Here is a 44852-nt window from a genome sequence, read left to right as displayed (position 1 = left end):
CTTTCCAACTTGATATCCTTTTGTCAAAGAGCAAAAAATCAGCTGGCTTGCCTATTGACCAATTTCCAGGCCACTCGGCTACCAGCTTTCAGTTTTTAGTTGTACCACAGCCACTTAAAATAACCGAACTTATTTCGTTTATGCTACCAAAATTGGAAATAATCCGAACCTATTTCGTTTATTTCCTACTCTGGCTGACCTTTTCCTTCCAGTTTTTTGTGACCTTGTTCACCTCCTTTCTGAAACGTATCTAATGGACTATGGATGCGCACAATATCTCTCTCACTTACGTGGGTATAAATTTCGGTCGTTTTCGAACTCTTATAACCTAAAAGTTCCTGAATATATCTCAGGGCTGTTCCACTCTTCAGGAAATAGATAATACAGAGAGGATCTTGACTACCTCCCCCTCAGGATGCCAGCAGTGACCTTTTAGGGTCTTGATCTTCTGGATAAAGGCATGATTATATGAAAATCTAACGGTTAATCTTCCGTGATCATCTCTGGGAACGAATATTGCCGCAAAACAGCATTTTAATCAAAAATTTGCGGATGTCAATCATCAAATTCAAAAGGCAAAGGGTTGCTCTTTTTTTAAAAAACAAGATTCAACACATAATAGATAAGCTGTGCTCCAAAAAGAACGAGAACCACTCCACAAACTACCTGAAAAGTTCTGAGCAATTTAGCCGACTTAAATAATTTTTCTGGAATGATGCCCATTAAAGCCCCTAATACTATAGGGGCAACTGCTGTGCCTGTTGCAAACACCGCTGCATACAATATTCCTGCTAGAACGACATCTTCTGCTACACAGGCAATATAGGTGAGGATTGCTACATAGGGGACACAGGGCGCAACCCCCATCAAAAAGCCCATTAAGAACATACTCTCAGTTCCTTTATCTAATATCTTATCTCCGATATGCATTCTAAGTCCTTTGCCTAAAATGATAAGAATACCCATTGCTATCATAAAGAGGGCGGCGATTAAATAGAGCCAACCGGACTTGTGAGGTGGGAAGAATTGATTGATAAAACTAAAGACCACGGTTGCAAGTCCACCCAAAATGGCAAGCGCCAAGAGTCTACCAATTGAAAACACCAACCCGACTTTTAAGCCATCCTGCCAACTTCTCTTTGTGGCCCCAATATAAGGCAAGAGCAATGGAGCAGTGTAAGTAAGACATGGACCCCAACCCATGACAAAACCGGCCATCAGTAATTTGAGAGAATTAGAAAGCATCTTTTATTTTTGTCTTCTTCCCTGCACCGACAAGAATAAAGTCATTTCCATAGGCCTTTTTAAACTGTTTTCTAGCGAGATCACCTGAACAATGACATGGTGCCACCTTCTTAACCCCTTCTTTTTTAACTCTGTTGACTATTCTCTTTACTTGGGAAAGATTCATCCAGCATAGATGAAATCCACCCAATACTAAATAGACATCGGATCTTAGCATCTCTTTTGCCTTTTTCACTATGTTTGCAACCCCTGGATGAGCGCAACCGGTAATTACTACTAATCCCTTAGATGTCTTTATTATAAGCGACTCCTCTTTTATAAAGGTCCCTAGCTCACCCGTAGAATAGACATCCTTGCAGATCTTGATTGGTTTATGAACCTCAACTAATTGGGCGCCTACGAGCCTGACCTTGTCTTTAACACTTTGAGGCAGAGATCTTGGCATATAAACAGTAACATGAGGATTTTTCTTCAAAAAATGGGATAGCCCCCCAATGTGGTCATAGTGAATGTGGGAGAGAACTATTACATTCACTGTTTTAGGGTCAATCTTGAGCTTTTCCATATTCTTAAGGAGTACAGACCCCTCACCGCCGACATCAAATAGGATTATCTTCTCAAGCCCTTCTACCAGGCAGGAAAAGCCCCATCGTGTTTCCAGCTCTTCATTATAGGGATTATTGTCATAAACTATGGTAAGATCCAAATCCTTTGCAACCGCTGGGGGTGCAAATGATATGGCAAGTATAAAGAATAAAATTATCCTATTTAATTTACGCATTTTTGCCTCCATAATGAAATAGAATTGCGCCCAATCTATACCATAGTGTATCATTGTTTTTCGCATGAAAAAAGGAGGGAGCTGTTTGACATGTCCAACCTGGAAGCTATGGAAGAATCGGGCAGACAACTTCTTCTAAAATTGCTTTCTCCTTTACTGACCGAAGGTAGGAGAGTTTTGGATGTTGGTTGCGGAAATGGTGAAGTGCTGCATGAACTCGTCCAGCATTACCCCATTCGAGGTGTTGGTATAGACCCACACCTTTCTGCACGGGGTGCAAACAGGCTTCAGCTCGTCAAGTTGAAGGCGGAGAAAGTACAAGAACTACCAGGCTTATTCCACCTAGCCTACACACTTATGAGCCTTCATCATTTTAAGGACCCATCCACATTTTTCTCCCAGATGTTTACCAAACTGGCATGGAAGGGAAGGTTGATCGTTGTGGATTGGAAAAAGGGCGTTCAAACAGGCGTTTCTGAAAGGTATTATTCCGTTGGAGAAGTCATTGAACTCTTAACCAAATCAGGCTTAAAACCCATCAACTGTGGTGAGGAGACTTTTCATTTTTATGCTGTGGCAACCCCGGTGTTTCGTAAAATTGCCGTGGCAACAAAGGATGGTCGTACGGTTTATCCTGGCATGTTTGAGCGCTCAAAATTCTTTGCCATCTATCAATCGGATCAAAGAGGCAAGTTTATGCTCCTTGAGAAGAGATCTAATAAGCTTTCTAAGACCATGCAACACATGAATACATTTGACGTGTACAGCATCGTTTCTGACTGCCAGGCTCTCCTATCCAAGCACATTGAAAAAAAGGATAGGCAGCTCTTGGAGGATATGGGTGTTCAACTGTTTTTTGGCGCTGGGACCATTAATGATATCTTGGAAAGGTTATGTGTTCCTTAAGAGGATTCACATCCGATTTCGACACAAAAAGCCCCTTCTAAACACTTCTGCTGGTAGTTTATCTTTGGGCAATCTCTTTAACCGCTTTAACAGCATACGACACATGTTCAAGGGTGTTGAAATATCCCATACTGAAACGTACGGTACCGTCGGGAAAGGACCCCAATGTCTTGTGTGCCATTGGGGCACAGTGCAGGCCTGTGCGCACAAGGATGTGAAATTGTTCCTTAAGGCTCTGCCCGGCCTCAGAAGGCAGGACACTTTCAAATGTGGCAGGGAGTGCTACCCCTCCACATCCACCGAAGGTATGATGCAGTTCAGGGGGAAGGGCGCTATCAAAGGTGATGGAAAGAATTGCCGTTTGCAGCTCTGAGTCAAGTAGTCCATACGAGGTAATGCCCAGCACATCGCTAAGCCCATCAATGAAGGCGGTTAACAGGTCCATCTCATGTGCGCGGATAGATTCTACTCCCCGCTCTAAAATGAAACCGACTCCTGCGCCGAGCCCGGCAATGCCAACAGTATTGAGGGTCCCGCTCTCAAATGCATCGGGGAAAAAATCAGGCTGTTCCTCTCGCTCAGAAATACTTCCAGTACCACCGCGCTTAAGAGGACGAACTTCCAAACCTTCACGAATATAGAGTCCTCCGATCCCCTGGGGCCCTAACAGACCCTTGTGTCCGGTGAAGGCAAGAAAATCTATCCCCTCTGCTTCAACATCGATGGGATAGACCCCGGCGGTTTGAGCTGCATCAAGGAGCAAGGGTATGTCTCCGATGGCCCTCTTAACCGCACTGATGTCCTGAATTGTGCCGCAGACATTGGAGGCATGGTTGAGAACCATCAAGGCGGTGTTGTTCCGGATCAGTCCTGGCAGCGATTCGATATCCAATCTCCCTAATTTGTCGCAGGGGGCAATAGATAGGCTGATCGTTCCCGTCTGTTCCAGGTGCCTTAAGGGACGCATGACCGAGTTATGTTCCATTCCTGTGGCGATAACGTGGTCTCCAGGCTTCAGGTACCCATAAATGACGGTGTTGAGCGATTCGGTAGCGTTTGCAGTAAACACTATGCGGCTAGGATCTAATATAGCAAACAATTTGGCAAGCCGTCCACGGGTCTCCGACACAATGCGTTCCGCCTCGAGGGCCAACACGTGTCCTGAGCGGCCAGGATTGCCACCTACCTCTTCCATGAAATGCACCATTGCCCGGGTAACCTCAGGTGGTTTGGGGAAAGAGGTGGCTGCATTGTCCATATAAATGATGTTTTTCATCAGCCCTCACCTTTATCGCCTCGGCTGTCTTCGACCTTGAGGCTTCGGCGTGAGCTCAGTCGAACGCTCAGACCGAAGGGAGCTCGCCGCAGGCCTCTCCCCCAAGTCGAAAAGGGGAATGTTTTAATTAAATTTATTTTCTACGTAATAGACATCTTTTATATTTTATCAGTTATTTCAATCAAAAAAAAGGGGGGATCGCCCTTTGCAGAACACGATCCCCCTATCAATCCCTTGCTTTTGTGATGTTAACCTTCTTTGTCTTGTTTTTCTTTCTCCTTCAGAGCTGCGAGTACCTTTTCCGGCGTGATAGGCAGGTCCTTAATACGTACCCCCACAGCATCGTAAATTGCATTGGCAATTGCTGGGGCTGACGGTACACAGGCAGGTTCCCCAATCCCCTTCGCACCGAAAGGGCCAGCAGGATCGATCGGTTCGACAATAATTGGCTCAATGGGAATATAATCCTTTGCTGTGAGGATCTTGTAATCGAGAAAGTCTGGATTTTCTACTTTTCCGTTAACACACTTGATCTCTTCCGTGAGTCCATAGCCGGTTCCCATATAGGCTGCCCCGTAGATTTGCCCCTCGATAAGCATCGGGTTGATTGACCGCCCTACGTCGTGTGCAGCGACATAGTTTAGTATCTTTACCTGACCCGTCTGTTTGTCTACCTCCACCTCAACCCCGTGAGTACCGAAGGTATACGCACAGGAGAGGTTCCCTTTCCCTTCTCTATCCAACATCTCATTTGGTGGATCATAGAAGACCTCGGACATGACCATCTCACCCTTGCCCGTCCCAACCATATGGGCCCTGCGAAGTATCCTGGCAGCTGGCACCTGGAAATATTTATTTGTTGGATCTGTCTTCGGGAATATGATCCCATTCTTAATATCCAGATTGCTCGGATCCGATACCATACTGTAATCCAGATCTGGGATCTTGAATTCGGGATCCTTTTTGGCCTTCTTCTTGAAACCGGACTGGATCTCTTTGGACATAATCTTCGCAGCCAGATCAAGGATTTTGCGTTTTGCATCCTCACAGGCTAGTATCGCCGCATTGCCGGTGATAAAGGTGTGTCGACTGGCATGGGTCCCCACGTCCCAAGGACAGATATTTGTATCACCTGTTACAATGAACACATTTTCTGGCCTGAAGCCGATTGCCTCGGCAACCATCTGTCTGATTATGGTTTCCGACCCCTGTCCTTGATCGGTCCCACCAGTGATGATAGTGACATTACCCTCATCGTCCACCTTGAGGATGACCCCCTGACCGTCTGAAAGATAGACACGGGCACCACCACCCACATGGATCAGTGATCCCAAACCGACACCACGGCCATTCCTCTTACCGTGCTTGTTCTTCCAATCCAGTCGCTCCTTTACTTCAGCGAGGCACTCCTTCATGGGACAGGTGGTGATTTTTAGACCCATGGGAGAGGTCTCGTTCGGCACATTGGCGTTGATCTCCCTGAATTCCATCGGGTCGATTCCTGCCTCCTCAGCTAACTGGTCCATAGAGCATTCAACAGCAAAGGTACCCTGGGGATTTCCGTATCCCCTCATGGCCTGACAGTAGATGTTATTTGTATACACGCAGGTGGCTTTATAAAGGACATTAGGAACACGGTACAGGGATGACACTGGAACCATCATTACTGATGGTGTAGTCGCTCCCCAGGAGGTGTATGCCCCGTTGTCCAGGATCATCTCTACATTCCGAAATGTCAGCTTCCCATCCTTATCGCATCCCTGCTCAATAGAGGTAATGGTGGGTTGTCTCGGGGGGCATGTCTTGAACTCCTCTTCTCTCGAAAAGAGGATCTTAACGGGACACCTGGTCTTCCACGCGAGCAATACGGCGATGAATTCATACATGTCCGTATCCAGCTTAGTACCAAAGCTGCCGCCGACAACAGGCGTGAGCACTCTGGTGGTCCCGTTGATCCCGATATTCCTCAGAAATGTATCGAGTCGATCCTTTCCTCCAAAGGGAACGTTCGTTACACTATAGATGGTGAGGTTGTTATTTAAATCAAACTCAGCTATACAGCCGCTGGTCCCCATGCAGCATTGGGCTACCCAGGTTGTCCTAAACCCATCCTTTACTACATAGGCAGACTCTTCCCGTGCCTTATCCACGTCACCCACCTCAAGTTTCCAAGGCAGCGGGAGGATGTTGTTCCTCCGAGGTCTTCCGCGGGCATCAACTTCATGGATGAGCACAGCCTCCTCCTTCATCGCCTTTAAGGGATCAAAGATAGCAGGAAGCTCCTCGTATTCAACCTTGATCAGATCCAGGGCCTCCTCTGCTATTTCAGGATCAGTGGCCGCAACCGCCGCAACCTCATCCCTGTATTGCCGTACCTTATCCTTCTTGAGAGGTGTCTGGTCCCCGATAAATCCCACCCTGACATCAGGCGTATTGTAGCCGGTCAGTACTGCCCTGACGCCTGGCAGCCTTTCCGCCTTTGAGGTGTCGATACTTTTGATTCTCGCATGGGCATATTCACTGTAAAGGATCTTACCGTAAAGCATTCTGGGAAGTCTGATATCATTGACATACTGGGCCCTTCCTGTAACCTTGTCCTTATCTACCCTTGGGTATGATTGCCCTACAAATAACTCTTCCATCTCTCTCCCCTTAAACTTTGGCGTTATTTTTCCTGCTTATTGGACTTTGCCTCACTTGCCTCCTTGATGGATTTTACTATTTGTGCATATCCTGTGCAACGGCAGATGTTCCCAGCGATGGCATACCGTATCTCATCTTCAGTTGGCCTTGGATTCTCAGCCAGCAGCGCCTTGGCCGACATGATCATCCCTGGTGTACAGAATCCGCACTGAACCCCTGCGTTATCCAGAAAAGACTGCTGCAAAGGATGAAGCTCATTTCCCTCCCCTAACAGCCCTTCTATCGTCAGAACATCCTTACCATCAACTTCCATTACAGGAAAGATACAACTTGTCACTGCGTTCCCATCTACAAGAACAGTGCACGCTCCACACTCTCCCATACCACATCCTTCCTTTGCACCGGTCAACTCAAACCTTTCCCGCAAAAGGTATAATAGGGTCCAGTGAGGCTCTACCTCTGTCTCTATCTTTTCTCCATTTAGAACAAACGATATGGTCCGCTTCATTGCTTCTCCCCTATTTTAAAGATTCTCTCCAAACACGTGATGACCAGCCTCTTGCTGAGGACCTGGATCATCTCCCTACGATACCAGGCCGCACCCCTCAAGGTATCCCTGGGCTGGGCCTCCTGGGAGGCAACCCTCGCCGCTTCATCCAACGTACCTGCAGTCAAGGTTACTCCTTTTAATACGCCCTCTGCCCCCTTGGCCCGCATGGGCGTAGGGGCAGCCACACCTAGGGCAATTCTTGCCTCCTGACACACCAATCCGCTCTCCTCCAAGGAGGACAAGATTTCTTCTTGGGGGGCAGAATCCTTGATGAGCTTCTGTAAGTTCGGTGCCTCAGCCTTGTCGATACTCAGGGACAAGGCTACACCCAGGATGGGCAAATCCATGGCCTGCCGGCGGGTGTGCTTCCAATAGGCGCTACCCGTATGGGGAGGGGAAGCAGGAATGATAAACTCCACAAGGATCTCATCTCCCTTAAGGACCGTCTCACCCGCTCCTACGAAGAACTCCTCTAAGGGTATGGTCCTTTCATCTTGAGGTCCCTTGATCCTCACCTCGGCACCCAAGGCGAGCAGGGGTGGGGCCGTGTCGGCAGAGGGGGCGGCGTTGCAGATATTTCCCCCGATGGTGGCCACATTTCTGATCTGAACAGAGCCCAGCTTCTCCACGGCATCCGCCAAGGCAGGGAATCCTTCTTTAATCAGAGGTGATCTTTCCAGAGCTCTATGTGTGGTCATACCCCCGATCCTCACCCCCCCATCCTGGGGCTCGATATATTCTAGCCCCTTGATACCCTGAAGTGAGATGAGGGCCTTGGGGGCGATATTGCGCTTTTTGATCCCTACAATCACGTCCGTCCCACCGGCGATGAGCATCGCGCCCTCCCCGTGCTCATGCAGCAGGGAGATAGCCTCCTGCACTGTGGATGGCTTTAGATAATCAAAGCGTTTCATGATAGATCTCCTCTTTTCATCTCTCCTCTTTATTCCTCCCTCATATCAAAGACCCTCTTGGACTTGCGTTCCGAGCGGGGCAGCGCTCCATAGTCGACGATCTGAGCCCGCCCACTCACCATAACCTGTTTCTTGATCTCGCCCTCAACCCTCTTGCCCAGCTCCTGATCACGGGAGGGGTCACCGCCGTCTTCCCGCTCTATCTTGATGGTCATGTAATCCTTACCATCCGCCTTCCTCTCCAAGATTATCTGATATTCGCTCCCCACTCCAGGCGTATGTGAGAGGATGTGATCGATCTGGCCCGGATAGACATTCACCGCCCTGAAAATAAACATGTCATCGGATCTTCCCAGCAGGCGATCGTGCATAGGTAATACATTGCCGCAGGAGCAGGTATGGGTGATCAACCTGGTGAGGTCTCGCGTCCTATACCTAATCAGAGGCACCGCTTCCTTAACCAAGGTAGTCACCACCATCTCCCCAACCTCCCCTGGTGGCACGGGTTTTAGCGTTTCCGGATCCAGGATCTCCAGGATATAGTAATCCGCCCAGTAATGGATACCCTCGTGCTTGGGGCAGTCGAGACCAGTGCCCGGACCGTACAACTCCGTCAACCCAGGTATGTCGAATATGTCCTCTACCCCCAACAGTTCCTTAATCTTCCGTCGCATGGCGTCGCTGCTGCGCTCTGAACCAAATATTACCTTTTTGAGGTTTATCTTGTCACGAAGCCCCCTACGCTCCACCTCCTCAGCCATCAGCAACCCCATGGAGGCAGTACAGCAAAGGACCGTGGATTGAAAATCCTCTAGAAATTGACATTGCATATCAATGTTGCCTGGTCCAGCAGGGACAGCCATGGCCCCGAATCGCTCACACCCCAATTGAAATCCCACTCCAGCGGTCCAGACCCCATAACCCACTGCAATCTGTATCCGGTCCTCTTCGCCCAAACCGGCCATCTCATAGCAGCGGGCAAACATATCCGCCCAATCGTCGATATCCTTCTGTGTGTAGCACAGGACCTTCCTCTTTCCCGTAGTTCCTGAGGAGGCGTGGATCCGCACCACCTTCTCAGGGGGTACGGAAAGGAGTGGAAAAGGATAGCCCTTTCGCAGATCATCAGCAGTAGTGAAGGGAAGCTTCGCTAGGTCGTCAAGTCCCTTGATGTCCTCGGGCCGTACCCCTGCCTCATCCAGGCGCTTACGGTATTCCTTAGATCCCTCATAGGCATGCTTCACTGTCCACTTCAACCCCTCGAGCTGAATCTCCTTCAGCTCGTCCAGCGATTTTATATCTGGCATAAAAGTCTTGGCAGCCATTTTCTCTCCTTTTTTCTTTTTAGCTACTCTGAAAATAACATTACTCAAATCCTTCCCCTCCCCTGGGGGGAGGGGATAAAGGGGAGGGGGAACTAAATTTCCCTATTCACCCCCACCCTCACCCTCCCCCATCAAGGGGGAGGGAAGTAAATTGAATTTTCATGGTTAGTGAGTGGGGAGCCCGCCATGGTTAATTATTACCAGATTATCATCAACCTCCTTTTCTTGATGCGCGCAGTCTTTCGGTGGCCTTGAGATGCACCTTCATCGTCACTGGGTCAATGATAACCCCATAGTCCTCCTTGGCTTTCTCCAGGCTGACATATCCATTAATGACATCGCTCTGTACCATTTCCGGGTCACGCTCCAGAGGATCTCCATATCCTCCTCCCCCTGGGTTATAGAAGGTTATTACATCGCCGGGATTGGCGAAATTCAACGTACCCGGGTCTTTAGGCTCACCATTAATTAGGAACTTTGATTTGGCGCCTGGCTTGCCGCCAACTAGACCATCGGCTGCATAACGGAACCTTCCTCCCTGAATGCCTATGGCAATTGGTGAACTGGGGGCATATTCATCATCAGGTACCCTGAAGACGACCTGCCGCCCCAGTCCTCCTTTCATCTTCCCAGGACCACCTGAATCACAAAGGAGTTCCCTTTTCTCCATAATAAGTGGGGAATCGCTTTCGAAGATTTCGCAGGGTGTGTTGGCACCATTGGCAGGAAAGATAGCGCAGTAGTGACCATCTTGCTTGTAATTGGCTCCCATACCGCCACCTCTGATTAACACCGAGTGGAATTTGCTTCCGTCATGTCTTTTGCCATAAAACACCTGCATCCACGCCGGTGTCCCGCCACTTGCGGCTATGATTCTGTTTGGTGCCGCTGGGGCTAATGCCCTATAGACCATCTCGGTCATGAAATGCCCAATCTGGAGCCGAGCAGCAACTGCTGCTGGAAACTTGCAGTTTATCACAGTCCCCTCAGGGGCTTTCATAGTTATCGGCCGAGCACAACCTTCGTTATTGGGTATATCCGGGTTAAAGGCGCTCTTTATCGCCATAAACACGTAGGCATATGTGAAATTGTAGACTACATTACCTCCCCATTCCACCTCAGGGGATGATCCATCAAGGTCAACAATTACATCGCTTCCCTTCACCTGTACTAATACCTTGATCTTTATATCCTCTCTCCCCCCGGGTGCTTCGACAGTTCCTTCGTAGGGATAGACACCATCGGGAATTTCGGCAATGGCATCTCTCATGCTTTTCTCAGTCACATCCATAATCTGAGTAGCAAGGTCATCCAGGGTATCTAAGCCAACATCTTCCATCATCTCTACTACCTTTTGTGAACATACATAATTGGCTGCCACCTGTGACCTTATATCACCGGTAACCTCTTCCGGTGTGCGAACATTCCATCGAATTAAATTCATGATGGATTCGTTAAGGACACCGGCATCGTAAAGCCTTACCGGAGGGATGAATAGGCCATCCTCATAGACATCACGGTTGTCAGATGAGACCCGACCTCCTATATCTGAGTGATGAAAAACACATGCCGTGAAACCTGCCACCTTCTCCTTGTAGAAGATTGGACTCATCACACAAACATCGTTAAGGTGACCGGCAAGGAGCCATGGGTCATTAGTAATGAAAACATCACCCGGCTTATAGCTCTCCTCAGGGAGCATATTAATCCACCTCTTGACGCCTAGTGTCATTGCCCCGGCTTGTCCCGGAGTACAGAAGGTTCCCTGAGCTAACAATCGTCCTTTTCTGTCAGTGAAGGTGCAGGTATAGTCATGAGCATCACGAAGAAGGCTGGAAAAGGCGGTTCGAGCTACAGAGGCGTCAGCCTCATCCACAATAGAGATTATTCTCCGCCATAGAATCTCCAAGGTTATAGGGTCAAATTTTTTCGCCAAATTTATACCTCCTTGAAATTAATCCACAAAAACCCATAATCGTCCACAGAGACAGAAGCATCCTCGCCGATAATAGCAGTTGATTCCCGCTCCTCAACAATGGCTGGACCATCAAATTGCGCTCCAGGAAACAGGCTGTAGTGGTCATATACACTGTAGGGAATGAAATCTCTGGCAATTGCTGAATAGGCAGGACGCTGTCCCTTGACTGCATCCTTAACTGAGGTTACTCTCTTCTCTATTTTAGGTAAACGTAAGGGGCGCTCGGGAAGGCTGGCCCTCACCCTGAAGTTTACAAACTCAGCCGGGGATTCAGGGTAGGTTCGACCATAAAGAGCCTGGTATCTTTGGTCAAATAGGTTCCGCACTTCCTCCTTTATAACCTGGGAGAAATCCCGATTTGGGAGAGGAACGTTGGTCTCAGCCCCTTGCCCGACAAAGCGCATATCAACCGACCTCTCATAGGTGGTGTTCTCTATGGTCCCCGCCTTTTGCAGGATAACGGCCCCTTCCTTCTCCATATCTTGGAATAGCTTTTCAATTTCGGCGAAATCAGCGTCTTGGAGGCCGACTTTATGGCTTCGAACTAAGTCAAAGGCTCTAGGTGCGGTAAAAAATCCCAGCGCAGACCCCACCCCGGCTATAGGTGGGACAAGGATTCTAGGTGCTTCCAGCTTTTTGGCTAAGCCATAGGCATGAACTGGACCTGCTCCGCCAAAGGCACAAACGGTAACGATCTTGGGGTTACCTCCCTTTTCAGCAATGTGTGTCTTTGCCGCACCAGCCATGGTCTCATTGATAAGGTCGTGAATACCCCAAGTAGCTTCTATGGGAGTTACCCCTAGAGGCTTGGCAATCTTTTCTTCAATAGCCTGCTGCGCCGACTCCTTATCAAGCTTCATCTCTCCGCCCAGGAAATAGTCGGGGTCTAGATAGCCCAAGGCCAGATCAGCATCGGTAACCGTTGGCTCTTTTCCACTTAAACCGTAACATACAGGACCAGGGTCAGCTCCAGAGCTGTCTGGACCTACTTGGAGGAGTCCCATTTTACTGATTCTAGCTATACTCCCGCCGCCAGCCCCGATTTCCATCAAATCAACCACTGGCACCTGAATGTCAAGACCGCTACCCTTTTTGAACCGGTGAACACGACCGACCTCAAAGGTTGACACCATTCCTGGCTCTCCCTTTTGAATTAAGCAGGATTTGGCGGTTGTCCCTCCCATATCAAAGCAAAAAATATCTTTAACATCGAACATCTTGCCAAAGTATACCGCGGAAATAACGGCTGCCGTTGGTCCCGACTCGATAACCCTTACTGGAAACTCCGTGGCTGTTTCTGCTGAGGTAATACCGCCACTAGAGAGCATGATAAACAACTTCCCTGTAGAACCTAGTGAATCTAGGCGTTGGGATAGCCTAGCTATATACCTTCCAGTAAGGGGTTTGACATAAGCGTTGGTCACTGTGGTACTTGTTCTCTCGAATTCCCTTATTTGAGGTAGAACCTCGTAGGAAATAGAGAGGGATAGGTCAGGAGCTTCTCTGGATACAATATCCTTGATCATCAACTCATGAACCGGGTTCTCAAAAGAATTTATAAGACACACCGCTAATGACTCAATACCCATATCAATGAGCTTATTTAAAACCCTCTTCACCTCTTCAGGGTCCAATTTTTTCAATATACGCCCATCGCTGGTAATCCTCTCATCTACTTCCATCCGCAGAGGCCTGGGGACAAGTGGCTCTGGATAGACGGCAAAGATGTCATAGGTATCATATCGCTTTTCCCTAGCCAGCTCCAATACATCTCTAAAGCCTTTTGTTGTGATTAGCCCGGTCTTGGCCCCCTTTCTTTCAATGATAGAATTGATGACCAGGGTGGTCCCGTGAATTATCTCCTCAAGGTGCTCCATAAAGCCCGGGGTCCGGTCCAGCATCTGCCGGATCCCCCCCTCCACAGCCTCGGAAGGATCCACGGGGGTCGTGAGGCATTTGTTGATCTGGATCTCCCCAGTTTCATCGTTTAAGAGCACGAAATCGGTAAAGGTGCCGCCGATATCACACCCCAAGCGGTACAATCCTCTATCCACGCAACACCTCCTGAGTCCCCAACCTACTTTTCTCTACACTGTTCATATAACCGAATGCTTGATCTTGTTCAAAAGATGCTCGGCTCCTGAAACTTCCCGTAGACCTCTTTAAAGACCTCGGTCATTTCCCCCACAGTGGCGTATGCCTTAACCGCCTCCAAAAGATAGGGCATAACATTCTTACTCGACCTGGCTGCACCCTCTAATTCCCTCAATCGCATGGCGACCTCTCGCCCATTGCGGGTGCGCTTCACCTCATTCAGGGTCTGGATTTGCTCTTCGGCAGTGCGTGAATCATATTCGTGGAGCTCTACCTTCCCCTCACTACCCAAGGCGCCAGGATCGGTGTATTTGTTGATCCCGATCTTGACGTATTCACCGGTCTCCAACCCCCTGTGCCATTCATAGGCCTGCCTAGCCACCTTCCTTTGGACATAGCCTGTGGCAACTGCATCCTTCATACCCCCTACCCTATCGACTTCCTCTATCTCCTCCAGAATCCTATCCTCCATCTGTTTTGTGAGTGTCTCGATGAAATAGGAGCCAGCTAAGGGGTCCACGGTGTCGCGTAGCCCCACCTCATCCATCAAAAGTTGGCAAGTTCGCAAGGAAATAAGTGCAGAATAGGGGGTGGGGATGGTATAGGCCTCATCGTAAGAGCACAGGGCAGTGGTCTGTGCTCCACCCAAGGCTGCAGCAAGGGCATAATAGGCACTCCGCACAGCATTTATGATAGGTTGCTCCTTGGTGAGCCCTGATCCTCCACCCCCGAACAGCCCCCTCAGGAACATGGTCCGGTTGTCCTTGGCCCCCCACCGTTCCTTGAGTATTTTTGCCCACAGCTTACGGGCCGCCCTAAACTTGGCGACCTGCTCCCATAGGTTACCAAAGATATTAAAGTTGAAGGTGATCCCCCGGGCAAACTGATCTATGTGATAACCCCGTTTAACCACCTCCTCGATGTAGGAGTTGGCGATCTGAAAACCATAGGCGATCTCTTGGGCAGGTGTAGCACCCGATTCCCTGATGTGATAACCGCATACGCTCACCGGATTGGTTCGGGGCATGGTAGTAATGCTGTATTCCATGGTATCCCCAATAAGCCTGACAGCGGGATCCACCGGAAAGATCCACATTCCCCTCCCAATCATCTCCTTGAGGATATCATTTTGGGGGGTGGCACTGATCACCTTGGGAGAGTACCCAAACTTCTCGGCCACTGCCTGGTACATAGCTAACATGATGGAGGCAACAGCATTGATGGTGAGGCCGCTGCCGATGCGATCGAGCTGGATGTCAGCAAACGCAATCTCAAAATCCCTCAGGGTATCCACTGCCATCCCAACTCGCCCCACCTCTCCTTCAGCCAAAGGGTCATCGGAGTCAAGCCCCATCTGGGTGGGGAGGTCAAAGGCCACGTTGAGGCCGGTCTGACCTTGGGAGATCATGAGCTTAAACCGTTCATTGGTCTCCTTGGGGGTGCCGAAACCGGTGTACTGTCTTGTGGTCCAGGCCCGGCTCCTGTACCCCAGTTTGTGGATCCCCCTGGTGAAAGGGTATATACCTGGGTCAGCCAGGTCTTGGGCATAGTCGAAACCTATCTCCTCCAAATCCTGGGGGGTATATACGGGCTTTATTCGCATGCCTGACTGAAGGATAACCTCCTCCACAGCATCCTTTTCTCCCTTGTTGTACTTGGCCACACCCATGGTCTTCCTCCCTATCCCTTTCTCGCATTCTCTTTAATAAAGGTTGTTATCTCTGGAAATGGCGTCCCTCCTGGGAAAACCCCATCTACCCCCAACTCCTTTAGCTTAGGGATATCCTTGGTCGGGATGACCCCCCCCACCACCACCAAGATATCATCCATCCCTTCTTCTCTTACCCTCTTCATGATCTTTTCACAGATGGGGAGATGAGCCCCGGACATGATGCTCAGCCCAAGGACATCCGCATCCTCTTGAATGGCGGCATTGATGATCTGGTCGATGGTCTGATGCAAGCCTGTATAGACCACCTCCATCCCCGCATCTCGCAAGGCGTGGGCCACCACCTTGGCCCCCCGATCATGTCCATCTAGACCCGGTTTGGCCATCAATACCTTTATCCGCCTCTTCACAGCCCCCTCCTTATCCATTTATTCTAGGTTCTTCTTCAAAAAAGGGTCCAAGGATTCTAGGATTCAAGGATTCAAGTGTTTGTTTCCCAAGGATTCAATAATTTGATAAGTGCCTCGTTCATCCTTTCAACATCTCCTATACCTCTTATAGGACTCCTTCCTCATCTGTGATGTTAACTCATGTCTTTCCTTTCTCGGAAGGCCTTTGTAACTTTATAAATCTCAATCAAGCTTTTAACCCCCAATAATTCTTAAGTATTTCACTTGACCACTGGAATCCTTGATCCCTTGAATCCTTATTCTAAGGGAAGCCTCCCTCTCTCTATCGCCTTCAATAGTCTCTCTCTTCCCCTCAAGATGTGCTCTTTGACCAGCTCCTCCACCTTTTGGGTATTCCCTTCCCTCATGGCCTGCACCATCAGTTGGTGATCTCGCAAGGACATTTGCGGCATGCCCTTTATCCTTAAGATGAAGACCCGGTACTTATAAAAATAGTCCCGCAGGTTGTTGATCATCTGATAGAGCTTATCACTGCGGCTTGAGCGATATATCACCTCATGAAACTCGGTGTTTAACTGGATGAATTTATCGATGTTCCCCCTCTCCAGGGCCTGCTGCGACCTATCGATGATCCCCTGCAGGTTTGTCAACACCTTCTCACCCATCTTTTTGGTGGCCAGGGAGGCTGCATAACTCTCCAGGATCGCCCTGAGACCGAAGACCTCCTCGATCTCCTCGTTGGTGGTCCCCCTCACCACTATCCCTCCTCGGGGGACCTTGTCTAGCATCCCTTCCTGCTCCAGCCTGGAGACGGCCTCACGAATGGGGGTCCGACTCACCCCCAAGTCCTCAGCCAGCCTCTGTTCGATGAGCCGTTCCTTGGCCTTAAATTCCCCCCTCTGGATACCCCTTTTGATCCTTTCGTAGACAACCTCACGCAAAGTCTTGCGTTCTCGGTCCTTGATTTCCCAAAGTCCTCTCTTAACCATACCTGTATTGTACCCCAAAACCGCCTCGGGGGTAACTCCATTCCAAGGCGCCGTAGGGGCAGGCCACCCGACAACTACCGCACTCCAGACAACCCGCATATTCGATCAGAAGCTCTCCCGTCTCCTCGTTTATGGAATAGAGTCCTCCCGGACATACATAGAGGCAGTACTTCTCAGCACAGCTCTTACAGATCTCCTGTCGGATGAGGATATGGGATTCCTTGTCGTTCTTGAAGGCATCTAGGGCAAGTTTAGAAGCAGGGTCCATCATATCCTCCTGAACATCCAGAGGTCCTTAAGGCCCCCCAGGTTAAAAACCCCCTCCTTTATTCCCTTCCACAGGGTGGATGAAATCTTCTCCTTGGGCCCCTCACCTATCCAGAAAAGCTCCTCCATAATCCTGCACAGCAAATGGGGATAAAAGCTTACTAACCGAGGATTCTCTAACACTTCCAAGCTGTTGCGAAAGGTCTCCATATCCTTCAGGACAAAGCTCTCCCTGAGCAGGGTCTCATAGTGAGCGAGCGTGGAGGCGGAGAAATCTCCCTCCTCCTTGGCTTTCATGACCGTCTGGGCTGCCATGTACCCCGAGGCAAAGGCAAATTCCATCCCTCGCACGGTGATCCCCATATTGAGGGCAAGGCCTGCGGCGTCTCCCACCGCCACTATTCCATCGCCATAGGGTCTGGGCAGAGGCCTGTCTCCCCCCTCGGGGATAAGGTGGGCGGAATACTCCATCAATTCCCCACCTTTGATAAGGCTTGCCACCTCTTTCCTTTTCTTGAATTCCTCGAGGAGTTGATGAACCTCAATGGGGGGCTGACTCTTTAAAAAAGACTCTATCCCCACTACCAAACCAAGAGAGATGGTATCCCGGTTGGTGTAGAGAAACCCACTGCCGAAGATCCCATGGGTGATGGACCCAAAGAAGAGTTGCGCAACCCCTTCCCCTGACTTTAAGCCAAAACGCTCCTCAATTACCTCTGGCGAGAGCTTTATTACCTCTTTGACCCCCATTGCCGCATGCTTGGGCGGCAAGGGCTTGCGCAAACCAGCCTTCTCCGCCATCAAGGAAAGGGCACCATCGGCAATGATGACTATATTGGCCGGTATCTCCTCACCCTCGGACACCACACCCAGCACACGGCCATTCTCCTTCATGAGATCGGTGACCCGCCGCTGAGGGATTACAAACCCCCCCATTTCCGTCACTCGTTCACCAAACCACCTATCGAATCTCGATCTAAGGATCGTATAGCTATGTGGAGGTCCTTCGCGAAACTTCTTCGACGTAAATTGCAAAGATAAGGACGTATCGTCCCCCATTACCGTAATTATCTCCTTGGTAACCAACCTCTCCAGGGGTGCCTCCTCCCAGAGGTCAGGCAGGTAGGAACGTACAGGATTCAGGTAGATCCTACCACCGGTCACGTTCTTGCTGCCAGGATGGTCACCCCGCTCCAAGACCAGGACCTGGATACCCTCCTTGGCAAGGCAGTAGGCGGCTGCAAGTCCCCCTAACCCTCCCCCTACCACCACTGCATCTATCCTCTCCACGGTACTATCTCTTACCCAATTCCTTTTTTAGTTCTGACGTCAAAAGCGGAACGATCTCAAAGAGATCCCCCACGATCCCATAGTCGGCGTATTGGAAGATGGAGGCCCTGGGGTCTTTATTGATGGCCACCACCACCTTGGAGGTATCCATCCCCATAATGTGTTGAATGGCCCCGGAGAGCCCAATGGCAAAGTAGAGCTTGGGGGAAACGGTCTTGCCACTCTTGCCCACTTGGTCATCATGGGGCTTCCATCCGCTGTCCACCACTGCCCTGGTGGCCCCTACGGTGGCCCCTAGGCAATCGGCCAACTCCTCCAACAACTGGAAGTTCTCCGGACCCTTCATCCCCCTCCCCCCCGTGACGATGACCTCTGCCTCGGTGAGGTCTAACCTCTCTTTGGCGGCCCTAACTATCTCTAGCACCTCCAACCTGACTTGGGTGGGATCAACTTCAACTGCTTGTTTAAGCACCTCTCCTGTGATATCCCCACTGGCAGTAGGGACTGGAAACGTGTTGGGCCTTACCAGCGCAATCTGGGACCTCCCCTCACGACAGGCAACGTCAGCCCAGACCTTGCCGCCAAAAAACGGCTTTCTGGCTATCATGAGGGCATCATCCCCCAGCTCGAGGTCCAAACAATCCATGGCAATCCCAGTACTCAACCTGCCCGCCACACGGGGGAACAAGTCTTTGGCCAAAACAGTGGCTCCAGCTAAGAGGATTTGAGGCGTCTCTTTAACTGCCAGATCTGATAGGAGCTGAAGATAGACATCACAGTTGTACTTCTCCAAAAGGGGGTCGTCCCATTGATAGACCTTATCAGCGTACAGGGTCAATTCTTTGGCCAGACCATCCACCCCTGAACCGAACAGTAGGGCGGCCAGTTCCAGACCCAGTTTCTCCGCCAACTCCCTCCCCTTGCCCAATAGCTCTAAGGCCACCTTCCTGATCCTGCCATCCTGATGTTCTGCAAAGACCCATACCCCTCCTGACACCTCATACCTCCTAGATAGCCTTGGCCTCTTCTTTAAGGAGCTCTACCAGCTCCCTCACCACATCAGGTGCCTCGCCTTCTAGCATGGTAACAGAAGGCCTCTCAGGGGGTCGATAATAGCGCAGTACCTCCTCTTTGGCCCCCGCACGCCCTACTTCATCCGGAGAAAGACCAAGGGCATCCAAATTTAATCTCTTGATCTCTGCCCGCATGGCCTTCATCACTCCAATTACGGGCGGCACACGAGGTTCATTGAGCCCCTTTTGCGCAGAAATAAGGACAGGCAGGGGGGTCCTTATTACCTCCTTGCCTCCCTCTATTTCTCTCTCCACAACAACCGCCCGCTCCTCAGGGGAGACCTGCACCTTCACTACTACGGTAATATGAGGGATACCTAAAAACTCCGCTACCAAGGGACCCACTGCCCCCGAGGAATCATCAAAGGCCTCTCTACCGCAAAAGACCAAGTCATACTTCATTTCTTTAATGGCCTGGGCCAGGGCCTTGGCCGTGGTATACTCGTCCCCACCCTCAAAGGCCGGATCCTCCAATAAGACAGCCTCATCAGCCCCCATCGCCACCCCAGTCCGCAAGGCCTCAACAGATTTTTGCGTCCCTAGAGAGATAACCGTCACCTTACCGGCGCCTACCTGTTCCTTGATCCGCAAGGCCTCTTCCATTGCCAGGGAGTCGAAGAAGTTCAGGGTATATTTATCCTCCACCTCCACTGCCGACCTATCGGCCTTCAACTGGACCATCGCCTCGCTGTCCGGCACCTGCTTCACCAAGACCACAATATTCACGACCAAACCCTTCTTTCTCCAACTGGTCTTTGCCTAGATTATTCCCTTTTCCTTCAACCCCGCAATCTCCTCAGGGCCCATGCCCAGCGTCTTTCCGTAGATCTCTTCATTGTGCTCCCCGAAACGGGGGGGGAAAGATAAGGTCCTATTTATGGACTGCAAGTAAGGTGTCATATAGGGAGGAGGAGGGAGGGTGATCTCGGTCCCTGTCTTGGGGTCCTTGGTGATGAGCAATCTCCTCGCCACCAGCGGGTCTTGGATGACTTCTTCAATGGTGTTGATCTTGGAGACCGGGATGGTCCGTTGATTGAAGATATCGATGAGCTCCTCAGTGGAAAATTGCTTGGTGATCTCGTTTATTTGTCTGTTGAGGTCCTGTACATCGGCAATACGGCCGGCATTGGTCTTATATTCCTCTTTGCTCAAAGATTCAAAGCCAGGTATCTTCGTAAAGTCTTCCCATTGGCGATCGTTGCCAACCGCGATATACACATATCCATCTTTGCTCTCATATACCGAAACCGGGGCGAAGAACTCGTGGGTATTCCCCCGGCGGGTGATCTCTTTGCCGAACGATTTGGTAAGGGTAATGGGGACTGTCAGCCAAGAGACGGTGCTCTCAAACATGGCGAGGTCTATGCGCGTCCCCTCCCCTGTGAGTTGGCGTCTATAAAGGGCCTTCATAATAAGGCCATATCCATGTTCGCTGCTTCCCATATCAGAAAGTGGGACCCCCAAGACCATCGGGGTACCACCCTTCTCCCCGGTCATCTCCATCAACCCCCCCCTCGCCTCCAGGATAGGCTCATAGGCGGCCTCATTGCTATCAGGACCGAATCCAGTCACACCAAACCAGATGATATCCTTTTTAACCCCACACAGGGTCTCATAGTCTATGCCGAGCTTTTGATAGTTTCTGGGGAGTTGGTTGGTGGCGAATATGGCCACATTTAATTGCTCGATCAGGCGATACAATAACTCTCTTCCTTCTGGCACCCCTAAATTGAGGGTGATGGCCTTCTTGCCAGAATTTATGGGCAAGAAATAGGTCCTCAGCAAAGGATCTCCCAGCCTGTCCTCCCCAACCTTCCTGTTGGGGTCGCCATATACAGGATGTTCCAGCCGAATCACCTTCATCCCATCCTGTGCCAGACGATAAGTCAGATAAGGAAGCACAGTGGCCTGCTCTAAACTCAAGACTGTGATACCTGCAAAAAGTTTTTCCTCTTTCATCTTCTAACCCTCACAAAACAAAGTTTGCATACTGTATACAATTTTTATGATCTTTATGCCGATCCTCCCTTGTGGTCTTTCCCTAGTCCTCCTCGATCTCCTATTTTATAAGGCTGGGTAAAAATGTTGCGACCTGGGGAACCATCATCAATATTATAACACACACAACATACGCTGGTAAAAAGTAGGTTACTCCTCTGAAGACGCTTGCTAGAGGAACGTCCTTGGCCATCCCGCCAACCACGTAGGTCGTCGCCCCCACCGGCGGTGTTACTGCGCCCATAGTCGTTACGACAGTTATGGTCACGCTAAACCATATAGGGTCATAGCCGAGTTCTAAGGCCACAGGGTAAAAGATCGGGATAGTAATCATAAGTAGGGCAAGGGCATCCATAACCGCGCCGCCTATCATATAAATAAAAAAAATAATCGCCATAATCATCATGTTGGGTACAGGGAGTGCGGTAACCCAGGTTGCAATGTCAAAGGGAATCCTGGTTACCGCCAGAAATCTTCCAAAGATAACTGCACCAGTAACGATAACAATGACCATACATGATATTCGCAAGGTATCCACAACCGAGGCAACAAACCCTCTCCAACTCAGTCTCCGCTCCGCAAGAACAATAATGAGCGCCATAAAAGAACCTGCAGCCCCGGCTTCTGTGGGGGTAAAGAAACCAAAATAAAGACCGACCATAACGAGTAGGAATAGAATGAGCATCTCTAAGGCGCCTGGAAGGGATATCAGCTTCTCCTTAAAGCTTGTTTTAGGGCCGGCAGGCCCCCACTCGGCATTTACCGAGCACAAAATATAAATGGTTATCATAAAAAGGATAGCCAGTATAATACCGGCCGAAACCCCACCATAGAAAAGCTTAGCTATAGACTGCCCAGTGTATAGACCTATAACAATAAGGACTACACTGGGAGGAATAACAACACCAAGGGTGGACCCACAGGCAATAGCGCCAGTACTCAGCATTGGTTTATATTGATATTTTTTCATCTCGGGAAGAGCTACCGCGGTCATGGTAGCCGCTGTCGCTGCATTAGAACCACAGATAGCGGCAAAACCGGCACATGCCATCACCGTAGCCATGGCAATACCCCCGCGAACCTGTCCTATCCATTTATAGGCTGTATTATACAACTTTTCATTTACGCCAGAATAGAAGGCAATCTCACCCATAAAGATGAAAAGGGGGATTACAGTCAGACCATATTTGGAAAATGTAGTCCACAAGTCAGTACTTACCACGCCGAGAGCTGCTTCAAACGAAACCACATACCAAAACCCGCAGAAGCCCACCACTGCCATGGCAAAACCAACAGGCATTCCCAGAAAGAATAAGGCAAGGAGAAGGATGACTATTCCAATTGTTCCGATAACAGCTAAGCTCACGTATTCAGATCCTTATCCTGCATGAACGACTTCAATAGATCGGTCAACAACACCAAGGAGAGAACAGCGCATCCCAAAGCAAGCCCATAGGTAAAGGGGAAATAGATGATTCTCAGCGTTTCGGTTATTTCTCCTGTCCTCCAGAGGATTGTAGCCCACTTCGCAATCTGCCAGGCAGCAATAGCAAAGAAAATCATGCAGATAAAATAGTTGATACTGTTTAAAATTGCCTGGGTCTTTTGGGGAAATTGATTCACCAAGATATCCACTGCAATATGACCCCGCTTAATTTGAGTATAGCCCAGGGCAAAGCCAGCAACGATGGCACCAAAAAAACCCATAAGCTCAAAAGTGCCCCTGATAGGGATCCAAACAACACGGAGAAATATATTGGAGCATGTCAGAAGTATCATTCCTACCAAGGTGATACCACCAACCCAAAGAAGCAGTTGATTCAGGAATGTGCTTATCTTTTCCAGATAGTTAACCATTGCCCCTTCCTGTACCCCGTCTCTGCCGGCAGAGGGGCACACAAACCCCTCTGCCGGATACTGCAGGACTAGCCTCCGTATTTTTTGCTGTATTTTTTATTCAGCTTCTTTATGTCTTTTAAGATCTTCTTTGCCGGAATGCCTTTTGCTGCAGCGTCTTTGACCCATTTATCCGATATCGGTTCCAGCAATTTATTCCACTTGGCCATCTCTTTTTTCGGAAGGATATATACTTCAATATCATAGGTCTTTTTCGACCAGGCAATGGACTTGTTGACATGATCATCCATGTATTTGCCTGTCCACTCGGCCTGTTCCCTTCCTAGATCTTCCATGACCTTTTTTACATCGGCAGGCAAGGAGTTCCACTTTTTCTTATTCATCACCACAGCAAAGGGGTAAATAACCGTATTGGTTACTGTCACATACCGGCAGATCTCAGCATATTTGAAGTCCATAAGGACCTCAAGAGAAGAAAACAACCCCTGAACCACGCCCTTTCGTAGCGCTTCGGGACATTCTGACTGGGGCATCCCTACCTGGTTCGCTCCCCATGCCTTGAGAATCTGGGCAGCGCCACCTGAAGCTCGCAGGCTCATGCCTTTGATATCGCTCAAAGTTCGTACCGGTTTTTTGGACATGATGTTGGAAGGCGCGCAGGTAAACATGGTCAGGACCTTCACATCGGCAAATTCCTTCGGTTGATACTTATTGTAAATATCCCATAATGTAAGGCTGGCTACCGTGGCATTAGGAAAGCCAACGGGAAGGGCAGTCGCATTCGTTACGATAAAGCGACCTGGCTGATAGGCCATGCAGAGGCAGCCGATATCGGCAGTGCCTGCGATCACACCATCCATCATATTCTTGGCACCGAGCAAGGTCCCCCCAGGGTATGTGTCGATCTTGACCTTACCATCGGTACGCTTCTCCACCTCCTTTGCCCACCGCTCCATCTGGACGCAGGGGAAGGTAGGTGCAGGTGGGAAGTTGGCATAACTGAGTTTTATCACCCCAGCGCTTGCAGATGGGGGAGATACTATGCTGATGGATAACAGTGCCAGAACCCCCAACAATACCACTGCTCCACTGAAAAATCTTTTCCCTTTCATCATCACACCTCCTTAAAAGATTGTTTACCCCGTTTCCCTAACCTAAACTTACCCCCTCACCTTTCCTCTACATAATTTCACCTCCTTAATAAGATTTTAAATTATTCTTTAATTTAAGCTAGTTAAAAACTATATATAAGAACAAAATTGTATACAACCATGCCAATTATTCAACTTAAGGAACTCTTTTGTCAAGCGTTTTTTCCTTGGCCCTCGGAAAAGAGGGACTGCAATCTCAAAATCACATCCTCCTCATAATCTCCCTAGCGATATTCAGCCTAAGGATCTCCTGGGTGCCACCACCATATAGGAGGAACCCTGCGTCCCTGAACATCCTCTCTACTGGATACTCTCGAGAATATCCGTAGGCCCCATGGATCCTCCTCGCCTCATCGACTATCATAATGGCTGCTTCCACTGCATGGACCTTGGCCATCATTGCCTCCGTAGCATAGGGAAGGCCCTCATCCTTCAGGGTACACGCCCTATGCAACAACCACCTGGAGGCCTCCAGCTCTGTGGCCATTCGGGAGATCTTTTCCTGTATCAACTGGTACTTCCCTATTGGCCTGCCAAAGGCCTGCCTTTCCTTTGCATATCGTATAGACGCCTCCAGGGCAGCCTTGCCAAGACCAAGGGCAAGGGATCCCATCATGATCCTTATTTCGTTCAATATCCAGCCCAGATATATCACCCCTTTGTTCTCCTCCTCGCCCAAGAGATAATCCCGCGGGATCCTACAACCATCAAAGGCAATCTCACCTACCCAGGCGCCGAGGGCCCCCATCTTTTCTATCTTCTTCCCCACAGAGAAGCCGTCTGTCCCCCTTTCGACCAAAAAGAAGTTCAGGCCCTTCAATCCCAGGCTCCTGTCTGTAGTGGCCACTACCGTAAAGAAATCAGCGAAAGGAGCATTTGTGATCCACGTCTTTGCACCATTGAGAATGTAGAGATCACCTTCCCTTCTAGCCGTAGTCTCGGTAGATGCCAGATCAGAACCGCAGTTAGGCTCTGTAAAGGCAATGATTCCAATCTTCTCCCCCCTCAATGCCGGCTTGAACAATCGCTCCTTTATCTCCCGAGTTCCGAAGCGATAAAGGAAATCAGTACCCATCAAAGATTGCATCATGCACAAGGCTGCGAAGGCCAGGGACCCTTTGGCTAGCTCTTCGGCAAAGATCGAAAATGTGATGGCGTCGGCATTTACTCCACCGTATTCCTCAGGATATCTGATGCCGAAATAACCCAATCTCCCCACCTCCTTGAAGAGTTCTATGGGAAACTCATCCCTGCTGTCTATCTCTGCGGCAAGAGGAGCGATCCTTTTTGCCACAAACTTAGATATCTCTTCTCTGAAGAATTGATGTTCTCGTGTTAGCATCATGATATCAGATACTCTTTTAGTATTACTTGAAGACTTGACCAAAACGATAACAGGGAAGAATGGACTCCATATGAATTCGTCTCCCAACGATTTTCACCAACATTCCCTAAATAACATAATCACCTTAAACCTGTCTACTCCATAGGCATCAAAAAAGATCTTGATTTTTAAAAGTCAATATTGTATACAGTATACAATATGATCTTATTTTATCAACAATTTCTTGCAATCAACAAAACAGCACTTGACAAAAAACAGATTACTCCTCGGTCTTTTCCAAGGGGTCTGTGTAAAAGGTGCTTGACAAAAACGCTCGTAATTGTAAAATTGTTCACAATTAAGTCCTCACAGTTTATAATATACTGGTATAAAAAGAAAATTTGAGGAGGTTAAAAATGGGGACCGAAGTTAAGTGGGATTATACCAAATACCCAGGGTACAAAAACTACCCCCATCTGTTTAAGCCGATTCAGATCGGTAAGCTAACCATCCCAAACCGGATAAAATATGCTGCTACTGAGGATAATTTAAACGGCAGAGACGGTTTTGTTACCGATGCAGGCGTAGCCTACTTACGGGAAAGGGCTAAAGGAGTTGTCGGTGGTATATGCACTATGCAGGGTGTATATATGGATAAGGGCCGACAAGGTCAGGGATACGTTGGTCAGGCTGCAGCCTGGGATGACAAATTCATACCTGGCTTAAAAAGGCTTGCCGATGTCATTCATGAAGAAAAGGCAATAGCTGCCTGCCAGTTGATGCACTGTGGACGAGTCGGAGCGATTGAGACGGAATATTGCCAAGGGCCCTCGGCTGTTCCCCAACGATTGAGGATTTTTAGGCCTGTCCAAGAGATGACCAAGGCAGACATTAAACAGTGTCTTAAGGAACATGCTGAGGCCACCGAGAGACTGCTCAAAGCGGGATTTGACATCGTTGAGATTTCCGGGATTGTGGGTTATCTTCTTTCCAACTTCCTATCCAGCTATACCAATAGGCGCACAGACGAGTATGGTGGGGATATACGGGGAAGGATGAGGTTTGTTGTGGAATGCATCCAAGAGGTGAAAAAGGTATGCGGCGATAATGTACCCGTTGGTATCAGGCTCTGTTCTGATGAGCTCTTAGATGATGTGGGTGGAAATACACCTGAAGAATCGATGATCACCTATGAAATGGCAGAGGAGGCAGGAGTAGACTACATGAGTGTTACCCTTGGTTGGCAAGAATCGATCTACCCCGTGATCAGCAGAGACATTCCCCAGGGTAACTGGCTCCATTTGGCTGAGCGTGCCAAACAACACCTCAAAATTCCTGTCATGATGGCGTATAGGCTCTTTATCCCGGAGCTACCCAATAAAGCTATTGAAGAGGGCAAACTGGATATCTGGGAGATGTGCCGACCGATGATTGCTGACCCACTTATGCCCAAAAAGGTCCTGGAAGGAACAGAGGACGAGATAAGACCTTGTGTTGCATGCAATCTCTGTCTGGCAAGGCTTTTCCGCGATGCCCCCATGACCTGCTATATTAACCCTGTTTGTGCCCACGAATGGGATCCAAAGTATCAGGTCAAACCAGCAGAGATGGAAAAGAATATTATAATTGTCGGTGCTGGGCCGGCAGGTCTTGAGTGTGCCTGGGTGGCAGCCCAAAGAGGTCATGAGGTCCATGTGTACGATAAGAGAGAGGAATTGGGCGGAACTATTATCGAGGCATCCAAGGCGCCCTATGGAGATGATGAGCTCTATGGAGTAATAAATTTTCACAAGGCTCAATGTGAAAAGGCAGGAGTAAATTTCCATTTAGGCACAGAAGTTACCGAAGAGTTAATAGAAGAGGAGATGCCAGACACTGTTGTCCTGGCAACTGGCCCTCAGTATGTTAAGGGTACTGCCCCTGGTTTTGATCGAGAAAATGTTGTCACGGTACTGGATGTCCTGAATGGAACAGCCCAGGTTGGTGATAATGTTGTTGTCTGGGGAAACATGAAGCCGGGGATCGGAGTGGCCCTGTTCTTGGCCAAACAGGGGAAAAAGGTGACCATCGTAGGAAAAGAAAAAAAGCTTGGAAAGGATATTAATCCCTCCTTTTTATGGCGATATGTTGGCTACTTAAGGCAAAATAAGGTAGCAACTTATAACGATTGCGATATTGAAGAAATTACAGATGATGGTGTGACTGTTATAACTTACGATGGTTATAGGATTCCGGTGAAGGCAGACACTGTAGTCTGTTCAGAGAGAGAGGCAAACACTGTCTTGAAAGATGTAGTTCAGGAAAATGGTATTGAACTTTTTGTAATCGGTGACGCACTGGTACCTCGAAATCTATCAAGTGCGGTTCATGATGGTTACAGAATAGGTATTCGGATCTAAAAGGAGGTTGAAAATGGCACTTGACCCAGAAAAAGAAATAAGTAGCTTGTGGAGGGCATTGCAAGGTGCACAGGGGGCAACCAGGAGAACATTCTATCAAATGCGACAGGCAGCGATTGAGGTTGCTGGTCCTGATGCAAACCCTCTTGATATCGCTGTTAAGGCCTGGGAGATCATTGGTAAAGACACAGGTAAATCATATCTCCCACGCATGAATTTGCTCAAAGGCGAAGAGGGCTTAATGATGAATGTTGCTAGGGCCTATCAAGGATTATGGACAACCAATGGGGCCGTGGTAAAGATCGAAAAGGGCAAAAGCCCTAGTGAAATCTTTATAATATGGGAAAGATGTCCCTGGCCTACCTCAGCCAAAGAATACGGTGCTTCTATGAAAGAGGATCTTTTAGGCTGCGACAGATATCTTCAAGCATTTCTTGAAGAAGTAAACGCCTTCTTGGGTACAAATTTGAAGATAGAGACGCAAAAGGCCATCCCAAAGGGAGATGGTGTGTGTGTCCGGAGATTATACAAACCAGAAGATAAATAATTAGGAGGAGGTCATATGGCTGCTCAGGTAGATCCGCAAAAATGCACAAAGTGTGGAGGGATAACTCAACCTCTCTGCGTAGAGGTGTGTCCGGATGAGGCTATCAGGGTTCAGGATGATAGAATTGTGGTCACTGAGTTTTTGTGTGAAGACTGCAATGAGTGTGGCTACATATGCCCGGACCATGCTATCTCCATTCCTCTTGAATCTGTAACCTTTTAACAACTGTGTGGGGGTAAAGATGAAGATTAACAAGATAGATCATATATGCGTCGCCGTGAAAAATTTGGAGGAGGCCCGGAAGAAGTGGGAACCCATTTTGGGGAAATCGGAACCTGATGATGCCTATGTGGATGAACCAGAGAAGATCAGAGTGGCTCGATATTGGTTGGGAGAAGTGGGCTTTGAGCTGATGGAATCAACCGCTCCAGATGGAGATGTGGCCAAGTTCGTTGAGAAGAGGGGTGAAGGTATCATGATAGTCAGCTTCAATGTAGACAATACCCGCGAGGCCATGGATGAATTGAAAGCAAAAGGTTATCCCTTTATCGGTGGTGCCAGACCCTTCAGGGATTGTGAATTCGCCTTCATTCACCCCAAGGCGGTAAACGGCGTGCTGCTTGAATTGATAGATTATAAGTGGGAAGAATTCAAAAAATAGTTTCGGGGCGAGATGTGCCTCAGTAATCCCTCCCCTGGTGGAAGCAGTTGAAGCCTATACCACTATCATAGGCGAGGTTACTAATACCCTCAAAAAAAGAAATTTTATCACATGGGAGACGACAGATGATAAAAGGAATTAGTCACCTGGGTGTGGCGGTGAAAGACCTCCAAGAAGCGAGGGATTACTATCGCTCGGTCTTTGGGCTTGAATCGTCTGACCCCATTATCAGTGGTGATGGAATGAATCAGGTGAGCATGATTGAGGCGGGTAACATTATAATTGAGCTGTTGCAGCCTATCGGAAACGCGGGGGTTATGGCGAAATTCCTGGCAAAGCGCGGCGAGGGTATCCACCACATTTGTTATGAGGTGGATGATATCAACGCCGAAGTTGACTCACTTAAGGCCAAGGGGATGGAAGTTCTGGGTGAACCGAGACCAGGTGCTGAGGGAATGAGTGTCTTCCTTCACCCCCGAGGGACTCATGGCATCCTTGTTGAGTTGGTGGAAAAGGAATGAGGATATGGATTTCGAGCTAACTGAGGAACAGTTGATGTTTCGGGATATGGCCCGGAAGTTCGCCGAGCAGGAGATTTTACCCACGCTCAAAGAAAACGAGCGTCAAGAGAGATTCGATAAGGGGATTATCAAAAAGATGGGTTCACAGGGGCTACTGGCTCCCCATATGCCCCAGGAGTATGGGGGCTTGGGGCTGGATTATGTTACCTCAGCTATTATCTGGGAGCAGCTCTGCTGGGCTAGTTTGGCAGTAACCCAGGCGGCCACCAGTGGTGCCATTCAACCAGGAACCAATCTTCTCGACGCCGGCAGCGAGGAGCAGAAGCAGAAATACCTGCCCCCAGTGTGTAGCGGTGATTTGGTCCTGTCCGGGGCTGTAGTTGAGCCCAATGCCGGTAGTGATTCGTCAATGATTGAGACTACTGCTGTTCGCAAGGATGATCACTGGGTCATCAATGGTACCAAAACCTTTATTACCAATGGCGAAATAGCTGATGTAGTCTTATTTATCGCCCAGACAGATAAAACTAAGGGTATTAGGGGGCTTGTTAGCTTTATTGTAGAGAGAGGCACACCAGGCTTTTCTAGTACACCACAGAAGGGGAGAATAAGTTGGCGAGGTGGTAGTGAGGGCAACATCCGATTCACCGATATGGAACTTCCCTTAGAGAACCAAATTAGCGAGCCTGGGCGCGCCTTAAGGGATGCCCTGCGAGGCATTGATACTGCTCGTCTGTTCCTAGCTGCTGGTTGTGTTGGTATAGCCCAGAGTTGCCTTGATGCCTCTATAAAGTATGCCAAGGGGCGAATCCAGTTTGGCAAGCCTATCGGTGGTCACCAGTTGATACAGGGGATAATTGCCGATATGGCGACCAAGATTGAGGCAGCTAGATGGCTTACCTATCGTGTGGCTGATATGAAGAGCCGAGGGGTTAGGCATATTAAAGAGATGTCCTATGCCAAGTATTTTTCTACTGAGACTGCTCTTTGGGTGACATCACAGGCAGTTAAGATTCACGGCTCCTTCGGCACTTTTGACGACTATCCGGTAGGGCATCACTACCAAGATGCAATCACAGCTACTATACTTGGCGGCACCGCTCAAATACACCAGTTGACCATCGGGCAGCAGCTTTTGGAGATGGCTGCTTTTACTTAGTAGATACTGAGTATAAATATGGAACAAAGGTTTGATGCCATAGTAGTTGGGGCAGGCCCGGCAGGTTGCGCCTGTGGTTACACATTAACAAAGGCTGGCTTAGAAGTATTGGTGGTGGAGAGGGGGAAATTTGCCGGGGCAAAGAATATGTGGGGTGGGGCTTTCTATGGCCCGAGTATGGGTAAACTGCTACCTAATTTCTGGGAAGAAGCACCCATAGAGAGGTACGTTGCTCACCATAAGTTTTCATCACTCACTCAAGACGCCTGTCTATCCGCTGAATTTACCACAGAGAAATTTGGCCAACCTCCGTATAATGGTTTCACCCTGTTGCGCTCCAAATTTGACCGTTGGTTTGCTACTAAGGTTGAGCAGGCAGGAGCAATCGTTGCTACGGGACTTCAAGCCGATGGCCTTCTTCGTGACGGAAATCAGATTGTAGGCATAAAGGCAGGAGGCGATGAGTTACCAGCCGATGTTGTGGTTGCCTGTGACGGAGTGAATTCTATCCTGGCTCAGGAAGCTGGGCTCAGGGGAAAGATTTTACCATATGATATAAAGCAGGGAGTAAAAGAGGTAATCGAGCTACCCCGTGAAACTATTGAGCAACGTTTCAACCTAAAGGGCGACGAGGGCCTAGCCTGGGAGTTTATCGGTTCCTGTACTAAGGGATTGCCTGGCGGTGCCTTTATTTATACAAATAAAGAAAGCCTATCAGTAGGGATTGTAGTTCAGCTAAGTGCACTCATTGAGAATAAGATTGAGGCTAACGACCTGCTCAATGAATTCAAGGAACACCCAACAGTAGCAAACTTTCTTGCCGATGGTAAACTTGTAGAATACTCAGCACATCTGATACCCGTTTCTGGGGTAGATATGATGCCTACTTTATATACAGACGGGTTTCTTGTAGCTGGTGATGCAGCCTCTTTCGTTGTCGGTACAGGTTTAATACTGGAGGGAGCCAATTTTGCCGTTGCTTCAGGTATTTCTGCAGCTGAGACAGCGATAAGGGCTAAAAAGAAAGGCGATTTTTCTGCGAAGACCCTTTCCCACTATCGAGAATTATTAGAACAGAACTTCGTCCTCAAGGACCTGAAAACGTACAGGAAGGCCCACCATTTTTTAGCTAATCCTCGAATCTACAGTTCCTATCCTGAGCTAGCCTGTAATTTAGCTGAGAGGATTTTTACTAATGATGGCAAGCCGAGAAAGAAGACCTGGCAGTTATTGCGGGGGGCGATGAAAGGGAGGGTCGCATTTGGGCAGATAGCTTGTGACCTGATAAGGGGAAAAGGGGCCATATGAAACCTATGAGCGTAGAGGATAAACTAGCAGTTAACAAATACGATATTGATAGAGATGTTCACATCAACATACACGAGGATATTTGTAAGACATGTAATGAACATTACTGTTTGTATGCCTGTCCAGCTAGCTGCTTTAAGCTAACTGAGGGGCACATTACCTATTCCCACGAGGGTTGTCTGGAATGTGGTAGTTGCCAGATTGTATGTGATAAGGGAGCTGTAGAGTGGAATCTCCCCAGAGGGGGATTTGGTATATGTTACCAATATGGATAGAAAGGGACAGAGATGAATACCATAGTTTGTATTAAACAAATACTGGACCCTGAGATACCGCCGGCAAAATTTAGACTGGATTCTGAGTCCAAGCGAGTTATACCCCCAGAAGGAATACCGCCAGTGATAAACCCCTATGATGAGCAGGCAGTTGAACTGGCGCTAAGGCTGAAGGAGAAACACAAAGGCAAAATAACAGTATTAACTCTTGGCAGCCCTGCCGCTGCCAGTATTGTCAAGCATGCCCTATCGATGGGTGCTGATGAAGGTACTGTTTTGGCTGATGAGGCATTTGAGGGCTCAGATAGTTTCTCTGCGGCCTACATCCTGACCAAGGCGATACAAAAAGTGGGAGATTATGACCTCATACTATGCGGCAGGCAGGCTGCTGATTGGGATGAGGGTGTAGTTGGCTCAATAATTGCTGAGAAACTGGGTTTGCCCCTGGTAACACTGGCTGAAGCAGTAGATGCTGTTGATGGGGAACTAAGGGTAAAGCGGGTAACCCTTGACGGCTATCAGGTATTTGCCGTTCCTACGCCAGCACTGGTAACAGTAAGCAATCAGGTTGGTCAACCTCGACTGCCATCGGGGTGGGGGATTATATCGGCAGCGCGAAAAGAAGTCCCAGTGTGGAATGCTGCTGATATCGGTGCTGACCCATCCCAAGTTGGAGCTAGCGCAGCACGAAGAAAACTGGTCAAGCTTTTCATTCCAGTGCGGGAGAGGAAATGTGAGATTATTGAGGAGGAAACCACAGAGGAGGCATCGGCAAGACTCGCCACCAGATTAAGGGAAGCAGGAGTGATATAGACTATTACCAAGGAGAAGACCATGGCAGAGTATCAAGGCATATTAATCTGTGGTGAGGTGGTGGATGGGAGGATTACCACCATCACCAAAGAACTAATGACTACCGGCAGGAGGCTCAGCGATGACCTCAACCAGCCACTGAGTGTTCTCCTTATCGGGCGGGATATCGATGAGGCAGCCAAAGAGGCTGTCTTCCTCGGTGCTGACAAGGTCTATACCGCTGATGGTACTCCGTTTGCTGAATCACATCCTGAGCACTATACTGCTATGATCGTTGATGTTGGCAAGCGAATAGCCCCCTCAATCATTCTCCTGGGTCAGACTGATATGGGGCGTGACATTGCCCCCAGAGTAGCTGCCAAGCTGGGAACCACCGTCTGCATGGATTGCGTTGAGGTGGCAATAGACCAGGAGACCAGGCTACTGGTTCAAACCAAGCCAGTTTATGGGGGAAACGCAATGGCGGTGTGGGTTTCCGAAGATTATCAGCCTCAAGTAGTCACCCTGAGACCACGGGTAGGAGAGCCGGCTGAGCCAGATACCTCACGGAAAGGTGAGATTGTACCCGTTAGCACTGGTGTGGACGACTCAATGATTAAGGGTAAACTCGTGGAGACGGTTAAAGAGGAGATCAAAGGGATAAGGCTTGAAGAAGCTAAGGTTATTGTGACCGGGGGTGGGGGGATTGGTGGCAGCGAAGGCTTCCAGCTACTGCAAGAGCTGGCACAGGTTCTCGGCGGCACCGTAGGGGTAAGCAGAGTCCCCTGTGATGAGGGGTGGATGCCAATCAGCCTGGAAATTGGACAAACTGGTCACATGGTGAGCCCAGACCTCTATATTGCTGTCGGCATTTCTGGTGCCCTGCAGCACCTTGCCGGTTGCTCAGGCTCAAAGTGCATTGTAGCGATAAACAAGGACCCCGAGGCTCATATATTCAAGGAAGCCGATTTCGGGGTTGTTGGCGATTATAGGAAGGCTCTACCCCCATTGATTGAGAAATGCAGGGCTTTACTGGCTATTTAAATGTAGAATATGTTTTCTGTTACAGACAAGACATTTGAGGCTGCAATGAGGAGGAATATATGGATTACAAAACGAAGCTGTATCCCTCAGCCCTTAACCCTTTATTAATCAAACCTGAGCGTCCCCTTCCTGGGGAAGTGGCCATAGTTGGTGCCGGAACTATTGGTCCCGATATTGGTTATTACCTCAAGACAGCATTGCCAGAGATTAAACTTTTCCTGGTAGATATCGTGGAAGAACCTTTAAAGAAGGCAGAGGGCCGCCTTACGGGATATGCAAAAAAAGCGGTCGAGAGACGAAAGATGAAAGAAGATCAGGCCGAAAAGGTCCTTAGAAATATCGTCTATACGACCAACTATTCCGAAATCAGGAATGCGGACTTGGTTATTGAGGCTGCGACTGAAAACATCCCGCTCAAGCAGAAGATCTTTGCGCAGATAGAAGACTTCGTGAATGAGGATACCATTATCACCTCTAACACGAGTTCCATACCTGCTGACCGAATCTTCTTGAAAATGAAGAAACCTCAACGAGCTACCATCACCCACTTCTTTGCGCCGGCATGGCGAAGCCTTCCGGTAGAAGTCATCACATGGGAAAAGGTAAGTCAAGAAGTGGTAGATTATCTCTTGTGGATGTTTGCCACCACAGGCAAGGCCCCCATCGTCACTGACAATGCCATCTGTTTTATGCTGGATCGGGTCTTCGATAACTGGTGCAATGACGCAGCTTACCTCCTGGATATTGCATCTGCCAGCGAGATTGATCATGTAGCTGAAGAATTTGTCGCTGCAGGGCCATTCTTTGTCCTGAACCTGGCGAACGGCAACCCAATTGTTTTCGAAACCAACACGCTCCAGATGGAAGAGGGGGAACATTATCGACCGGCACCGATTTTACTCTCAGTAAAAGAGTGGCAAACCCCGGGACCCGGGACCAAAATAGAGGTGCCAGAGGATGCAAGAAATACTGTTCGGGACCGTCTGTTGGGAGTTCTCTTCTCTCAATCCTTTGATATCATCGATCGTGGGATAGGCATTTTGGAGGACCTTAACTTTGGTTGCCAAGTGGCCTTGGGCTTCCGCAAGGGGCCTATGGATACCATGAGAGATCTGGGTGAGGCGGAAGTTGACCGGATCATAAGAAAGTTTGGGGCGGAAAGACCAGGTTTCCCTGGGCCGCAGAAGACCTACTCTGAATATCAAGATTTCAGGCGTTTTGTAGTGGTAGACGACATAGACGGGGTCAAGATTATCACTATCCGTCGTCCACAGGCGATGAACGCCATCAGTGATGACGTAAATGACGAGATCTTAAAAGTCCTGAAAGAATATTTAGATGATCCAGGAACTAAAGGGTTTGTGATCACGGGATATGGCCTCACTGCCTTCTCAGCGGGAGCAGACATCGGCAAGTTTCCGCAGATGCTTGGCGACAAGGAAGCATCAGCCCAATATGCCCGTGATTGTGCAAAGTTACAATTGTTTATGGATCAGATGGATAAACCAGTGGTTGCAGCTATCAATGGTTTGGCCCTCGGTGGAGGCTTAGAGGTGGCACTTCGCTGTCACAGTATGGTAGCCGTTAAGAATGCAAGGTTCCAATTTCCAGAGATTACCCTTGGAATTTCGCCTGGCATCGGCGGATGTATTGTTCCTTATCGAAAGTGGCCTGGGGGAGCAGATGCCTTCCATGAAATGCTTTGTTTAGCCAAACCGATTGATGCAAAAGAGGCGGCAGATATTGGTATGGTGACAAGGCTGACAAATAACTATTTTGACATGATCCAAGAGGCGGTAAAAGAGGTCAATAATCTCCAGGGTAAGGTCAAGCGGATTCCAGACGACAGGGTCGATATACCTGATGTGAAAGTTCCGGAACAGCCAATGTCTGGCAAGCTGCCTTTGAGCAAGGAGGCCATTTCGATAATAGTGAAGATAATTAAAGAGGGGGCCGCTGCCGATCGTTTCACTGACGCCCTGGAGATTGGCTATCAAGGCTTTGGTGAAATTGCTTGCACTGATGCTGCCAAAGAAGGGATATCCGCCTTCCTTGAGAAAAGACAGCCAGTGTACAAAAAGTAAACCTGAAGTAAGGCTAAATCTTAGTGCCCGGAAGGGTTACGGGTAAGAAGGGAGGAAGAGAAATTGGTTGGCGTTACTGCGTATGGTACTTATGTCCCGTTATTTCGGTTGGACAAGAAGGTCATAGGTGGGAAAGGCGAGAAGGCTATCTGTAACTTCGATGAAGACAGCATAACCATGGCCGTGGAGGCCATTAACAATTGTCTTAAGGGGAAAGATAGAGAGATGGTTGATTCCCTCTATTTCGGCACTACTACCTCGCTGTACAAGGAACATTTAGGTGCTACAACGATCGCTATGGCCTCTGACCTCAAAGAGAATGTATATGCCGCTGAATTTGGTAGTTCACTGAGGGCAGGAACAGCGGCCTTTAAGGCAGGCATCGATGCAGTTAAGGCGGGTTCAGCCAAGAATGTCCTTGTAAGTGCTGCTGACTGTCGGCTAGGACCCCCGGGCTCAGCCTTAGAGAGAAACTTTGGTGATGGCGCGGCTGCCCTACTCATTGGCGATACAGATGTTGCTGTCACCATGGAGGGCACCTACTCGGTCTACAATGAAATAATTGACGTATGGCGGAGTGACGCTGATCGCTTCGTGCACACCTGGGAAGACAGATTTGCCATAGAACAGGGTTACCTACCCTCTATGCATCAGGCAGTTGCTGGGCTAATGGAAAAGTTTCATTACAAACCTTCTGATTTTGCTAAGGTTGTTTTTTATAGTCCTGATGGCAGAAGAAGTACTCAATTAGCACGTGGTCTGGGGTTTGATATCAAAGCACAGTTACAGAACCCGTTGATTGACATTATGGGCAACACTGGTGCTGCCTCAGCGTTAATGTTATTGGTGGCAACCCTTGAGGAAGCGAAAGTTGATGACCTGATTCTGCTCGCCAGTTATGGGAACGGGGCTGATGCCTTTGCCTGCAGAGTAACTGAGAATATCGACAAGATTAGAGGGCAGGGCTTAGGGTTAAACGGGAACCTGGCCTCCAAAAGGGTGATGACTGACTATTTAAAATATCTGAGGTGGCGTGGGATATTGCCTATAGAGAAGACGCCAGGACCTGTTGCAGCCTATTCGGCTGTGGCAGCGAAAAGGGAGTATGATCGGAACATTAGTCTCCATGGTTCCCGATGTAATGCCTGTGGATATATCCAATATCCACCCCAGAGGGTATGTACCCACTGTTATGCCAAGGATCAGATGGAACCATATAGCTTCGTGGGTAAGAAAGGAAAAATATTTACCTACACCCTGGATTATATAACTCCCCGGGCTGAGGTCCCTACAGTGACCGTAGAGGTGGATTTTGAGGGGGGCGGTAGAATCCAGTGCTACATGACTGAAGTGGATGTGGACAGAGTTGAAGTTGGTCTGCCGGTAGAAATGACCTTCCGGAGGTATACGTTGTGGGAAGAGATAGCACTCAGAGAAGGTGTCTATCTTTACTTCTGGGAAGCCAAGCCCTTGAGGGCCTAAGGGAACAAAAAAGCAAGGAGTGACAATTATGGAAGGTATTAAGGACAAAGTGGCCATAGTCGGGATGGGTTGCACCAAATTTGGGGAGCTATGGGATAAGAGTATTGAGGATCTCACCGTAGACTCCTGCTATGAGGCATTTGAGGACGCTGGCATAGACCCCAAGGATATCCAGGCGGCCTGGTATGCGAGCCGTGAGTCAGGGTTTACTGGTGCACACTTGGCCCGAGCCTTGAAGACAAACTACTTACCGATAACCAGGGTCGAAAACTTCTGCTGTGGAGGACAGGATGTCCTGAGAAATGCATGCCTCGGGGTAGCCTCAGGTGTTTATGATCTCGTCTTGGCCTGCGGTGTGGAGAAGACCAAGGATCATCATGGTGGCTTTGGTCTCTTCATCCAGGAGCCATTGGACAGGGGGATGACAGAGTGGGACATACCTCCGGCAAGTCAGTTTGGCCAATATGCAACCAGGTATTTTTACCACTATCGCGACTATTATAAGTGGGATTTTGAAGGCTTCAAGCGAGTATTGGCTATAATCGATGTAAAAAACCACGATAATGGATTGTTAACCCCCAAGGCTCACCTGCACAGGAAGATAACCATTGAGGACGTGCTTACGGCACGCATCATTTCCTGGCCATTTACCTTATACGATGCCTGCGGTATGAGTGATGGCGGAGCCGCTGCCATTGTAACGACGCCCGAAATAGCCAAGACCCTGAGAAAGGATTACATTCTGGTGAAGGCCCAGGCATTGGCAACCGGTGCTGCTCAATCGACAATGCACCCTGAATTTGATTTTGTCCATATTCCAGAAAATGTAGCTGCTGCTAAGGCTGCCTATCAAGAGGCGGAGATAACGAACCCTCGTGAAGAGATAAGTATTGCAGAGCTCCATGATTGTTTCAGCTCTACTGAGCTTATAACCATTGAGGATTTGGAATTCAGTCCTCGGGGTAAGGCCCCAGAAGATGTTATGGCTGGTAGATTCCTTCTTAAAGGTGAACAACCAATTAACACGGATGGTGGCTTGAAGTGTTTTGGTCATCCCCTCTCGGCAAGTGGACTTCGAATGACCTACGAAATCTACAAACAACTACAGGGAAAGGTTGACAATCCTGAAAGGCAGGTGAAGAATCCCAGGCTTGGCCTCATCCATAATGTAGGGGGTAATGTCGGTATCCATGTCAGTGCAGTGACTATCTTTGGACTGCCAGAATAGGAACTCCAGCACCTTAAGCTCCTTCCTTTGGTTGCATAACAGAGGAAAAGCCCGGGGATAATTACCTAAAATTCAGGCAAGGAAAAAGGGTCTTATGACTAGACAAGAGAAGGAATATGAGGTCTTTCTAATAAAGGTTGACGCTAAAAGATGCAATGGATGTGGTCAATGCATAGAATGTTGTCCAGTAGATGTTTTTGAGGCCCGAGATGGCAAACCAATCCCTGTAAGTCCCCAAAATTGCTTAGGGTGTGACACATGCAGAGCAATTTGTGAAAAAGAAGCTATCATTATAACCGAAATATAATCTCTCAACGAAATCTGAAAGTGTAGAGGTAATACATATGTCTGACTCAATTCTAATAATCGGTGGAGGCATTGCTGGTATCAACGCTGCCTTAAATGCTGCCGATTATGGTTGTAAGGTCTATCTGCTTGATGATACACCCAGCATCGGTGGGATGATGGCAAGGCTGGACAAGACCTTCCCTACAAATGACTGCTCCATATGCATTGAATCTCCCCTGATGTATGAGGTTGACAATCATCCCAATATAGAGATCCTCACCAATACTGAAGTTCGAAGGATTAATAAGAGCAATGGTACCTTCAAGGTTCGATTGCTGAAGAAGGCCAAATTTATTGACGAAGAAAAATGCACTGGCTGCGGAGCATGCGTAGAGGCCTGTCCAGTCAGTGTTCTTGATGAACTGGATGGAAAAATCGGTGGAATGAGGAAGTTGATCTACATGGCCTTTCCACAAGCTGTACCAAATGTCAGTGTCATTGACCCACAGTGCCGTTATGGAAAGATGCGGGAGCAAGGTGCTTGTGTAGGGGGGTGTGTTGTAGACTGCAGCCAGTGTCGCGAATGCCCTATTGCCCTTTGTGTCCTGGCGTGTAAGAAAGAAGGAAAAGATGCAGTGGTGCTCTGGCAGGCTGATAAGCGCATGGACGTTGATGTAAAAAGCATTATTGTAGCTACGGGCATAAGGCCCGCGGAGCCAGATACAGGGGTGTATGGCTACGATATTTACGAGAATGTAATCACCAATATTCAGTTTGAACGATTAATGAATGCAGGTGGTCCCACAGCGGGAGAGATTATCAGGCCATCAGATAAGAAACATGCGAAGAAGATCGCCTGGATCCAATGTGTTGGTCGCGGGCTTAAAGAGGGACTGCCATACTGTTCAAAGGTATGTTGTATGATTGCTGCCAAGCAGACGATCATTACGAAGGAACACGATCGCTCTGTGGAGACGGTGATCTTCTATAACGATCTAAAGGCCTATGGTAAAGGGTTCTGGGCCTTCTATCAGAAAGCCATCGAGAACGGAGTACGCTATGTAAAGGCGAGGCCTTTTGATGTGTTTGAAGATCCCGAGACCAAGAATTTGACGGTGAGATACGAGAATCTGGATACAGGTAAGATTGGGGAAGAGGAGGTAGAGCTACTGGTTCTGTCGATGGGCCTTGTGCCGAGCGACCGGAATAAAAGGCTGACAAAAGTGCTGGGGATTGAGCTAGACGAATACGGTTTCTTTAAAGAAAAAGACTCCTTACTGGCGCCTTTGGAGACCAATGCCGAAGGGATCTATCTGTGTGGCGGTGCCACAGGTCCAATCGATATCTCCGAATCGGTCGTCCAGGCGTCAGCAGCGAGCCTGAAAGCAGCATCGAGAAATAATCAGAGGGAGTCAAATGAGTGAGGATATCAGGGTTGGTGTATTTGTCTGTGATTGTGGTTCAAACATTGCTGGTGTTGTGAATGTGCCCGCGGTGGTGGAGTATGCCGCGGGACTCAAAGATGTTGTCTTTGCTGAAGAGGGGAAGTGGTCATGTTCTGTGGACTACTTAGCTCATATGCAGGAATGCATAAAGGAACATAATCTCAATAGGGTGGTTATTGCGTCCTGTACGCCAAGGACCCATGAACCCCTTTTCAGAAGGACGGTAAAGGAGGCAGGAGTAAACCCCTATCTACTTGAATTCGTAAGTATCAGGGAACAGGTTTCCTGGGTTCATAGGGCAGACCCCCTAAGGGCTACGGAAAAGGCAAAAGATCTCGTAAAGATGGGTGTGGCCAAGGTCAGACTCCTTGAAGAAGGAGAAGAAATTAGACTCCCTGTCAAAACAGATTCCTTGGTAATCGGCGGTGGAATGGCTGGCATGACTGCTGCGCTGAGTCTGGCTGATCAAGGCTTTAACGTGAAAATCGTGGAGAGGGAACCGCAACTTGGGGGTCTTCCCAACAAAGTATGGCGCATTTGGAATGATGGCACGGAGATTGATGCGGATGATTTGGTTAAGGCTCGAGCGGAGCCCGTCTACAATCACCCTAATATCAAAGTCTATACGAATGCTGAGATAGAAAACGTTGAGGGCTATATCGGAAACTACAAAGTTACGGTGAAATCCAATGGATCGAGCGAGATATTCGACGCCTCTACAATCATTGTAGCGACCGGAATGCAAGAGATAGAGCCCGTGGGTCAATATGGCTACGGTGATGACCCGCGCGCGGTAACGCAGCTGCAACTGGAGGGGATGCTGAAAGAGAAAAAGATCGATAACGTAAATGACGTAGTAGTAATCAACTGCGTCAATTCCATGAATGAGTCCCGTGGCTGTTGTAATATCGGGTGTGAGGTCTCGGTTAAGAATGCCCTTGGGTTAAAGGAGCTGAAGGGCAGTGCTAATGTTCACATCTTGTATAGGGACCTATGCATGGTAAAAGAGGAACGGGGGCTCGTCGAAAAAGCGAAACGCGCGGGCGTCAAGTTCATACGGTTTCCTGATGACCATTATCCAGAGGTATCAAAGAATAATGGCCAGTTAGCAGTGAAGGTCTACGACGTCCTCCTCGGCAGAGAATTTACCATCCCAGCTGATTTGCTTGTGTTAACTACTGGTTTTGAAGGAGACAGCAGTATAGAGCAGATTAAAGGTCATTTGAAGGTATCTGCAAATGCAGAGGGATTCTTCCAAGAGGCGCATATCAAGCTGGGTCCGCTAGATTTTCCTGCTGATGGTGTCTTTCTCTGTGGGGGTGCCCGATCTCCAAAAAATGTGAAAGAGGCCTGTGAAGAAGCAATGGGAGCAGCAATGAGGGCCTCTATTCCTATGAAGAGAGGGTACATTGAGGCGGAAGGAATTGTTGCAGAGATAGACCTAAATAAGTGCACTGGTAGTCAAAGCAGGAAGAAGTGCGGCCTCTGCATTGAAAATTGCCCTTATAACGCTATACAGTGGATGGATGATAAACCCAATGTGATCAAGGCGTTGTGTAAGGGATGTGGTCTGTGTGCGGCAGACTGTCCCACAAATGCCATAACTATTATCCATTTCTCGGACGAGCAGATCTATGCCCAGATAGAAGCTGCCCTGGAGGAAAAGCCTGAGGAAAAAATCATTGGTTTCGTTTGTCACTGGTGCTTTTTGGGCGCAGTGGATATGGCCGGCGTCAGCAGGCTTCAATATCCGCCTAATGCACGATTGATAAGGGTCATGTGTTCAGCACGAGTTGCTTCTAAATTTGTGCTTCGTGCCTTTGAACTCGGGGCCGCCGGGGTCTTAGTAGGAGGATGCGAATTTCCAACATGCCATTACATTGTCGGTAATTATAAAGCCGAAACACGGATGGAACGGCTCAAGAAGAAGTTGCTTAAGGAAGGATATGATCCGGATAGACTTTGGGTCATATGGTGTTCAGCAGCAGATGGGCCGAAGTTCGCAAATACGATGAGAGAGATGCACAAACAACTTAACCTTGTGTGAAGGGCCATGGAATTAGCAACAACAGAGACGGAGACAAGCAAGATCGCTCTAGGAGACAAAATTTATGATGTATCGATGTTTAGGGCCTGCGAACAGTGCGGGCGTTGTAGCTCTGCGTGCCCGTTGACCGGTGTAGATGGCTTCAATATCCGTCGTATTATAAGACACATAGAGCTTGATTTAATAAATGAAGTTGCTGACTCCCCTCTGCCGTGGTTTTGCACCACGTGTGGCAGGTGTGAAGAGGCGTGCCCCAACGGTATTGAAATCCTGGACATTATACGGATCCTGCGCCAGTTGTCTTCTCCGGAATGGGTCCCAGAGGGAATCCCTTGTGTGCTTGCCTGTCCAGTGAATTTAAATATACCCGGCTACTTGAGGCTCATTGCGGAGGGAAGGATTAATGAGGCCTATGCCTTGATTCGGGAAAAGGTCCCGTTTCCAGGTATCTTGGGTCGTGCCTGCACCCATCCGTGTGAAGATGCATGTAGGCGCGTGGATGTCTTCAACCAGCCCATTGCAATATGCGCGCTCAAGCGTTATGTGGCGGATAACCAAGACGGTGTACCAGAGCAGGTATCAAGGATAGAAAAGGATACTGGCCATAAGGTGGCCATCGTTGGGGCCGGTCCTGCCGGTTTGACAGCGGCGTTTTATCTGAGAAAGAAGGGCCATCAGGTCACTGTTTTTGAAGAACGATCAGAACCAGGTGGAATGATGCGTTATGGCATCCCGGCCTACCGTTTACCCCAGGAAATTGTCGAGAAGGAAATCAAGCAGATATTTGATCTCGGAATTCAATTGCAACCAGAAACGAAATTGGGCAGAGATTTTGATTTAAACCAGTTAAAATCAGATGGGTATGAAGCCGTGTTTCTAGCAGTCGGGGCTCAGGGAAGTCGAAAGATAGACCTGGAAGGGGCAGATCTGAATGACGTTTTCTGGGGTGTCGATTTTCTGTGTGACGTAAGAGAAGGGAAAGAGGTTCCGGTTAAAGACAGGGTACTGGTGGTTGGAGGGGGTAATGTGGCCATTGATGTATCACTCACCACATTACGTCTTGGGGCCAAAGAAGTAACAATGGCTTGCCTGGAAAGCAGGGAAGAGATGCCAGCCAACCCGTGGGAAATCGAACAGGCCGTCGAAGAAGGGGTCAAATTGATGCCTTCCTGGGGTCCTTCAAGAATAATGGGAACAAATGGGAAGGTTTCAGGAATAGAGCTGGTCCGATGCACCTCGGTCTTTGACAGCGAGGGTAATTTTTGCCCCAGCTTTGACAGTGCCACCAAAGAGATAGTGGAGGTTGATCAGGTTATACTGGCCATAGGTCAAACCGCGGATCTTTCTTTTGTTGATATTCAAGGGTTGTTGAAGGTTGATAAGGGTCTGATTGTGGTTGACCAAGATACACAGGAAACAGACATGCGCGGTGTCTTTGCCGGTGGTGATGTAACTAAGGCCCCTGGTACCATTATAGATGCAATTGCCGCTGGCCGAAGGGCTGCCAGCTCTATTGATAAATTTTTAGGCGGAGACGGTAATATAGACGAGACCTTCGTGGAAATGCCGCCTGAAGAACCTGCAACAGGAAGAAGGGACAGAGGATTTGCGGACCTGAAGCGAGAGGACGTACCGAAACTCCCTGTTGAAGAACGACACACGAACTTTGCCGAAGTTGACCTCTGCCTTGGTGAAGAGCAAGCAATCAGGGAAGCAAAACGCTGTCTGCAATGTGATTTGGAATTGGCTATTAGTCAACATCATAAGTTGTAATGGTTACCCCCTTATCTCGGTCTCAAAAGTTTACCATTCCAGGTGGAAGATCCCTTGTT

At 48.7% G+C, this 44852-nt stretch carries 38 protein-coding genes; 17 read left to right on the top strand and 21 right to left on the bottom strand.

The window, feature by feature from the left end; genetic code table 11:
• Positions 1-594 precede the first annotated feature (594 nt).
• Together JRI46_02615 and JRI46_02610 are read right to left on the bottom strand one after the other, a co-directional pair.
• A complete protein-coding gene (locus JRI46_02615) occupies positions 595-1245 on the bottom strand; it encodes a sulfite exporter TauE/SafE family protein (protein MBW2038480.1) in 651 nt (216 codons plus the stop codon).
• Positions 1235-2026, bottom strand: coding sequence for an MBL fold metallo-hydrolase (locus JRI46_02610; protein MBW2038479.1), 792 nt, complete (start codon positions 2024-2026; stop codon positions 1235-1237). Before JRI46_02610 ends, JRI46_02615 begins: the two co-directional genes overlap by 11 nt.
• A gap of 90 nt (positions 2027-2116) precedes the next feature.
• Between JRI46_02610 and JRI46_02605 the strand changes: the two genes are divergently transcribed.
• Positions 2117-2932 (top strand): methyltransferase domain-containing protein, encoded by an 816-nt coding sequence (locus JRI46_02605; GenBank protein ID MBW2038478.1) that lies wholly within the window; start codon positions 2117-2119, stop codon positions 2930-2932.
• A gap of 58 nt (positions 2933-2990) precedes the next feature.
• Here the strand turns inward: JRI46_02605 and JRI46_02600 are convergent, their stop codons facing one another.
• From JRI46_02600 to JRI46_02510, 19 genes are all read right to left on the bottom strand, one after another.
• The gene (locus tag JRI46_02600; GenBank protein MBW2038477.1) at positions 2991-4208 is read right to left on the bottom strand and encodes an aminotransferase class V-fold PLP-dependent enzyme; all 1218 of its coding nucleotides are present in this window, start codon (positions 4206-4208) and stop codon (positions 2991-2993) included.
• 248 nt (positions 4209-4456) lie between these two features.
• On the bottom strand, positions 4457-6850 hold the full coding sequence (locus JRI46_02595) for a xanthine dehydrogenase family protein molybdopterin-binding subunit (protein MBW2038476.1): 2394 nt from the start codon (positions 6848-6850) through the stop codon (positions 4457-4459).
• A gap of 23 nt (positions 6851-6873) precedes the next feature.
• Positions 6874-7359 (bottom strand): (2Fe-2S)-binding protein, encoded by a 486-nt coding sequence (locus JRI46_02590; protein MBW2038475.1) that lies wholly within the window; start codon positions 7357-7359, stop codon positions 6874-6876.
• Positions 7356-8315: a xanthine dehydrogenase family protein subunit M gene (locus JRI46_02585; protein ID MBW2038474.1), complete on the bottom strand. Its 960-nt coding sequence runs from the start codon at positions 8313-8315 to the stop codon at positions 7356-7358. The genes JRI46_02590 and JRI46_02585 overlap by 4 nt, the downstream gene beginning before the upstream one ends.
• 29 nt (positions 8316-8344) lie before the next feature.
• Positions 8345-9640, bottom strand: coding sequence for a phenylacetate--CoA ligase (locus JRI46_02580; GenBank protein MBW2038473.1), 1296 nt, complete (start codon positions 9638-9640; stop codon positions 8345-8347).
• Between the two features lie 211 nt (positions 9641-9851).
• Positions 9852-11576 (bottom strand): hydantoinase B/oxoprolinase family protein, encoded by a 1725-nt coding sequence (locus tag JRI46_02575; GenBank protein ID MBW2038472.1) that lies wholly within the window; start codon positions 11574-11576, stop codon positions 9852-9854.
• A gap of 2 nt (positions 11577-11578) precedes the next feature.
• Positions 11579-13672 (bottom strand): hydantoinase/oxoprolinase family protein, encoded by a 2094-nt coding sequence (locus tag JRI46_02570; protein ID MBW2038471.1) that lies wholly within the window; start codon positions 13670-13672, stop codon positions 11579-11581.
• Between the two features lie 68 nt (positions 13673-13740).
• Positions 13741-15381 (bottom strand): methylmalonyl-CoA mutase, encoded by a 1641-nt coding sequence (locus JRI46_02565; GenBank protein MBW2038470.1) that lies wholly within the window; start codon positions 15379-15381, stop codon positions 13741-13743.
• 11 nt (positions 15382-15392) lie between these two features.
• Complete coding sequence (locus JRI46_02560; GenBank protein ID MBW2038469.1) at positions 15393-15809, bottom strand: cobalamin B12-binding domain-containing protein; 417 nt, start codon at positions 15807-15809, stop codon at positions 15393-15395.
• Between the two features lie 278 nt (positions 15810-16087).
• Positions 16088-16780 (bottom strand): GntR family transcriptional regulator, encoded by a 693-nt coding sequence (locus JRI46_02555; GenBank protein ID MBW2038468.1) that lies wholly within the window; start codon positions 16778-16780, stop codon positions 16088-16090.
• Entirely contained in the window at positions 16773-17048 is a 276-nt protein-coding gene (locus tag JRI46_02550; protein MBW2038467.1) for a 4Fe-4S dicluster domain-containing protein, read from the bottom strand. Before JRI46_02550 ends, JRI46_02555 begins: the two co-directional genes overlap by 8 nt.
• Positions 17048-18337, bottom strand: coding sequence for an FAD-dependent oxidoreductase (locus JRI46_02545; protein MBW2038466.1), 1290 nt, complete (start codon positions 18335-18337; stop codon positions 17048-17050). Before JRI46_02545 ends, JRI46_02550 begins: the two co-directional genes overlap by 1 nt.
• A gap of 4 nt (positions 18338-18341) precedes the next feature.
• A complete protein-coding gene (locus tag JRI46_02540; GenBank protein ID MBW2038465.1) occupies positions 18342-19334 on the bottom strand; it encodes an electron transfer flavoprotein subunit alpha/FixB family protein in 993 nt (330 codons plus the stop codon).
• A 10-nt stretch (positions 19335-19344) separates the two neighbouring features.
• The gene (locus tag JRI46_02535; GenBank protein MBW2038464.1) at positions 19345-20136 is read right to left on the bottom strand and encodes an electron transfer flavoprotein subunit beta/FixA family protein; all 792 of its coding nucleotides are present in this window, start codon (positions 20134-20136) and stop codon (positions 19345-19347) included.
• A 33-nt stretch (positions 20137-20169) separates the two neighbouring features.
• Positions 20170-21369, bottom strand: a complete 1200-nt coding sequence (locus JRI46_02530) for a CoA transferase (protein ID MBW2038463.1) — start codon at positions 21367-21369, stop codon at positions 20170-20172.
• A 100-nt stretch (positions 21370-21469) separates the two neighbouring features.
• A complete protein-coding gene (locus JRI46_02525) occupies positions 21470-22774 on the bottom strand; it encodes a TRAP transporter large permease (GenBank protein ID MBW2038462.1) in 1305 nt (434 codons plus the stop codon).
• Positions 22771-23265: a TRAP transporter small permease subunit gene (locus tag JRI46_02520; protein ID MBW2038461.1), complete on the bottom strand. Its 495-nt coding sequence runs from the start codon at positions 23263-23265 to the stop codon at positions 22771-22773. The genes JRI46_02525 and JRI46_02520 overlap by 4 nt, the downstream gene beginning before the upstream one ends.
• Positions 23266-23333: 68 nt before the next feature.
• Positions 23334-24377, bottom strand: coding sequence for a TRAP transporter substrate-binding protein (locus JRI46_02515; GenBank protein MBW2038460.1), 1044 nt, complete (start codon positions 24375-24377; stop codon positions 23334-23336).
• Positions 24378-24618: 241 nt separating this feature from the next.
• The gene (locus JRI46_02510) at positions 24619-25758 is read right to left on the bottom strand and encodes an acyl-CoA dehydrogenase family protein (protein ID MBW2038459.1); all 1140 of its coding nucleotides are present in this window, start codon (positions 25756-25758) and stop codon (positions 24619-24621) included.
• A 398-nt stretch (positions 25759-26156) separates the two neighbouring features.
• On the opposite strand from JRI46_02510, the gene JRI46_02505 reads away from it, so the two are divergent.
• The 16 genes from JRI46_02505 (at position 26157) to JRI46_02430 (ending at position 44793) form a co-directional block, all read left to right on the top strand.
• Positions 26157-28139 carry an FAD-dependent oxidoreductase gene (locus JRI46_02505; protein ID MBW2038458.1) on the top strand — a complete coding sequence of 661 codons (1983 nt, stop codon included), beginning with the start codon at positions 26157-26159 and terminating at the stop codon, positions 28137-28139.
• 13 nt (positions 28140-28152) lie between these two features.
• On the top strand, positions 28153-28686 hold the full coding sequence (locus JRI46_02500; GenBank protein ID MBW2038457.1) for an L-2-amino-thiazoline-4-carboxylic acid hydrolase: 534 nt from the start codon (positions 28153-28155) through the stop codon (positions 28684-28686).
• A gap of 15 nt (positions 28687-28701) precedes the next feature.
• Positions 28702-28908, top strand: coding sequence for a ferredoxin (locus JRI46_02495; GenBank protein ID MBW2038456.1), 207 nt, complete (start codon positions 28702-28704; stop codon positions 28906-28908).
• Positions 28909-28927: 19 nt separating this feature from the next.
• Positions 28928-29347, top strand: a complete 420-nt coding sequence (locus JRI46_02490; GenBank protein MBW2038455.1) for a VOC family protein — start codon at positions 28928-28930, stop codon at positions 29345-29347.
• 125 nt (positions 29348-29472) lie between these two features.
• Positions 29473-29868, top strand: coding sequence for a methylmalonyl-CoA epimerase (gene mce, locus JRI46_02485; protein ID MBW2038454.1), 396 nt, complete (start codon positions 29473-29475; stop codon positions 29866-29868).
• A gap of 4 nt (positions 29869-29872) precedes the next feature.
• Positions 29873-31027 (top strand): acyl-CoA dehydrogenase family protein, encoded by a 1155-nt coding sequence (locus JRI46_02480; GenBank protein MBW2038453.1) that lies wholly within the window; start codon positions 29873-29875, stop codon positions 31025-31027.
• A gap of 18 nt (positions 31028-31045) precedes the next feature.
• Positions 31046-32335: an FAD-dependent oxidoreductase gene (locus JRI46_02475; GenBank protein MBW2038452.1), complete on the top strand. Its 1290-nt coding sequence runs from the start codon at positions 31046-31048 to the stop codon at positions 32333-32335.
• 287 nt (positions 32336-32622) lie between these two features.
• A complete protein-coding gene (locus JRI46_02470; protein MBW2038451.1) occupies positions 32623-33423 on the top strand; it encodes an electron transfer flavoprotein subunit beta/FixA family protein in 801 nt (266 codons plus the stop codon).
• Positions 33424-33444: 21 nt separating this feature from the next.
• Positions 33445-34446, top strand: a complete 1002-nt coding sequence (locus JRI46_02465; GenBank protein MBW2038450.1) for an electron transfer flavoprotein subunit alpha/FixB family protein — start codon at positions 33445-33447, stop codon at positions 34444-34446.
• Between the two features lie 59 nt (positions 34447-34505).
• Positions 34506-36530 (top strand): enoyl-CoA hydratase/isomerase family protein, encoded by a 2025-nt coding sequence (locus tag JRI46_02460; GenBank protein MBW2038449.1) that lies wholly within the window; start codon positions 34506-34508, stop codon positions 36528-36530.
• A gap of 63 nt (positions 36531-36593) precedes the next feature.
• Positions 36594-38012, top strand: coding sequence for an OB-fold domain-containing protein (locus JRI46_02455; GenBank protein ID MBW2038448.1), 1419 nt, complete (start codon positions 36594-36596; stop codon positions 38010-38012).
• 28 nt (positions 38013-38040) lie between these two features.
• On the top strand, positions 38041-39240 hold the full coding sequence (locus tag JRI46_02450; protein MBW2038447.1) for an acetyl-CoA acetyltransferase: 1200 nt from the start codon (positions 38041-38043) through the stop codon (positions 39238-39240).
• 94 nt (positions 39241-39334) lie between these two features.
• Complete coding sequence (locus JRI46_02445; GenBank protein MBW2038446.1) at positions 39335-39547, top strand: 4Fe-4S dicluster domain-containing protein; 213 nt, start codon at positions 39335-39337, stop codon at positions 39545-39547.
• A gap of 37 nt (positions 39548-39584) precedes the next feature.
• Entirely contained in the window at positions 39585-40952 is a 1368-nt protein-coding gene (locus tag JRI46_02440; GenBank protein ID MBW2038445.1) for a CoB--CoM heterodisulfide reductase iron-sulfur subunit A family protein, read from the top strand.
• Positions 40945-43020 carry a hydrogenase iron-sulfur subunit gene (locus tag JRI46_02435; protein ID MBW2038444.1) on the top strand — a complete coding sequence of 692 codons (2076 nt, stop codon included), beginning with the start codon at positions 40945-40947 and terminating at the stop codon, positions 43018-43020. Before JRI46_02440 ends, JRI46_02435 begins: the two co-directional genes overlap by 8 nt.
• 6 nt (positions 43021-43026) lie before the next feature.
• Positions 43027-44793, top strand: a complete 1767-nt coding sequence (locus tag JRI46_02430; protein ID MBW2038443.1) for an FAD-dependent oxidoreductase — start codon at positions 43027-43029, stop codon at positions 44791-44793.
• The last annotated feature ends 59 nt before the right edge of the window (positions 44794-44852 follow it).

The sequence above is a fragment of the Deltaproteobacteria bacterium genome (genome assembly GCA_019308925.1).
GTDB lineage: Bacteria > Desulfobacterota > B13-G15 > B13-G15 > RBG-16-54-18 > JAFDHG01.
This window is presented reverse-complemented; position numbering and strand designations above follow the sequence as displayed.

Excerpts from the sequence above, each read along its gene's own strand:
- JRI46_02615 (MBW2038480.1), bottom strand. The coding sequence starts at position 1,245 with ATGCTTTCTAATTCTCTCAAATTACTGATGGCCGGTTTTGTCATGGGT.
- JRI46_02610 (MBW2038479.1), bottom strand. The coding sequence starts at position 2,026 with ATGCGTAAATTAAATAGGATAATTTTATTCTTTATACTTGCCATATCA.
- JRI46_02605 (MBW2038478.1), top strand. The coding sequence starts at position 2,117 with ATGTCCAACCTGGAAGCTATGGAAGAATCGGGCAGACAACTTCTTCTA.
- JRI46_02600 (MBW2038477.1), bottom strand. The coding sequence starts at position 4,208 with ATGAAAAACATCATTTATATGGACAATGCAGCCACCTCTTTCCCCAAA.
- JRI46_02595 (MBW2038476.1), bottom strand. The coding sequence starts at position 6,850 with ATGGAAGAGTTATTTGTAGGGCAATCATACCCAAGGGTAGATAAGGAC.
- JRI46_02590 (MBW2038475.1), bottom strand. The coding sequence starts at position 7,359 with ATGAAGCGGACCATATCGTTTGTTCTAAATGGAGAAAAGATAGAGACA.
- JRI46_02585 (MBW2038474.1), bottom strand. The coding sequence starts at position 8,315 with ATGAAACGCTTTGATTATCTAAAGCCATCCACAGTGCAGGAGGCTATC.
- JRI46_02580 (MBW2038473.1), bottom strand. The coding sequence starts at position 9,640 with ATGGCTGCCAAGACTTTTATGCCAGATATAAAATCGCTGGACGAGCTG.
- JRI46_02565 (MBW2038470.1), bottom strand. The coding sequence starts at position 15,381 with ATGGGTGTGGCCAAGTACAACAAGGGAGAAAAGGATGCTGTGGAGGAG.
- JRI46_02560 (MBW2038469.1), bottom strand. The coding sequence starts at position 15,809 with ATGGATAAGGAGGGGGCTGTGAAGAGGCGGATAAAGGTATTGATGGCC.
- JRI46_02555 (MBW2038468.1), bottom strand. The coding sequence starts at position 16,780 with ATGGTTAAGAGAGGACTTTGGGAAATCAAGGACCGAGAACGCAAGACT.
- JRI46_02550 (MBW2038467.1), bottom strand. The coding sequence starts at position 17,048 with ATGGACCCTGCTTCTAAACTTGCCCTAGATGCCTTCAAGAACGACAAG.
- JRI46_02530 (MBW2038463.1), bottom strand. The coding sequence starts at position 21,369 with ATGAAAGAGGAAAAACTTTTTGCAGGTATCACAGTCTTGAGTTTAGAG.
- JRI46_02520 (MBW2038461.1), bottom strand. The coding sequence starts at position 23,265 with ATGGTTAACTATCTGGAAAAGATAAGCACATTCCTGAATCAACTGCTT.
- JRI46_02515 (MBW2038460.1), bottom strand. The coding sequence starts at position 24,377 with ATGAAAGGGAAAAGATTTTTCAGTGGAGCAGTGGTATTGTTGGGGGTT.
- JRI46_02510 (MBW2038459.1), bottom strand. The coding sequence starts at position 25,758 with ATGCTAACACGAGAACATCAATTCTTCAGAGAAGAGATATCTAAGTTT.
- JRI46_02505 (MBW2038458.1), top strand. The coding sequence starts at position 26,157 with ATGGGGACCGAAGTTAAGTGGGATTATACCAAATACCCAGGGTACAAA.
- JRI46_02500 (MBW2038457.1), top strand. The coding sequence starts at position 28,153 with ATGGCACTTGACCCAGAAAAAGAAATAAGTAGCTTGTGGAGGGCATTG.
- JRI46_02495 (MBW2038456.1), top strand. The coding sequence starts at position 28,702 with ATGGCTGCTCAGGTAGATCCGCAAAAATGCACAAAGTGTGGAGGGATA.
- JRI46_02490 (MBW2038455.1), top strand. The coding sequence starts at position 28,928 with ATGAAGATTAACAAGATAGATCATATATGCGTCGCCGTGAAAAATTTG.
- mce (MBW2038454.1), top strand. The coding sequence starts at position 29,473 with ATGATAAAAGGAATTAGTCACCTGGGTGTGGCGGTGAAAGACCTCCAA.
- JRI46_02480 (MBW2038453.1), top strand. The coding sequence starts at position 29,873 with ATGGATTTCGAGCTAACTGAGGAACAGTTGATGTTTCGGGATATGGCC.
- JRI46_02475 (MBW2038452.1), top strand. The coding sequence starts at position 31,046 with ATGGAACAAAGGTTTGATGCCATAGTAGTTGGGGCAGGCCCGGCAGGT.
- JRI46_02470 (MBW2038451.1), top strand. The coding sequence starts at position 32,623 with ATGAATACCATAGTTTGTATTAAACAAATACTGGACCCTGAGATACCG.
- JRI46_02465 (MBW2038450.1), top strand. The coding sequence starts at position 33,445 with ATGGCAGAGTATCAAGGCATATTAATCTGTGGTGAGGTGGTGGATGGG.
- JRI46_02460 (MBW2038449.1), top strand. The coding sequence starts at position 34,506 with ATGGATTACAAAACGAAGCTGTATCCCTCAGCCCTTAACCCTTTATTA.
- JRI46_02450 (MBW2038447.1), top strand. The coding sequence starts at position 38,041 with ATGGAAGGTATTAAGGACAAAGTGGCCATAGTCGGGATGGGTTGCACC.
- JRI46_02445 (MBW2038446.1), top strand. The coding sequence starts at position 39,335 with ATGACTAGACAAGAGAAGGAATATGAGGTCTTTCTAATAAAGGTTGAC.
- JRI46_02440 (MBW2038445.1), top strand. The coding sequence starts at position 39,585 with ATGTCTGACTCAATTCTAATAATCGGTGGAGGCATTGCTGGTATCAAC.
- JRI46_02435 (MBW2038444.1), top strand. The coding sequence starts at position 40,945 with ATGAGTGAGGATATCAGGGTTGGTGTATTTGTCTGTGATTGTGGTTCA.
- JRI46_02430 (MBW2038443.1), top strand. The coding sequence starts at position 43,027 with ATGGAATTAGCAACAACAGAGACGGAGACAAGCAAGATCGCTCTAGGA.